Raw genomic sequence first — 54,862 nt, forward strand, 5'->3', positions numbered from 1 at the left:
CCCCCATCCTCCTTCAGCCCCCCGGCTAACCTTGCGCCGCCCCCTGTTCACTGTACTTAGGATATTAGTATATCAATCTGCGCGCAACCCTGAAAGTTCAAAGCGGCAACAACCGTTCGGACTTTATCGCGATCAGGATTGCGGGGAGAGGGACAAAGTGACTGGCGGCGCGGGTTTCAGCCAGACCACGGATCGCCGCAGGGGGGCGGGTGCGACATTCGGCCCCAGCGTCCGCCGCAGCCAGCCCCCCAGTCACTCGGATGCGGCGGCGGACGCCTTCGGTCCTTTGAAACCGGGCCGGTCAGGCGTGCCCGTTCACGAGAGGCCAAACCTCCAGGGCGCCGCGATAGATCATGTGCAGGGCGACATAGAGGATGATGGCGAGGCCGACATAGGCCAGCCAGCGGTGCTTGTGCAGAATGCGGGCGATGAAGCTGGCGGCAAGGCCCATCAGGGCGATCGACAGGGTCAGGCCGATGACCAGCACCCCCAGATGCTCGCGCGCCGCCCCGGCGACGGCCAGCACATTGTCGAGCGACATCGACACGTCGGCGACGACGATCTGCCAGACCGCCTGACCCAGCGTCTTGCGCGGGCCGGATGCCGCGGCGTCATCGTTCTCCAGCGCCTCGACCGCCTCGTCCTCGTCCTGGGACTGGCGCAGTTCGCGCCACATCTTCCAGCACACCCACAACAGCAGCACGCCGCCGGCCAGAAGCAGCCCGATGATCTGGAGAAGCTGGGTGGTGACGGCGGCGAAGGCGATGCGCAGCACGGTGGCGGCCAGGATGCCGATCAGGATCGCCTTGCCGCGCTGGTCCTTCGGCAGGCCGGCAGCGGCCAGACCGATGACGATGGCGTTGTCGCCGGCCAGCACCAGATCGATCATGATGACCTGGAGCAGCGCGAACAGCGCATCGGTGGTGAAGAGTTCCGTCATTTGGGCACGAGTCCTCGCATCACGATCAGTGTGGGAGGAGAGGCCGCACGGGGTCTTCCGATGACCGGCCGGGCCGCGCCGAAGGCGTCGGACGGGAAGCGCCGGTCAAGGGCAAAAGGCGCGGGCCGCTCCTGATGTTCCCAGTCCGACATCGCAACCGGTGAAGGTTGCCAGAGGGGCCCGGCCTGGTTCTGGCGCTTTACGCCAAAGCTGTGGATTGCGCAAGGCCGCGCTTGCGGCCGGTGGAGTTCCGGTAGGCCTGCCGATCAGGGCGTGCCGACCTCCACGGTTTCGCCGCTCCCCGATGCCTCCAGCATGGCCTCGATCAGCCGGTGGACCTTCAGCGCCTCGCGCCCGTCCACCCGCGGCCGGCGTCCTTCGTCCAGCGCGTCGAGGAAGTCGGACAGCACCGCGCGGTGATGCTGGTGGGAGAAGGCCATCGGGTCGGCGCCGCCGCCCAGCGTGGCGCCGTCCGCCCCGGCGGTTATGCGCTCGCCAGTGACCAGCTGCACCTCCAGCCGGTCGCCGGCCAGGACGGCGGAGCCCTCGGTTCCGGCGATCTCGATCCGCTCCGGATATCCCGGATAGACGGCAGTGGTGGCGTTCACGGTCGCCAGCATGCCGTTGCCGTAGCGCAGGGCCGTGGCGACCACATCCTCCGTGTCCATGCCCACGGCCGGGTCCGATCTGCGCAGGAGGCTGGTGGCGGCGAATCCGACGACCCGGTCCGGCAGGCCGACGAGGCCGACGAAGGCGTCCAGCGTGTGGATTGCCTGGGTCAGCAGCACGCCGCCGCCGTCGCGCGCCTTCATGCCGCGGCCGGGCTGGGCGTAATAGGCATTGTCGCGCCACCAGCGCACCGACACCGCCGCGGTCAGCGGCCGGCCCAGCGCGCCGTCGCGCATCAGCGCCGCCAGCCGCTCGACCGAGGCGCGGAAGCGGTGCTGCAACACCACGCCCAGCGTCAATCCGGCCCTCTCCATCGCGGAGACCACCGCCCGCGCGCCCTCCGGCGTCGCGTCCAGCGGCTTTTCCAGCAGCACATGCTTGCCGGCAGCGGCACAGCGCGCCACCAGTGCGGCATGGCTGTCGGGCGGGGTCAGCAGCAGGATTGCCGACAGCGCCGGGTCCTCCAGCAGGGTTTCCAGCCGGTCGACCACCGGCAGGCCGTGGCGGGCGGCGAAGGCGGCGCGGCGGTCGGTCGACGGGCTGAAGCAGCCCGCCACCTCCACCCGGTCGGCCAGATCGATCAGGCTCTGCGCGTGCGGCGCCGACGCCATGCCGAGGCCGACGACACCGATGCGGCGACGGGAACCGGTCATCGAAGCGCTCCGTCCAAAGCGGTCAACTCCTCAGTCAGGCTGCCGGAGAAATAGAGCGGAGCGGCGTTGCGCACATCGTCCACCGTGATCTGCAGATTGTCCAGATGGCGCACCAGGCTCTGCTCGGCCCGGTCGGGGTCGTGGCCGGCGATGGCCTCGACGATGGCCTCATGCTCGGCGATGACCGTGCGCATGCGGCCGGGGACCGGCAGGGTCAGGCGGCGGCAGCGGTCGAGCTGGACCTTGGCCTGCTGGATGATGCCCCAGAAGCCGGGATATCCCGCCATCTCGGTGATCTGGGCGTGGAAAGCCTCGTCGGCCTGATGGAATCCGTCGGCGTCGCCCACCGCATCGACCTCGCGCTGGTGCTCCAGGCAGGCGCGCAAGGCGGCGATCTGGCTGCGGCTGGCGCGTTCGGCGGCGAAGCGCACGGTCGCCCGCTCCAGCACCTTGCGGATCACGCCGGCTTCCGGCAGGGCGCCCAGCGGGATGCGGGCGACGAAGGTGCCGGATTGCGGGAAGATCTCGATCAGCCCCTCGTCGGCCAGCCGCAGCACCGCTTCGCGCACCGGCGTGCGGCTGACGCCGTAGGCCTCGGCGATCTGCTTTTCGGCGATGGGCTCGCCCGGCTTGCGTTTCAGCGACACGATCTCCGCCCGCAGGTCGCGGTGGATGGCATCGGCGGCGGTCGGACCGCGCCGCATGTCCCGGCGCGCCGGCGGGCGGACCAGCAGCGGGGCGGCCTTGGCCGGCATGACCGGCGTTGTCGATGGCATGGTCGATGGCGGTGTCGCCGCGATGGAACCGGTTTTGGCCGGCGGGTTGCCCGATGGCATGGCGTCCAGCCTCCTCAGAAGCACATGCCCCAGAATACTAATATATCAGCTAGCGCGGCAAGCAATTTCGCTCATCCCCCGTTCGGATCCGGGTGTGACAAAGGCGCCCCCATTCCCGTCATGGCTGTGGGGTGGGGAACGGAGCATGAGCGCCGGAAGGAACGTCCCGGCCGTCATCGCCGCGAAGACGGGAGATGACGGCCGGGAAGGGATGGGCTGGCTTCGACAGCAATCGAACCCGTCGGTCAGGCGCCGAAGCCGCCGTCGATGGTCTGGAACGAGCCGGTGATCATCCCGGCATGCGGGCCGGCGACATAGGCGGTCAGTTCGGCGACCTCGTCGGCGTCGATGTGGCGCTTGATCGCCATGAAGCTGTGCATGGCGGGCGCCATCGGACCGTCGGCCGGGTTCATGTCGCTGTGGGTCGGACCCGGCTGGATGGCGTTCACGGTGATGCCGCGGTCGCCGAAATCGCGGGCGAGGCCGCGCACCATGCCCTGGACCGCCGATTTGGTCAGGGCGTAGGCAGCCCCGCCGGCAAACGGCATGCGGTCGCCGTTGACCGAGCCGATGACGATGATGCGGCCGCCGTCGTTCATGCGCCGGGCCGCTTCGACCGCCGCGTGGTAGGGCGCCCTGACGTTGATGTCGATCATCCGGTCGACGGCATCGGGATCGAAGGTCAGCGGATCGCCGAGGATCGCCGTGCCGGCATTGACCACCAGCACGTCCAGTGCGCCGCGGCCGGCGACCGTCGCGATCAGGGCGTCGCGGTCGGCGCTGTCGGTGCGGATGGCTTCCGCGCCGGTTTCGGCGGCAAGCGCCTCGGCGGCGTCCTTCGACCCGGCATAGGTGAAGGCGACCGTGCCGCCGGCCTTGGCGAAGCGGCGGACGATGGCCTTGCCGATGCCGCGGCTGCCGCCGAGGACCAGGATCTTGCGGCCGGTGAACTCACCCATGATGTGCTCCTTGATAAAATGTAGTGATCGCTATATAAATCCAGGCGAGGGATTTGCGCAAGGAGAAAATATAGTGGTCGCTACAGAAACGTCCGGGGTCCGTGGGCGGCGGCGGTCCTTCGATGTGGACGAGGCGGTCGAGACCGCGATGAGGCTGTTCCATGCGCGCGGCTACGACGCCGTGGGCGTCGCCGAGCTGGGAACCGAACTGGGGATCAAGCCGCCGAGCTTCTATGCCGCCTTCGGCAGCAAGGCCGGACTGTTCGAGCGGGCGCTTCGGCGCTATGCGGCGGGGGAGGCCAACATCTTCGCCCGCGCGCAGGCGGAGGGCGGCAGCATGGCCGAGGTGATCGAGCGCACGCTGCTGCTGGCGGCGCGGCTCTATCCGGAGCGCGATGGAGTGGCGGGCTGTCTGGTGCTCGACGGGGCGCGCAACAGCGCCGACCCGGTGGCGTGCGCACTGGCCGAGACGATGAGGAAGGCCGGCGTGGCGGCGATTCGCGACTTCATCGCCACGGAGCAGCCGGAACGGGCTGACGCGCTGGCGGACTTCATCGCAATCACGATGAAGGGAATGTCGGCGGCGGCGCGCGACGGCATGGGTGAGGACGCGCTTACCGTCGTCGCCCGGATGGCGGGCCGCGCCTTCCGCCGCGAACTGGCGGCGGAAGGGTGATGTCAGGCGCTCGAACCGAAGGAAAGGCTTCGTTCAGGCCGGCATGGCGTCGCGCGGGATGATGGCGCCGCGGTGCTGGATAACGGCGGCGGCCAGTTTGTGGGCGGCACGGGCGGAGTCGGCCGGACCCTCGCCGCGCAGGCGGGCAGCGAGATAACCGGCGCTGAAGCTGTCGCCGGCCGCCGTGGTGTCGACCACCGTGGTGACCTTCTGCGCCGGCACCTCGACCGCCTCGCCGTTTTCGATCACCACGCAGCCGGGCTGTTCCAGCTTCAGGACGATCTCGGTGACCCCGGCCTTGCGGACGCGGGCCAGAACGGCGTCGGCATCGGCGTCGCCATAGAGGTCGCGCAGGTCGGTGACGCCGGGCAGTGCGATGTCGGTCAGCGCGAGCATGCGGTCGAAGGCGGCCCGCGCGGTGTCGAGGTCCGGCCACAGGCGCGGACGCCAGTTGGTGTCGAAGGCGACCTTGCCGCCCTGCGCCCGCACCCGCTCCAGCACCTCGAACAGCCGCCCGCGGCCCTCTTCGCCCAGGATGGCGATGCTGATGCCGGACAGATAGACGATGCCGTAGCCCTCCAGCGCCCTGGACAGCTCCGCCGTCTGGGGAAGGGCGAACAGCTCGCGCGCCGGCGCCCGGTCGCGCCAGTAGAGGAAGCGGCGCTCGCCGCTCGCATCGGTTTCGATCAGGTAGAGGCCGGGCAGGCGGTTCGGCACGCGCAGGACATGGCCGGTGCCGACGCCCTCGGCCGCCCAGGCCGCCACCATGTCGTCGCTGATGCTGTCGTCGCCGAGCGCGGTGACATAGTCGACCGGCGTGCCCAGACGCGCCAGATAGACCGCGGTGTTCAGCGTGTCGCCGCCGAACCCCATGGTCAGCGACCCGTCCGGACGCCGGAACATCTCGATCATGCATTCGCCGAGGGCGGCGACGCGGTTGGGCGTGTCGGTCATGCTTCCTCTCCACAAGCCGGGGAGCGCCCCGGCAAATCCCATTTCAGGCAATAGAACGGCGTTCCCGCGCCCGCATCCGCTCGCGGTGCGCGGTGTAGAGTCCGCTGGCGATGATCACGCCGGTGCCGACGAAGGTCCAATGGTCGGGCACCGCGCCGAAGACGACGAACCCCAGCGCCGTGGACCAGATCAGCTGGACGTAGGTGAAGGGCGCCAGCACCGAGGCCTCGCCCTGGCGGTAGGCCAGGATCAGCAGCCATTGCGCTGCCGTGTAGACCAGCCCGATGAAGGCCCCCAGCAGCATCTCCCACGGGGTCGGCCACGCCGCATGCAGCGGCAGCAGCGCCGTCAGGGCGATCAGGCCGGTGAGCGCGCTCCACACCATGGTGGTCAGCGGGTTCTCATGCACCGTCATCTTGCGCGTCGCCACCAGACCGAGCGCCCAGCTGAAGGCGGTCAGGATCGGCAGCAGCGAAGCCGGTTGGAACCCCTCCGCCCCCGGCCGGATGACGATGATGACGCCGGCCAGCCCGACCAGCAGCGCCGCCCAGCGGCGGACGCCGACCTTCTCGGCCAGCAGCAGGATCGACAGCACGGTGACGAAGACGGGAGAGACGAAGCTGATCGCCGCGGCCTCGGCCAGCGGCAGATGCTGCATCGCCATGATGAAGAACAGCGCCGAGCCCAGCATGCCCAGCCCGCGCACCACCTGAAGCCCCGGCCGCGTCGTCTTCAGCACGCTCAGTCTGTCTTTATGACGGGGCGAGCCGCCGCGCAGGGCCAGCGGCATCACCAATGCTGTGAAGACGACATAGCGCATCCAGGCGATCTCGGCCGGCGGCAGGGTCCGGCCGAGATATTTCGCCGTGGCGTCGGAGCAGGACAGGCAGGCCACCCCCAGCACCACCAGCAGGATCGCCCGCATCGGATCCGTGCCCTTGGCCCCGGATGCAGCCCTCGGATTTACGGCCGGCTGGATCGGGGTCTGCGGCGCGTTCACCGGCGAGGGGCCGGAGTCAACACTGGTGGGCGGGGTGGAACTGTCGGGCATGGCGCCGGCTCGTCATCGGTCATGGTTAAGGGGGCGGACCCCTTACATAACCGCTCCCATCTGCCAAGGAGCAAATTCATCGGCGCCGACGCCGAGTTCCTCGCTCTTGGTCTTGCGGCCCGACGCGGTGTCGAGCACCAGCTGGAAGATGGCGCGGCCGATTTCCTCGATCGAGGCGTCGCCGGTGGCGATGGCGCCGCAATCGATGTCCATGTCGTCCGGCATCCGGCGGAACAGCGTGCTGTTGGTCGCCAGCTTCAGGCTGGGCGTCGGCTTGCAGCCGAACACCGAGCCGCGGCCGGTGGTGAAGCACAGCACGTTGGCGCCGCCCGCCACCTGTCCGGTCGCCGACACCGGATCGTAGCCGGGCGTGTCCATGAAGACGAAGCCCTTGTCGGTGATCGGCTCGGCATAGCGGTAGACGGCGGTCATCGGGGTGGTGCCGCCCTTGGCGACCGCGCCCAGCGACTTCTCCAGGATGGTGGTCAGGCCGCCCTTCTTGTTGCCGGGCGACGGGTTGTTGTTCATCTCGCCGCCGGTGCGGCTGGTGTACTCCTCCCACCAGCCGATACGCTCGACCAGCGCCTCGCCCACCTCGCGGCGGACGGCACGGCGGGTCAGCAGATGCTCGGCGCCATAGACCTCCGGCGTCTCGCTCAGCACGGCGGTGCCGCCGTTGCGGACCAGCAGGTCGACGGCATAGCCCAGCGCCGGGTTGGCGGTGATGCCCGAATAGCCGTCGGAGCCGCCGCATTGCAGCGCCAGCGTCAGGTGGCTGGCCGGCAGGGTCTGGCGGGTGACGTCGTTGATCTCCGGCAGCAGCGCCTCGATCCGGCGGATGCCCTCGCGGGCCGCCGCGGCGGTGCCGCCCATGTCCTGTATGCCGATGGGGATGACGCGGGCGCCCTCCTCGAGGCCGGTGGCCTCCATCAGCTTGTCGATCTGGTTCACCTCACAGCCGAGACCCAGCAGGATCACCGCGGCGAAGTTCGGGTGGCGGGCGTAGCCGGCGATGGTCCGGCGCAGCGTGTCCATCACCTCGCCGCTGCCGGCCATGCCGCAGCCGTAGCCGTGGGTCAGGGCGACGACGCCGTCGATGTTGGGATAGGCGGCCAGGGCGGGGCCGCGGAAATGGTCGGCGATCATCCGCGCCGCGGTGGCGGAGCAGTTCACCGAGGTCAACACGCCGATGTAGTTGCGGGTGGCGACGCGGCCATCCGGGCGAACGATGCCCTGGAAGGTGGCGCGCTCGGCCTCCGGGATCGGCTCGACCGGGTGGACGTCGGCGCCGAAGGCGTAATCGCGCTCGAAATCGCTGCCCATGCCCATGTTGTGGACGTGGACATGATCGCCCGGCTGGATCGCCGCGGTGGCGAAGCCGATGACCTGATTGTACTTGCGCACCGGTTCGCCCAGTGCGATGGCGCGCACCGCGACCTTGTGCCCGGCCGGCACCGGCCCGGTGGTCGCGACTTCCGTGCCGGGCAGGGCGGTGCCGGGCTCCAGGTCGGCGCCGGCGACGACGACGTTGTCGGCGGGGTGCAGGCGGATGGTCAGCGATGCCATGGGAAGATGTCCTTGAAGAGTAAGCTGGGCCGCGCCGGAACGGGTTCCGGCGCGGCCGGGCAATCACAGCTTGTAGGCGTTCTTGGCGAGGCGGTAGGCGAGGTCGACGGCCAGTTCCGCGGCCTCGTCCTCTTCCATCCGGTGCTCGGCGACCAGACGGGCGAGGAAGCTGCAATCGACGCGGCGCGACACGTCGTGGCGGGCCGGGATCGAGCAGAAGGCGCGGGTGTCGTCGTTGAAGCCGACCGTGTTGTAGAAGCCGGCAGTCTCGGTGATCATCTCGCGGTAGCGGCGCATGCCCTCGGGGCTGTCGTGGAACCACCAGGCCGGGCCGACGCGCAGAGCCGGGTAATGGCCGGCCAGCGGCGCCAGCTCGCGGGAATAGCTGTCCTCATCCAGGGTGAACAGGATGATGGTCAGGTCGCGCTCGTTGCCGAAGCGGTCGAGCAGCGGCTTCAGCGCCCGCACATACTCGGTGCCGCTCGGGATGTCGGCGCCCTTGTCGCGGCCGAAGCGCTGGAACACCACGTCGTTGTGGTTCCGGAAGGAGCCGGGGTGGATCTGCATGACCAGACCGTCCTCCAGGCTCATCCGCGCCATTTCGGTCAGCATCTGGGCGCGGAACAGCTCGGCTTCCTCGGCCGTCGCTCCGCCGCGGCGGACGATGTCGAAAAGCTTCTCCGCTTCCGCAGGAGCCAGATCGGCGGTCGCCGCCGTCGGGTGGCCGTGGTCGGTCGAGGTGGCGCCATAGCTCTTGAAATACTGGCGACGGTCGGCCAGCGCGGCGAGGTACCCGTCCCAGGTCGCGGTGTCCTTGCCGGTGATGCGGGCCAGCTCGGCGAGGTTGTCGCAGAAGCCTTCGAACTCCGGATCGACGACCGGATCCGGACGGAAGGCGGTGATGACCCGGCCCTTCCAGCCGCTCTCGCGGATCGCCTTATGGTGCACCAGCGGGTCGAGCGGCGATTCGGTGGTCGCCAGCACTTCGAGGTTGAAGCGCTCGAACAGGGCGCGCGGGCGGTATTCCGGCTTGCGCAGGCACTCTTCGATCTGGTCGTAGATGCGGTCGGCGCTGGCAGCGCTCAGGCGCTCGGTGACGCCGAACACCGTCTCGAAGGCATGGGTCAGCCACATCGAGGTCGGGGTGCCGCGGAACAGGTGCCAGTTGCTGGCCAGCAGGCGCCAGATGGCGCGCGAATCGGACGAGGTCTCCCCACCGTCCTTGCGCGGAACGCCCAGCTGCTCCAGCGGAATTCCCTGGCTGTAGAGCATGCGGAATGCATAATGGTCGGGCTTGACGAACAGGCTCGCCGGATCGGGGAACGCCTCATTCTGCGCGAACCAGGACGGATCGGTGTGGCCGTGCGGGCTGACGATCGGCAGGGCGGCGACTTCGCCGTACAGGCGGCGCGCGATGGCACGTTGCGTCGGGTCGCTCGGGAAAAGACGGTCGGGGTGAAGCATCGGAAGCCTCTACGCTGCAAAAAGGGGTAAAGCAGGGTGGGGAAAGGCGGGGTCCGTGCGGGGGACCGTCCCTACCGGCTGGCCGTATAATATTAATATATCAGATCTGATTGCAAGCCCAATCGTTCCGCCGATGGGGCTTCGGGGCCGGTGAAGGCTGCGCCCAGTCGCCGCACCCGGCCCATAAGGAAAACCGGCGATGGGTTTGACGTTGACGAAGGGGGGCAGGTAGATTGCTGGGGATGAGGAACATCTCGCGGGTGGCCGACCGCCGCCCCACGACATCTGTATGTTTGCCGCAAGGGAGCCATCGGTGAAGAAGGTCGCGACGACAGAGGATGAAGGCGGCCTGACCTCCGCAGCCGTGCGCCGCCCCGCGGCTCCGGCCCCGGCGGTGCGCCCGCCGCGCCGCGCCGCCACCGTCGCGTCGCGCATCTACCGCGACCTGCGCGGCGAGATCGTCTCGCTGAAGCGCAAGCCCGGCGACGCCATCGCCGAGAAGCAGATCGCCGAGACCTATGGCGTCAGCCGCACGCCGGTGCGCGAGGCGGTGCTGAAGCTGGCCGACGAGGGGCTGATCGAGATTTTCCCGCAGTCCGGCACCTTCGTGTCGCGCATCCCGCTGGACGCCCTGCCGGAAGCCTTCGCCATCCGCAAGGCGCTGGAGGAGGCGACGGTGCGCTATGCGGCGGCACGCGCCAGCCGCAGCCAGATCGCGGCATTGCGCGCCAATCTGGAATTGCAGCGCGAGATGCAGGAAACCGCCAATTACGAGGGTTTCCATCAGGCCGACGAGGCCTTCCACGCGCTGATTGCGGAGATCGCCGGCTATCCCGGCTTCTGGACGCTGATCCAGCAGACCAAGGTGCAGATCGACCGCTACCGCCTGCTGACCCTGCCGGTGCGCGGCCGCATCGCCGAGGTGATCGCCGAGCACACGGCCATCCTCGACGCGATGGCGGCGAACGACCCCGCCGCCGCCATCAAGGCGCTGGACGACCATCTGGACGATTTGCAGATCTCGGTCGCCGACATCCGCCGCGACTACCCGCGCTATTTCACGGCGCCGGGTGATCCGATCTAAAGGCCGATCTGAAAAGGCCGGAGCACCGGGCCGGTCCGAAAACCGGCCTGCGCCGTGGCCAGGGCGTTTGACCGGGGAGTTATTTCGCGTCGGCTTCGGCGGCGTAGGCCACCGGCTCGCCCAGGAAATCCTCGCGGATCGGCGTGAAGATGTCGAGCAGGATGCCCGGCTCCAGCGCCACCACGCCATGCAGGACGTTGGACGGCACCATATAGCCGTCGCCGGTGTTCAGCCGCTTGGTGCGGCCGTCGATGGTGACGTCGAAGGACCCCTTCTCCACCACGGCGCACTGGACATGGGGATGGCGATGCTGCGCACCGATGGCGCCGGCCTCGAACTCCACCCGCACCATCATCATCGTGTCGTTGTAGCCGAGGATCTTGCGGCGCACGCCGTCGCCCAGATCCTGCCACGGGATGTCGTCCGCGGTCAGGAACACATCGGTCGCCGTTGCGGTGGTCATCGTCCGGTTTCCTCCCCCGAAGAGAAAGCCCTCCTCCGCCCGTGATGGGCGGGGAGGGCTGCTTTGTCTCAGCGCGCCAGCCAGCCGCCGTCGACCGGCAGGATGGTGCCGTGGATGTAGTCGGCGGCATCCGACGCCAGAAACACCGCCGGGCCGCCGATGTCGGACGGTACGCTCCAGCGGCCGGCCGGGATGCGGCCGAGGATCTCGGCGCTGCGGTTCTCGTCGGCGCGCAGAGCCGCGGTGTTGTTGGTGGCGACATAGCCCGGCGCGATGGCATTCACGTTGATGCCCTTGCCGGCCCACTCGCAGGCCAGAAGCTTGGTGATGCCGGCGACGCCGCTCTTGGAGGCGGTGTAGGACGGTACGCGGATGCCGCCCTGGAAGGACAGCATGGACGCGATGTTGATGATCTTGCCCTTGCGGCCCGCGCCGATGGCGTAGCGGCCGAACGCTTGGCAGAGGAAGAACACCGTCTTGATGTTGAGGTTCATCACGGCGTCCCAGTCGGCCTCGCTGAAGTCGACTGCATCGGCCCGGCGGATCATGCCGGCGTTGTTGACCAGGATGTCCAGCCCGCCGAGCTTGGCGACCGTCTCCTCCACCAGCCCCTGGACCGGAGCGATGGAGGTCAGGTCGGCGTGGATGCCGAGGAACTTGCGGCCGGTCGCCTCGACCAGACCCTTGGTCTCGTCCAGCGACACGACGTCGACGGCGGCGATGTCGGCGCCGGCCTCGGCCATCGCCACGGCGATGCCCTGGCCGATGCCGGTGTTGGCGCCGGTGACCAGCGCCACCTTGCCGGTCAGGTCGAACGAAATGCTCATGGTCGGTTCCCGTTCTTATCGTTTGGTTTCAAATCGGGGGGCGCGTCAGCGCAGGCGGTCCATGGCGACGAAGTCCATGTCCGTGAAGTCCTGGTTGTCGCCGCCCATCGCCCAGATGAAGGTGTAGTTGCGGGTGCCGACGCCGGAATGGATCGACCAGGGCGGCGAGATCACCGCCTGCTCGTTGGCGACCACGATGTGGCGGGTCTGCTCCGGCTCGCCCATCAGGTGGACGACGCGCGCCTCTTCCGGCAGGTCGAAGTAGAAATAGACCTCGCAGCGCCGGTCATGGGTGTGGCACGGCATCGTGTTCCACATGTTGTTCGGCTTCAGCACCGTCATGCCCAGAACCAGCTGCGCGGTGCGGACCACGTCCGGGTGGATCATCTGGTAGATGGTGCGCTCGTTCGACTGGGCCGGGTCGCCGAGATGCACGGCCTTGGCCTGGCCGATCGAGATCTTCATCGTCTCGAACCGGGCATGGGCGGGCGTGCTGTTCAGGTAGAACTTGGCCGGCTCGCGGCGGTCCAGGCTTTCGAAGACGACGTCCTTGCTGCCCATCGCGACATAGAGCGCGTCGCGCGGCGCCAGCTCATAGACGGCACCGTCGACGGTGACGCGGCCGGCGCCGCCGACATTGACGACACCCAGCTCGCGCCGGTCGAGAAAGTTGGGCGAGCCGATCTCCTTGGAGGACTCCAGCTTCACCGGGCCGGCGACCGGCATGGCGCCGCCGACGACGAAACGGTCGATGTGGCTGTAGGTGAAGACGGTCTCGTCAGCCTCGAACAGGGTCGGGACCAGGAAATGGTCGCGCAGCGTCTCGGTGTCGAAACCACGGACCGCGTCGGGATGGGAAGCGTGCCGGACGGAGATTTTCATGGGAGAGGTCCTTTTAAAATCTGTGCAGCCGGCGTCCCGGCGGGTCTGGCGCCATCATACTAATATACTAGTAAGCCGGGCAAGCTCTAATGATGGAGTGCCGGACATTTCAGGCGGCGGAGGGTGCGACAAAGTCGCTGGTCCGAGCGGGCTCCGGAGGCAGCGCCGGGAGGGCGCGTTGCACCGGCTTCAAAGGTAATATATTAGTGATCGGTCTTCGTCAGGAGTGTCCAGCCATGACCGCCCACCAGCCCGCCCAGCAGCCCGTCCCGCCGCGCAAGCGCATCGCCCTTGTCGCCCACGACGCCCGCAAGGCGGACCTCATCGCCTGGATCGGCGCCAACATCGCAGCACTGGACGGCCATGCCTTCTGGGCGACCGGCACCACCGGGCAGAAGGTGCGCGCCGCCCATCCCGGCCTGGACATCACCCCGCTGAAAAGCGGCCCGCTGGGCGGCGACCAGCAGATCGGCGCGATGATCGCGGAGGGGCGGATCGACCTGCTGGTCTTCTTCGTCGATCCGATGACCGCCCAGCCGCACGATGTCGACGTGAAGGCGCTGACCCGGCTGGCGACGCTCTACAACATCCCGATGGCCTGCAACGAGGCGACGGCCGACATGATCGTCTCCTCCGCCCATTTCGCCAGCGGCTACGCCCCGCGCGCCGCCAGCTTCACCGATTACGAAACGCGCAAGCTGTGAGCGCGTCCCGCCCGCTCATTCCGTGAAATATTGCGGATAGCTCCGCCGGACCTCGGCGATGCCCAGCTGCAGGTCGGTCAAATGGTGGCGCAGCTCGCCCACCGCGCGGTCGGGGTCGCGGGCGGCAACGGCCTCGACGATGGCGCCATGTTCGGCCAGCGCCTTGTCCATCCGGCCGGCCGCCGGCAGGGTCAGGTGGCGGTAGCGGTCGACCTGCCGCTTCACCTGCTGGGTCACCGCCCAGAAGCCGGGATAGCCGGAGATCTCCGCCAGCAGGGCGTGGAACGCCTCGTCGGCCTCGTGGAAGCCGTCGAAATTGCCGGACTCCTTCATCTCGCGCTGGAGTTCCAGGTTGGCGCGCAGCCGTGCCACCTGGCTGCCGCTCGCCAGTTCGGCGGCGTAGCGCACGGTGGCCTCCTCCAGCGCGCGGCGGATGGCGATGGCCTCCGGCAGGCCGCTGATCGGGATGCGGGCGACGAAGGTTCCAGATTGCGGGAACACCTCCACCAGACCTTCGTCGGCGAGTTTCAGCATCGCCTCGCGCACGGGAGTGCGGCTGACGCCATAGGTTTCCGCCACCTCCTTCTCGATCACCGGGTCGCCCGGCTTGCGCCGCAGGGAGACGATGTCGTCGCGCAGGTCGCGGTAGATGGTGCCCGAGACCGTGGCACCGCGGTGGGCGGGCCTTGCGGTGGCGCTGGCGGGCCGGCGGCGGCGGCGCCGCACCGGTGCGGCCACGGCCACCATGTTCGTATCGCCCGCGTTGGAGTCCATAATCGTCCCATTCAATTCATCGGCGGTCGATACCAAAAGGCCGCGCTTACTAATATATCGCTGCGCGTCCGCAGGCGGAAAGTCTTTTGCCGCATGAAATTCGTGGGTGGGGGAGCGGGCACGGCGAAGCGCCCACCCCCCGAAACCGGACCCTTTACAGCTTCGCCGCCGCGTCGAACACCGCGTGGCTGTAGGCGCCTTCCGGCTTCTTGGAGATCACCGGGGCCGACGCGCCCGACATCAGGATGCCGACGGTGCGGTCGAAATCGGCCGGGTCGAGATAGCCGGTGCCCTTGGCGCCGCCCTCGATCAGCTTGGCGACCTCCTGCATCATGGTGGTCTGGTGTTCCTCGGTCTGGGCGCCGGTGGTGTCGTTCTCCAGCACGATCTTCACCGCCTCGACCTGGTTCTTGGCGGCGTATTCCCAGCCCTTGGCCGAGGCCTTGACGAACTTCGCCAGCTTCTCGACGATCTTGGGATCGGACAGCGACTTCTCGGTGGCGTAGAGGCCGTCCTCCAGGGTGGCGACGCCCTGGTCCTGATACTTGAAGATCGTCAGTTCGTCGGCCTTCATGCCGGCTTCGATCAACTGCCAATATTCGTTGTAGGTCATGGTGGAGATGCAGGCCGCCTGCTTCTGCAGCAGCGGATCGACGTTGAAGCCCTGCTTCAGAACCTTCACGTCCGGGCTGGAGCCGGAGGTGGAGTAGCCCAGCTTGCTCATCCAGGCCAGGAACGGATATTCGTTGCCGGAGAACCAGACGCCCAGCGTGTTGCCCTTGAAGTCCTTGGGATCCTTGATGTTGGCGTCCTTGCGGCAGGTCAGCATCATGCCCGACTTCTGGAACATCTGGGCGATGTTGACCAGCGGCACGCCCTTTTCGCGGCTGGCGAGCGCCGACGGCATCCAGTCGACGATCACGTCGGCGCCGCCGGCGGCGATGACCTGGGTCGGGTTGATGTCCGGGCCGCCGGCCTTGATGGTGACGTCCAGCCCGGCGTCCTTGTAGAAGCCCTTGGCCGCGGCGACGTAATAGCCGGCGAACTGGGCCTGGGTGACCCATTTCAGCTGGAGCGTCAGCGCATCGGCGGCGGCGGCCGGCGCCCCCCAGCCGGCGAGGCCGGTGAGCGCGGTGGCGGCGAGCAGGACGGCGGAGGCAAGGGTCTTCATCGCGTTCGATCCTCTTCTGGCTGGGTTTTGTTTTGTGGCTGCGAAAGGATGGCAAAAGGACGGATGTCAGCGTTTGCGGAAAGACGGGTGCCAGGCGGTGACATGCCGCTCCGCCAGTGCCAGCGCACCGTAGAGCAGCGATCCGGTCAGGGCGGCGACGGCGATCGTTGCCCAGACCACGTCCAAATTCATCCGGGCGACCTGGGTGGAGATGCGGAAGCCCATCCCCACCACCGGCGTGCCGAAGAACTCGGCGACGATGGCCCCGATCAAAGCCAGGGTTGAGTTGATCTTCAGTCCATTGAACAAAAAGGGCAAGGCGCAGGGAAGCCGCAGCATCGCCAGCGTGCGCCAATAGCCCGCACCGTAGGAGCGCATCAGGTCGAGCTGGATGCGCTCCGCACTCTGCAACCCCGCCAAGGTGTTGATCAGCATGGGGAAGACGGTCATCACCACGATGACGGCGGCCTTGGACTGCCAGTCGAAGCCGAACCACATCACCATGATCGGTGCGATGCCCACCACCGGCACGGCGCTGGCGAGGTTGCCGAGCGGCAGCAGCCCGCGCGCCAGGAAAGGCACCCGGTCGGCCAGGATCGCCACGAGGAACCCGGCGCCGCAGCCGATCAGATAGCCGCGCAGGACGGAGATCAGCACCGTCTGGCGGAAATCGTCCCACAAATCGGCGGCGTTGGCGGCGAAGGCGGTCAGCACGAGGCTCGGCGGCGGCAGCAGGATGGTCGGCACCTGGAAACCGCGGGTCAGGATCTCCCACAGCATGACCAGCGCCAGCCCGAACAAAGCGGGGCCGGCCAGCCGCACCGGACCGCTCACCCCCGCCAGCAGGGCCAGAACCCGCCACAGCAGCAGCGTGGCGCCGGCGAGGTAGAGCCAGAGCCCGCCGGCCTGGGCGAGGGCGTGGCCCTGGCGCAGCAGGACCAGCGGGGCGGCATAGGCGGCGGCGACTCCGGCCAGCAGGAGCAGGGCCTCGCCCAGCGCGGAGCCGGGCAGGCGGCGGGAGAGGATCGTCACGACGGTCAGGGCGAAGAGGGCGAGGGCAGCGGGTATCTGTGGCAGATACAGGTCGGTGCCGCCGGACGTGGCGAAGGGCAGCAGCGGGGCGGCCAGCATCACCAGCGGCCACGGTGCCATGATGGGGCGGGCCATAGTGGGGCGCGCCATGGTGGAGCGGCTCATCGCGCACCTCCCCGGCCGCCCGGCACCAGCGCCCGTTCGGCGAGGCCGACGACGGCGACCAGCGTGACGCTCAGCAATGCCGCCATCACCAGGGCACTCCAGATCTGCACGGTCTGGCCGTAATAGGAGCCGGACAGCAGCCGGGCGCCCAGTCCCGCCTGCCCGCCGGTCGGCAGCTCGGCGACGATGGCGCCGACGACGCTGGCGGCGACCGCGATCTTGAGGCTGGTGAACAAATAGGGCAGCGAGGCCGGCAGGCGCAGCAGGCGGAAGGTCTGGGCGGTGCCGGCGCTGTAGGTCCGCATCAGGTCCAGCGTCAGCGGATCGGCGGAGCGCAGCCCCTTGACCATGCCGATGGTGATCGGGAAGAAGCACAGATACATGGCGATGATCGCCTTGGGCAGCAGGCCGGTGAAGCCCAGATTGCCGAGGATCACCACGATCATCGGCGCAATCGCCAGGATCGGCACGGTCTGCGAGGCGATGACCCAGGGCAGCAGGCTCGATTCCAGCGTGCGCGCCTGGACGATCCCCGCCGCCAGCGCCACCCCCAGCGCCACCCCCATGCCGAAGCCGGCCAGCGCCGCCCCGGCGGTGACGCCGGTGTGGTAGAGCAGGTTGCGGATGCTGGTCACCGGATAGCCGGTCAGGGAATTGTAGAGGTCGAGCGCCACCTGATCCGGCGTCGGCAGGATCGGGCGCTTCATCGCCAGGGTGGCGCGGATCAGGTCGGCGGTGGTCCAGCCGTGGCCGGCGCGGTTCAGCGCGTCGGTCGCCGTCGGCGCGTTCAGCCAGACCGCGCCCAAGTACCACAGCACCAGCACCGCCAGCGCCATGACGACCACCGGCAGCGTCTTCCTAGTCGTCATAGCTGTGGCCCTCCATCAGCCCTTCGCGGACGCGGTGGGCGATGCGCTGGAACTCCGGGCTTTCGCGGATGTCGAGCGTGCGCTCGCGCGGCAGGTCGCGGTCGCAGTCGATGACGTCGAGGATGCGGCCGGGGCGCGGGCTCATCACCACGATGCGGGTGGACAGGAACACCGCCTCGGCGATGGAGTGGGTGACGAAGATGCAGGTCTTGCGGGTGCCGAGCCACAGGCGGGTGAGCTGCAAATTCAGATGGTCGCGGGTGATCTCGTCGAGCGCGCCGAACGGCTCGTCCATCAGAAGCAGGTCGGGGTTGAAGGCCAGCGCGCGGGCGATGGACACCCGCTGCTGCATGCCGCCCGACAGCTGCCAGGGGAACTTGCGCTCGAAGCCGGACAGCCCGACGAGGTCGAGCTGCTCGCGGGCGCGCTGCTGACGTTCGGCCCTGGGCAGCCCCATGATCTCCAGCGGCAGCATGACGTTGCGTTCCACCGTCCGCCACGGGTAGAGCGCCGGGGCCTGGAAGACGTAACCGTAGGCGCGCTTCAGCCGTGCCTGTTCCGGCGTCATGCCGTTGACCGTCACCTCGCCGGAGGTCGGCTGTTCGAGGTCGGCGACGACGCGCATCAGGGTGGTCTTGCCGCAGCCGCTGGGGCCGATCAGCGAGATGAAGTCGCCCTTGGATATCGACAGGCTGACGTCGCTCAGCGCGTAGACCGGCTGGTCGGTCGTCTGATAGGTCAAGGTCAGGTTGCGGACATCGACGATGGTGCGCGGTGCCGCGTCTGCGGCCGGCGGAACCAGAGTGAGCGGTGCGGGCTGGGCGGCTGGCACGGCGTTCGTCCCTTCGCGTTGTCGTCTCTCGGCGGCGGACGGGAGCAAGAAGCGAGCCAGACGGGGATGATGATGAGTATTCAGCAGGTAGTGCTTTGTTTTTACGAAGAGAAAACTTGTCTATCAAGACAGGAACTGACGGTCTGGACAGTGTCCGGGCAGGTGTGATTTCGCAAGGCGCCCAATTTTCGGGCTGAGAGTCTTTCGCTGGTGAATTTTCGGGCAGTGGAGAAATGCCCTCTCCCGCCCCGGGAGAGGGAGGGACCCGCCGAAGGCGGGAGGGTGAGGGGCAATCCGGACATGGATTTCTGACTTTTGGGTCACCCCTCACCCTTCCCAAGCTTCGCTTGGGCCCCTTCCCTCTCCCGGGGCGGGAGAGGGTATGCACGCCACCCTTGCCAGTCCTGCCCCGTCGCCGCTAACTGTTCAAACGGCCGACAAACCCGCGGATCCCATGCTCGACAGTTTCCTGCTCGCCTTCACCGCCCTGTTTTCCATCGTCAATCCGCTGGCGATGGCGCTGATTTTCAGTCAGGTGACCGCGGACAGCAGTCCGCGCGACCGGGCGCGGCTGGCCGGGCTGGTCAGCCTCTATTCGGCCATCGTCATGCTGACCGCGCTGTGGGCGGGTGCCTATGTGCTGAACTTCTTCGGCGTGTCGATGGCGGCGCTGCGGATCGCCGGCGGCTTCGTGGTGGCCGAACGGGCCTGGGCGCTGCTGACGGCACCCGAACGGCACGAGGCGCGCAAGCAGGAACAGGCAGCACCCACCGGCGACAACGACAGGCTGGCGGAATCGGCCTTCTTCCCGATGACGATCCCCTTCACCACCGGGCCGGGCACCATCTCGGTCGCCATCGCGCTGGGCTCCACCCGCCCGACGCGCGGGGCCGGCGGTCTGATGGAGTTCTTCCTGGGCATGTCGGGGGCGGCGCTGGCGATCGCAGCGCTGATCTGGCTGTCCTACCGCTCCGCCGACCGCATCGTCGCCTTCCTGGGTCCGACGCGGGTGCGGGTGCTGACGCGGCTGTTCGCCTTCCTGCTGTTCTGCGTCGGCGTCCAGATCCTGCTGACCGGTGTCCTGGACGCCTTCCCGCTGCTGTCGCAGAAGGGCTGAGCCTCAGCTTTTGGGCCGCAGGTCCTGCACGCGCTTGGCCTTGCCGATGGAGCGCGCGATGCCGCCGGGCTCAACCACCTCGACGCGGGTGCTGATGCCGATCAGCGACTTGATCGAGTGCTGGAGATGCTTGGCGTGGCCGTCCCATTCCGACGGATGGACGCCGTCATGCATCTCCACCCGGACGGCGAGGTTGTCCATATGCCCGTCGCGGCTCACCACCAGTTCGTAGTGGGGGGCCAGCGCCGGGATCTTGCAGATCAGCTCCTCGACCTGGGTCGGGAAGACGTTCACGCCGCGGATGATGAGCATGTCGTCGGAGCGGCCGGTGATCTTGTCCATCCGCCGCATGCCGCGCGCGGTCGGCGGCAGCAGCCGGGTCAGGTCGCGGGTGCGGTAGCGGATGACCGGCATGCCTTGCTTGGTCAGGGTGGTGAAGACCAGCTCGCCGTAGGAGCCGTCGGGCAGCACCTCGCCTGAGTCGGGATCGATGATCTCGGGATAGAAATGGTCCTCCCAGATCACCGGGCCGTCCTTGGTCTCGACGCATTCGGACGCGACGCCCGGACCCATCACCTCCGACAGGCCGTAGATGTCCACCGCGTGGATGTTGAAGGTGCGCTCAATCTCCTCGCGCAGCGCACCGGTCCAGGGCTCGGCGCCGAAGATGCCGACGCGCAGGCTGGTGCTGCGCGGGTCGATGCCCTGGCGGCGCATCTCGTCGGCGATGTTCAGCATGTAGGACGGCGTGACCATGATGATCGTCGGCTTGAAGTCCTGGATCAGCTGGACCTGCTTCTCGGTCTGGCCGCCCGACATCGGCACCACGGCGCAGCCCAGCCGCTCCGCCCCGTAATGGGCGCCGAGCCCGCCGGTGAACAGGCCGTAGCCGTAGGCGATGTGCACGATGTCGCTGCGCGTGCCGCCCGCCGCCCGGATGGAGCGGGCGACGACCTCCGACCACACGTCGATGTCGCCCTTGGTGTAGCCGACCACCGTCGGCCGCCCAGTGGTGCCGCTGGAGGCATGGACGCGGACGATGTCCTCCATCGGCACGGCGAACATGCCGTAGGGGTAGGCGCGGCGCAGATCGTCCTTCACGGTGAAGGGAAACAGCGCCAGATCCTTCAATTCCTTGAAGTCGTCGGGATGGACGCCCTTCGCCTCGCACTTGGCGCGGAAGGATGCGACGTTGGCGTATGAATGGCGGAGCGACCATGCCAGCCGCTCCGTCTGCATCGCGACGATCTCGTCGCGGCTGGCGAACTCGTAGCGGTCCATGCCGGCCTTGCTCTGGTTCGCGCCGGTATCGGTCATGATGGACATGGTGCGCTTCTCCCCTCCGTTCTGGTTCCCGGCGCTTGGCGGCCGGTGATGCCAAATTCCGTTCAGACCCGTTCCACCATTATGGCGATGCCCTGGCCGACGCCGATGCACATGGTGCAAAGCGCGCGGGTCGCCTTGCGGTCCTCCAGCTCCATCACCGCGCTGGCGACCAGACGGGTGCCGCTGGCGCCCAGCGGATGGCCGAGCGCGATGGCGCCGCCGTTGGGGTTCACATGCTCGGCATCGTCGGGCAGGCCCAGCAGGCGCAGCACGGCAAGGCCCTGCGCTGCGAAGGCCTCGTTCAGTTCGATCACATCGACGTCGCCGATGGAGAGGCCGAGGCGGGCCAGCAGCTTCTGCGTCGCCGGGGCCGGGCCGATGCCCATCACACGTGGCGCCACGCCGGCCACCGCGGTGCCGACGACACGGGCGCGCGGGGTCAGGCCGTAGCGCTTCACGGCTTCGGCCGAGGCGACGATCACCGCGGCCGCGCCGTCATTGACGCCCGAGGCGTTGCCGGCGGTGACGCTGCCGCCCTCCTTGCGGAAGGGGGTGGAGAGCTTGGCCAGCGCCTCCAACGTGGTGTCGGGGCGCAGATGCTCGTCGGCGGAGATTATCGTCGGCTCGCCCTTGCGGCGCGGGATGGCGACCGGGACGATCTCGCGGGCCAGACGCCCGGACTCCTGGGCGCGGCCGGCGCGCTGCTGGCTGCGGACGGCGAAGGCGTCCTGGTCGGCGCGCGAAATGCCGTAGTCGGCGGCGACGTTTTCCGCCGTCTCCGGCATGCTGTCGATGCCGAACCTTGCCTTCATCAGCGGATTGACGAAGCGCCAGCCGATGGTGGTGTCGAAGATCTCGGCCTGACGGGAGAAGGCGCTGTCGGACTTGCCCATGACGAAGGGGGCGCGGGTCATGCTCTCGACGCCGCCGGCGACGATCAGCTCGGCCTCGCCCGCCTTGATGGCGCGGGCAGCCATGCCGATGCTGTCCATGCCGGAGCCGCAGAGGCGGTTGACCGTGGTGCCGGGCACCGTTTCGGGCAATCCTGCCAGCAGCGCCGCCATGCGGGCGACGTTGCGGTTGTCCTCGCCGGCCTGGTTGGCGCAGCCGAGGATCACGTCGTCAACCGCGGACCATTCGACGCCGGGGTTGCGCTCCATCAGCGCCTTCAGCGGCACCGCGGCGAGGTCGTCCGGGCGCACCGGGGCCAGCCCGCCGCCGTAGCGGCCGAAGGGGGTGCGGACGGCGTCGCAGATGTAGGCTTCACGCATGGGAGGCTCCGGGAACGGGGATCACGCTGCCGGCGAGACGCGCCGACTGGCCGCGGAACAGGCCGACGACGGTGCCGTCCTGATTGGTGACGGTGACGTCGTAGACGCCGGAACGGCCGCGCTTGTGCACTTCGCGGCATTCGGCGGTCAGCAGGTCGCCCAGCCTGGCCGGGGCCGGAAAGGTGATGGAGCAGCCCGCCGCCACCGTCACCTCGTTCGCCGCGTTGCAGGCATAGGCGAAGGCGGTGTCGGCCAGCGTGAAGGTCATGCCGCCATGGCCGATGTCGTGGCCGTTCACCATGTCCTTGCGCACGGTCATGCTCATACGGGAATAGCCGGGGGCGATCTCCAGCAGTTCGATGCCATGGGCCTGGGCGCAATGGTCGCGCTCGTACATGCCGCGTCCGACCGCTTCGGCGAGGGACTGGGGATCGGTGTGGGGCTCAGCCATGGAAGCGGTTTCCTCCGGAAATCTTTCGGCGCAGCAGAGCCGACGCGCGGTAGCGGTCCTCGCCGTAGGTGCGGGCCAGCGCGTCGAGCACGGCCAGCACATGGGGCAGGCCGATGCGGTCGGCCCAGGCCAGCGGACCCAGCGGGTAGTTCACGCCCTTGGTCATCGCGATGTCGATGTCGGCGGCGCTGGCGACCCCCTGCATCGCCGCGTCGGCCGCCTCGCTGGCGAGCATGGCGACGGTGCGCATCACCACCAGACCGGGGGCGTCGTCGATCACCGACACCGCCTTGCCCAGTGCCTGGAACAGCCCGGCGGCAACGGCGAGCGCCTCGGCCGGCGTGCCGTCGGCAGGGGCCAGCGCCACGCGGGAAGCCTTGGCGTAGTCCAACGCCAGATCGAACAGCACCAGCGGAGCGATGCGGTCCTCGACGGCGCGGGCAGTGGCGGTGCGGCCGTCGGTGAGCGCCAGCGTGACGCCATCGACCACCAGCAAACCGGGGCCGGCCGTTTCCTCCACCGCGATGCCGGCCTCGCGCAGCAGCCCGACCAGCGATGCGGCGGGGCCGAGGTCACCCTGCACCAGCAGGCGGTCGGGTTTCGCGGCCAGCTCGGCGGTGTGCGGCGCCGGCTTGGCGGCGCCGGGGCCGTGGTCGTAGAAGCCATGGCCGGACTTGCGGCCGAGACGACCTGCCTCGACCAGCTCCTGCTGGATCAGCGAGGGCTGGAAGCGCGGGTCGCCGAAATAGGCGGCGTGGACCGAGCGGGTGACGGCGAAGTTCACGTCATGGCCGATCAGGTCCATCAGCTCGAACGGCCCCATGCGGAAGCCGCCGGCCTCGCGGGCGATGGCGTCGATGGTGGCGGGATCGGCAGCCTGCTCCTGCACCAGCCGCAGCCCTTCGGCGTAGAAGGGGCGGGCGACCCGGTTGACGATGAAGCCGGGGGTGGAGCGGCAGCGCACCGGGCTCTTGCCCCAGCCCTTGGCCGTGTCGAACAGCGTGTCGAGCACCGCCGCATCGGTGGCGAGGCCGCTGACGATCTCCACCAGCGCCATCAAGGGGGCGGGGTTGAAGAAATGCAGTCCGGCCAGCCGTTCCGGCCGCCGCACCCCGGCGCCGATTGCGGTGACCGACAGCGACGAGGTGTTGGTGGCGAGGATGGCGTCCTCGCCGACGATGCCCTCAAGCTCCGCGAACAGGCGGCGTTTGACGTCGAGATCCTCGACGATGGCCTCCACCACCAGACCGGCGGGGGCGAGGTCGGACAGGCCGTCCACGGCACGGAGGCGACCCACCGTGGCGTCGCGCTCCGCCGCCGTGCGCTTGCCCTTCTCGACCAGCGCGGTCAGGGCCTTGGCGATGGACCCGACGGCGGCCTGGGCGGCACCGGGGCGGGTGTCGACCAGCAGAACCGGGTGGCCGGCCTGGGCCGCGACCTGGGCGATGCCCTGGCCCATGGCGCCGGCCCCGACCACCGCGACGGTGACGGAGGGAGTGAGCGCCGCCATCACCGCCCCTCGAACTTCGGCGCGCGCTTGCCCACGAAGGCGGCGACGCCCTCGCGATAGTCCTGGGTGCGTCCAGCCTCGCGCTGGAGGTCGCGCTCCAGGTCGAGCTGGCTGTCCAGGTCGTTGTCCAGCGAGACGTTCAGCGCCCGCTTGATCAGCGCAAGGCCATGCGTCGGCTGGGTGGCGAGCTGGCGGGCCAGCGCCCCGGCCTCCTCCGCCAGCTTGTCGTCATCGACCGCCTTCCAGATCATGCCCCAGGCTTCCGCCTGCTCGGCCGGAACCTTGTCACCCAGCATGGCAAGGCCCATGGCGCGGGCGTGGCCGACCAGACGCGGCAGGGTCCAGGTGCCGCCGCTGTCGGGGATCAGCCCGATCTTGCAGAAGGCCTGGATGAAGCTGGCCGACCGCGCCGCCAGCACGATGTCGCAGGCGAGCGCGATGTTGGCGCCCGCCCCGGCGGCGACGCCGTTGACCGCGCAGATCACCGGCATCGGCAACTCGCGTAGCGTGCGGACCAGCGGATTGTAGTTGGTCTCGATGGAAGCACCGAGGTCCGGCGCCTCCTGCCCCGGTGCCACCGCGCGGTCGGACAGATCCTGCCCGGCGCAGAAGCCGCGGCCGGCGCCGGTCAGCAGCAGGCAGCGGACGGAGGTGTCCTCGCGCACGGCGGCCAGCGCCCCGCGCAGCTCTTCATGCATCGCCGCGGTGAAGCTGTTCAGCCGGTCGGGCCGGTTCAGCGTGACGGTGGCGACGCCGTCGGCGATGTCGAGGAGGATGGTCTTGTCATTGCTCATTGCACGGCCTCCAGAACCGGGACGCGGCTCTGCACCACGCGGAAGCGGTTGGCGACGAAGGCAAGGTCGCACAGCGCCGCGTTGGCCGCCGGGTTGGCGCCGGTGCCGTGGAAGTCGCTGAAGGCCGCCGACTGGTTGACGAAGACGCCGCCGGTGAGGTTGACCGACAGGGCGACGCCGGCCTCGACGAACAGGTCGGTCGCCTGCTCGATCAGCTGCGGGTCGGTGCTGTAGAGGCCGGTGGTCAGTGCCCCCTTGGTCCGGGTCAGGCGGGCGGCGCGCTCCAGGCTGTCGGCGGTGCCGTCGGTCTTCACGATGATGGAGATCGGACCGAACAGCTCATGGCCGTACTTGTCCTCGTCGGCCGCATCCATGGTCAGGATCAGCGGCGTGCGGATGCGGGCGTCGGGGAATTTCGGATGGGCGATGGCGCGCGACGGCAGCACGACGGTGCCGAGCTTGGCGGCCTCGTCGATGCGGGCCAGCGTCGCGTCGGACTGGATGGCGCCCAGCACCTCGACCGCGCGTTCCGGGTCGGACAGGAACTTGTCGACCCCGCCGGCCAACGCAGAAACCACCTGATCGAAGCTCATGCGCTCAGCGCCGGCCTGGATGCCGTCCTTGGGCACGAAGATGACCTGGGTCGTCGTGCACATCTGGCCGGAATAGAGGCTGAGCGTGAAGGCGAGGTTGCGCACCATGCCCTTGGGGTCGTCGGTGCCGTCGATGACCACCGTGTTGACGCCGGCCTTCTCGGTGTAGACCTGGGCCTGACGGGCGTTCTGCTCCAGCCAGTCGCCGAAGCCGGTGGAGCCGGTGTAGTCGATCACCGCCACTTCCGGCCGCAGCGCCAGATCCCTGGCGACGGTGTCGCCGATGGCCAGCGTGACGAGGTTGGGGTCGAGCCCGCACTCCGCCAGCACCTCGCGGGCGATCTTCACGGTGATGGCGAGTGGCAGGATGGCGGTCGGGCCGGGCTTCACGATCACCGCATTGCCGGTGACAAGGCTGGCGAACAGGCCGGGATAGCCGTTCCAGGTCGGGAAGGTGGCGCAGCCGATGACCAGCCCGACGCCGCGGCCGACCACCTCGAAGCGCTTCTCCATCACCAGCGGCGGGTTCTTGCCCTGCGGCTTCTCCCAGCGCGCCGCCGGGGCCTGGTCGGTCATCGCCTTCCAGCCATAGGCGACGGCCTCCAGCCCGCGGTCCTGGGCGTGCGGGGCGCCGGCCTGGAAGGCCATCATGAAGGCCTGCCCGGTGGTGTGCATCACCGCGTTGGCGATCTCGAAGCTGCGCGCGTTCAGCCTTTTCAGGATTTCCAGACAGACGCCGGCCCGGCCGTTCGGACCCGCCTTGCGCCAGCCCGGCATCGCCGCCTTGGCCGCAGTCACCAGCGCCTCGACGTCCGACACCGGATAGGCGATGCCGAGGTCGAAGCCGAAGGGCGAGTGCTCGCCCCCCACCGTTCCGGTCACGCCCGGCTGGTCCAGTTCGAAGGGTTTGTCGCGGTAGGCCGCGAAGGCCGCCTCGCCATCGGCCGCCGCCGTCTCGCCATAGGCGCGCGGGCTCGGCATTTCGGGGAAGGCCGACCAGTAGGCGCGGCTGCGGCAGGCCTCGACGGCCTTCTGCAGCGTCGCCTCGTGCGTCTCGAACAGGGCTTGCGGGGTGGTGGTCATGGCGGGGCGTTTCCTTTTTCTCGTTGATTTGGCGGCGTCGGATCAGGCTGCGTCGAAGTCGATGACGACCCGCTCGGTCAGCGGGCGCGACTGGCAGGTCAGGACATAGCCGGCCTCGATCTCCCACGGTTCCAGCGAGTAGTTCTCGGCCATCTCGACCTTGCCTTCGCGGACCTTGGCCCGGCAGGTGCAGCAGACGCCGGACTTGCAGGAATAGGGCAGGTCGGCGCCATGCCGGTGGGCGGCCTCGAGGATGCTTTCGCCGTCATAGGGCAGCGTGAATTCCTTGCGCTTGCCGTCCTGAAGAACAGCGATGGTGGCGGCATCGGTGGGGCTGTCGGTTGGTGCCTTCCTCACGGCGGGCCGCGCGGCGGTCGTGGTGCCGAACAGTTCGACATGGATGTTGGCAGCCGGCGTGCCGCAGTCGGCCAGCGCGTCGCGCACCTCCTCCACCATCGGCTGGGGGCCGCAGAGGAAGGCAGCGTCGATGTCTTCCGCCTTCAGCGGGCCGGCGCAGAGTTCGCGCACCAGAGCGGCGCCGATGCGCCCGCCCAGCAACCCGGCCTCTTCCGGCTCTCGGCTCAGCACATGGTGGATGACCAACCGGCCGATATAGCGGTTCTTCAGGTCTTCCAGTTCCTCCCGGAAGATGATGGAGGAGACGGTGCGGTTGCCGTAGACCAGCACGAAACGGCTCTTCGGCTCCTGCGCCAGCACGGTCTTCAGGATCGACATCACCGGGGTGATGCCGCTGCCGGCGGCGAAGGCGACATAGGTGCGGGCGGCGTTGGGATCGATGGGCGTATGGAAGCGCCCCATCGGCGTCATCACCTCCAGCACGGCGCCCGGCGCCAGCGACTGGTTGGCATGGGTGGAGAACAGACCGCCGTCCACCTTCTTCACCGCCACCCGCAACTCGCCGTCGCCTGCGCCGGAGCAGATGGAGTAGGAGCGCCGCACCTCCTCGTCGCCGATGCGGGTCTTGAGGGTGAGGTACTGGCCCTGGACGAAACGGAAGCGGTCGGCGAGATCGGCCGGCACGTCGAAGGCGATCGACACGGTGTCCGCGGTCTCCCGGCGGCACTCGCGGATGGTCAGCGGGTGGAAGCTGGGGCTGGTCATGGGGTCCGTCCTTGCGGCGCGGAGGGGTCCTCCGCCGAAGCCGCTCAATGGCATTTGAACACGTCGAACGGTTCGAGGCAGGCGTTGCAGGCGTGCAGCGCCTTGCAGGCGGTGGAGCCGAAGCGGCTGATCTGGCGGGTGTCCGTAGAGCCGCAGCGCGGGCAGGCGATCACCTCGTCCGGAGCGGTCAGGGCGCGCTTGCCGGACTGCGGCGGCGGGACGATGCCGACCTCGGCCAGCTTTTCCCGGCCGGCGTCGCTGATCCAGTCGGTCGTCCAGGGCGGGGCGATCACCACCGAGACGCGGGCGTCGAGGCGCGCGCGGGCCAGCGCGGTTTCCGCCTCCAGCACGATGACGTTGGTGGCGGGGCAGCCGGAATATGTGGGGGTCAGGGCCACCGACAGACGGCCGTCCGCATCGGCCGAGACGGCGCGGACGATGCCGAGATCGACGATGCTCAGCACCGGAATCTCCGGATCCATCACCCCGGCCAGAGCATCCCAGGCGGCCTTCACGACCGCATCGGCGCCCGGTTCCGGTCCCCAGCAGCCTGCTGCATCCGGCATCTCGCCCTCACCAGTTCGCGTCGGGATAGGCGCGCGGCAGGAACTGCATCTCGGCCAGCAGATAGCCCAGATGCTCGCTGTGCTCGCCGCGGCGGCCGCCCTTCTGCATCCAGCCGTCGGCCGGGCGGTCGAGCGTGGCGTCATTCAGCACCGCCTCGACGCGGGCGGTCCAGGCGGCCTTCAGCTCGGCCGGGTCGGGGACGATGCCGGCGGCGACCAGCGCCTGTTCGGACTCGTCGCGCTCGACCATTTCGCCGGTGTAGGGCCAGAGCCGGCCCAGCGCGTCGGCGACCTTGGCATGGCTGATTTCGGTGCCGTCGCCCAGCCGCACCAGCCAGTCGCCGCTGTGGCGGACATGGTAGCGCACCTCCTTCACCGCCTTGGCGGCGATGCCGGCCAGCGTCTCGTCCGTCGAGGCGCAGAGCCGCCCGTACAGCTCCACCGCCCAGGCGTCGTGCAGGAACTGGCGGACGATGGTGTGGCCGAAGTCCCGGTTGGGCTGCTCGACCAGCAGGTGGTTGCGGTAGTCGAAGACGTCGCGGCGGTAGGCGAGGCGGTCCTCGTCGCGGCCCTTGCCTTCCAGCTCGCCGGCATAGGTCAGCAGCATGCGGGCATGGCCGACGAGGTCGAGCGCGACGTTGGTCAGCGCGATGTCCTCTTCCAGCTCCGGTGCATGGCCGCACCATTCCGACAGACGGTGCCCGAGCACCAGCGAGGTGTCGCCCAGCCGCAGCGTGTAGCCGAACAGGGCCTCCTTGAGATCCGTGCTCATCAGATGGTCTTCCGGCTAGATGTTCTTCACGTCGGCGGGGATGTCGTAGAAGGTCGGGTGGCGGTAGACCTTGTCGTCGGCCGGGTCGAACAGGCTGGCCTTGTCCGTCGGGTCCGACGCCGCGATGCTGGCGGCCGGGACCGCCCAGATGCTGACGCCCTCGCCGCGGCGGGTGTAGACATCGCGGGCGTTGTCCAGCGCCATGCGGGCGTCGGCGGCGTGCAGGCTGCCGACATGCTTGTGCGACAACCCGTTCTTCGGCCGGATGAAGATCTCGAACAGCGGCCAGTCTTTACGATCCATCATTGTCTCTTCCCTCGGATTTCTTGGCTCAGCCGGCCTTCTTCAGGGCGCGCTGCCGGCGTTTGGCGGCATGGGCGACGGCCGCCTCGCGGACCCAGGCGCCATCGTCCCACGCCTTGCGGCGGGCCTCGATGCGCTCGCGGTTGCAGGGGCCGTTGCCCTTCAGGATCTCGTTGAACTCGGTCCAGTCGATGGCGCCGAATTCGTAATGGCCGGTCTCGGCGTTGAGGCGCAGCTCCGGGTCCGGGATGGTCAGGCCGAGGAACTCCGCCTGCGGCACCGTGGCGTCGACGAAGCGCTGGCGCAGCTCGTCGTTGGAGAAGCGCTTGATCTTCCAGGCCATGTTCTGCGACGAGTGGGCCGACTGCTCGTCGGACGGGCCGAACATCATCAGCGACGGCCACCACCAGCGGTTCAGCGCATCCTGCGCCATCCGCTTCTGCTCAGCCGTGCCCTGGGCCAGCGCCAGCATCAGCTCGTAGCCCTGGCGCTGGTGGAAGCTCTCCTCGCGGCAGATGCGGACCATGGCGCGGGCATAGGGACCGTAGGAGCAGCGGCAGAGCGGCACCTGGTTCATGATCGCCGCGCCGTCGACCAGCCAGCCGATGGCGCCGATGTCGGCCCAGGTCGGGGTCGGGTAATTGAAGATGCTGGAATATTTGGCCTTGCCCGACAGCAGCTGGCCGATCAGCTCGTCGCGCGACACGCCCAGCGTCTCGGCGGCGCTGTAGAGGTAGAGGCCGTGCCCGCCCTCGTCCTGCACCTTGGCCAGCAGGGCCACCTTGCGGCGCAGCGTCGGCGCGCGGGTGATCCAGTTCCCTTCCGGCAGCATGCCGACGATTTCCGAATGGGCGTGCTGCGAGATCTGGCGGACCAGCGTGCGGCGGTAGCCGTCGGGCATCCAGTCGCGCGGCTCGATCTTCTCCTCGGCATCGACGCGCTCCTGGAAGCGGCCCTGGAGAGCGGCCTCCTGCTCCGTCACCAGCCGGGGAGACGGTTGAGCGCCCTGCTCGGTCTTGGCATCCAAACCCTGCGTGTACATCGGCATCCCCGAGATGGATTGCGCGTCCAGCGAACAATTTCTGAAGGAAAAATATGATACAGATCAACGAGTGTAAAGGGGAATTGTGTGTCGCTTTAGGGGCGGGGCGTTGGGATCGCAGAAAAGCGTTTTATAACAAGGAATTGATTTGAAAATCCCGAGCGCATGCCGGGGTGGTCCGCATGACGGATGGACGCATGAATCCCGCCACCGATACACCGGAGCTGCGGTTTTGCAGATTTTGTGCGGCGCAGAAAAGGCTGGTCGGGCAGGGAGGACGGCTGTCGGGCCAATAACCGACCCTGGCGATGCGGAATGGGCGCGGCGGCACGCATCGGTCGGGCGCAGGCGTCCCGCCAGGAGCCGCTCCGCCGGGTGGGGGAGGGCTCTGCTGACGGGGAACTGCAACGCTAGCGGATCGGGGGACGAAGCCGCGGCTTCGGGTGGATTTGAACGGCCGAAGCCAGCGCCTTACGCGCCGGCGCCGGAAAAGGTGCGCTCCAGGCGGCGGGGGGCGCGGATCAAATGAAGGTACAGCTCGTCGAACTGCCCGACGGAGGCAAGCTGGCGCACGTCGTTGACGGTGATGCGCTGGCCGTTCACTTCGATCAGGCCGCTGTCACGCAGCCGGCGCAGGGTCCGGTTGATGTGGACGATGCTCAGACCCAGCGCGTCGGCCAGGATCTCCTGCGTCACCGGCAGGACGAAATGGCCGTCGGTCACCATGTTGACGATGCTGAGGCGGCGCAGAAGCTCGACCAGCAGGTGGGCGGTGCGTTCCAGCGCCGTCCGCCGGCCCAGGCTGAGCAGCCGTTCGGCCAGGATCGCCTCCTCCCGTGCGCCGGACCAGGCGAGCGCCGCGGCGAGGCGCGGGAAGGAGCGGAACATCTCGCCGATCCGCTCCGGCGGAAAGCTCGCCACCTCGACCTGGGTCAGGGTGGTGACGCTGTGGTCGGCGGATTCGAACAGCGTGCAATACATGCCGATGATGTCGCCCGGCAGGACGAAGTTTACGACCTGACGCCGGCCGTCGGGCAAGGCCTTGTGGCGGATTGCCCAGCCATCCCGCATGATCCGCACGTCCCGATATCTTTCACCCTGTTGGAGTAGATCGGTTCGCGGTGACACTCGAGCAATTGTCCTTTCCAAATCGGTAAGGTACAACTTCTCCTCATCCGACAGGATGAGGTAGCTGCTCAATTTAAGCCACAATGGAGTGGGCTCTAGGGCGCGGCTCGCCGGTGCGCGAGTCATGGTCGTCTTTGCCTTCTTTGTCCTAATATTGGCGCTTTGATAAACGGACGCGCAGTTGACCCGGTTCCGCGTGAGCTCGAACGTTTAGGGTTTTCGGCAAAGGTGGCCACAACATAGGTTAATCAGCCAAATATTTTTCTCGAACGGTCTGTGACGCGCGGCCGACCATGGTGTTGTTCCATATGCAATTGGACGTACCGGCAGCATGGCTGGACGGTAAGCATCATCCAATCACACGGGGGGCATGATGACGGCGGAGGATGGAGCGGCGGGGATGGCCGCTCTCTCGATTTGTGAATCGTTGGTGATCGCCATGGTCGAAAAGGGCCTCCTGACGGTGGAGGAGGCCCGGGGCGTGCTTGAGGATGCGGCGGCGGCTCATCTGCGGCAGGAGACTGCCGGATTGGCGGACGGGTATCAGCAAAGTGCCGTGCGGGCGATAGAACGGCTGGTTCTGCAGGTGGACGCGGCGGGGCAATCCGGCCGAAGATGACATGAAGCGGCGCGTCGGCCCACTCGAACCGGCTCAATCGGTCAACCGGCCCAATCGGTCAACCGGTTCGAGTGGGCCGGTTCGAGTGGCCCGGCGCGATCAGCCTGGCAGGATGACCGGATTGCGCCGGCTGCCGGTCTTCCGCCCATCCTCGGTTCCGGTCCGCTCCAGAACAGCGTCGCTCAGCAGTTGCGCGACTTCCTTGGCGGCGATGGGCTTGTGCAGGATGCGGTAGCCGCTGGCTTCCGCGTCGGCGATGCGCTGCGGTGCGGTGTCGCCGGTCAGAACCACACTGGTCGGAACCGCGAAGCCCCGGCCGCGCAGGGCGACCTCCACAGCCTGGATGGCCTGCAGGCCGGTGGCCCCTGCCTCCAGCCGGTAATCGGCGATCACCAGATCGGGCGGGCGGTCCTGGCCGCTCAGCAGGCGCAGCGCATGGCCGGCGCTGTCGGCCGCGGTCACCCCCCAGCCGAAATCCTCGATCAGCATGGTCAAGCCTTCGCGGACCAGCGGGTCGTCGTCGATGACCAGGGCGGTGCCGCGTCCCGGTTCCGGCGCCTGTTCGGCCAATGCGGGGGCGGACGGCGCCTCGATGGCCGCCAGAACGGGGGCGGGGATCTCCAGCGTGAAGCAGGACCCCTTGTTCGGCCGGGAGGTGACATGCACGCGGTATCCCAGCAGCCGCGCCAGCCGGTCGACGATGGCCAGCCCCAGCCCCAGCCCCTTGCCGCGGTCGCGGGTGGGGTTGGAGACCTGATAGAACTCGTGGAAGATCCGCTCCAGATGTTCGGGCGGGATGCCGATGCCGGTGTCGTAGACCTGGATGCGCAGAACCCCGCGGGCATGGCGGCAGCCCAGCAGGATGCGGCCATGGTCGGTGTAGCGCAGCGCGTTCTCCACCAGATTGCGGATGATCCGCTCCAGCAGTGCGGCGTCGGCGTTCAGCGTCACGCCGGTGGGAACGCTGCGGAAGGCGACCCCCTTCTCAGCGGCGCGCAGGCGGTACTCATCCTCCAGCCGCGCGAAGATGGTGCCGAGCGACACCGCCTGCACATTGGGGGACACCGTGCCGGCATCCAGCTTGGAGATGTCGAGGATGGCGTCGAGCAGGCGGCACAGCGCGTCCATCGACGCCTCGATGCTGCCGACCAGGGATGCGGCGGGATGGTCGCCCAGCCGGATCGCCAGGGCCGAGGTCAGCAGGACCAGCGACTGCACCGGCTGGCGCAGGTCGTGGCTGGCGGCGGCCAGGAAATGCGTCTTGGCGGCGTTGGCGCGCTCCGCCACCATCAGCGCCATCACCGCTTCCTGGCGCGAGCGTTCCGTCTCGTTGCGGGCGCTTTCCGCCTCGGCGCGGGCCTGCTCGGCGCGCTCGGCCAGCGTGCGCTGGATGGTGATCTCCTCCGCCGCGCGCATCTCGCGGTCGCGCTGGATGCCGGCGATGTGGTCCAGCATGGCGTTGAAGCCGCGCGCCAGGGCGGACACCTCGTCGTTGCCGCGGACTTCGGCGCGCTGGCCGGTGAAGCCGTCGGTGGCGATGGCCCCGGCCAGCCGCTCCAAGTCGCGCAGGGAGCGGGTCATGTGGTTGCCGACGGCGCGGCTGCCGACATAGATCGCCAGCAGCGCGGCCAGCCCCACCATCCCATAGGCGGGCAGCATCCAGGACAGCAGCGCCGATGTCGGCGTTTCCGGCGCCTCCAGCCGCAGGGTCAGCCCCAGCGAGGCCAGCCGTTCCGGCACGGTCAGCGGCACCGTCACCGCCATCATGTCGGGCGGTGGCGGCTTCGGTGCATCGCCGGCGTAGAGAAGTTCCGCCTCCGGGTGCAGCACCAGGAAGTCGAGCGGCACCTTGTAGAGCAGCGCCCCTTCCGGAGACATGGTGCGTGAATAGATCAGCATCTCCGCCGCCAGCAGGAACTGCGTGTCGCCCTGCTGGACCACCCGGGCGGCCGGCTTGCCGGCGGCGATGGCGGCGCGCAGCCAGGCCATGTCGGCCGGCGCAATCGCCAGCGGGTCGGCATGGCGGCCGTTGTCGGCGATCGGATCCCCTTCGAAGTCGGTGAAGACCAGGGCGACCGGAACGCTGGCGATGTGGTTGAAACTGCCCAGGAAGGGGATCAGGTAGTTTTCCTTGCCGGCGGAATCGACCAGCGCGGTGGCGAGCATGCTGTTGTCCGCCAACTCGCGCACCGTGGTCACCAGCGTGTTCAGCAGTCCTTCGGTCTGGCGGGCGGCGAGGCTGGCGTTGGCCTCCACATTGGCATGGTGCTGGCGGGCCAGATGGCGGCTGGACACCACATACAGGCTGGCGCCGATCAGGATGGCGATCAGCACGCCCAGCATCAGCGACACCAGCGCGAAGCGGCGCGCCAGACGGCCGGAGGTCAGCATCCGTTGCGCGGTGCGCGGGACGGTGCCGTAGGCTGGCGGATCGAGGGGGGTGGGATCGGTCATCCGTGTCCTCAATCCACCGGGACCAGCACGCCGTCGGTGCGGAACCGTGCCATCAGCAGGTCGTCGGACCCAAGCGCCTCGTGCCGGCCGGGGGCGAAGGGGCGGTCGAAGTCGCGGATCACGCCGCGATAGGGGCCGACCTGCTCCAGCGCGTCGCGCACCGCGGTGCGGTCGGTGGTGCCGGCACGGTCGATGGCCAGCGCCAGGATGCGGGTCAGATCATAGGCATGCAGGAAGCCCACCGGCGACACGATGTCCTCCGGCCGGCGGATGCCGAACAGCCGCCCGGCGGTCTCCAGCACCGGGGCCAGCCGGTCCGGCGGGATGCGGAGGGGGCTGACCGTCTGGATCACGGTGAAATCGACCTCGCTGAGCGCCGGTCCGGCCTGTCCGACGAAGTCGCCGCCGGTGACGCCCCAATGGCTGAGGATCGGCAGCCGCTGCTGCGCCGGCAGGGCGGCCACCTCTCGCACCAGCACGGCGGCCTCGTCGTCGTTGGCGACCAGCAGGATCGCCTGGGCGCCGGCCTCGGCCAGCGCCTGATACTTGTCGAGCAGCGAGCGGTCGCGCCAGTTGTACCAAGCGGTGCCGGCCAGATCCGGGACCTTGTGGCTGGCGAGATGGCGGTTGGCGGCCTCCAGGTTGGAGCGGCCCCAGGCGGTGTTGGTCAGCAGCAACCCGACACGGGTCAGGCCGCGGTCGGCGGCGCGCTTCAGCAGGAAGGGCATCGCCAGGCTGTCGCGCAGCGACAGGCGGAAGATGTAGTTGGGCTCCATGCCGTTGTCGACGATGGCGTCGGCCGACGACCAGGGCGCCAGGAACAGGGTGCGGGTCTGTTCCAGGACCGGCAGCTCCTCGATCACCACCGGGCTGAACCGGCCGCCGAACACGGCGATCAGATCGGGAATGGTGGCCAGTTCCCGGATGTTCTTGATGCCGCGGGCGGAGATCGACCGGTGTTCGCGCGTGATCAGCTCCAGCGGCCGGCCGCCCAGCACGCCGCCCTGTCGGTTGATGTCGTCGATGGCAGTCAGGATGCCGCGTTCGATGGCCTCGGCCGAGGTGCTGTTGGCCAGCCCGAATTCACCGTCCAGCGCCAGGATCACCGGCTCGCGGCCCAACTCTCCCGCCGTCTGGGCGGCCGCAGCCGTCGCCAGCGCCGCGAGCGGCAGCGCGAACAGAAGAAACATCGGCCGGCAAAGGCGAAGGACTGCGATGAACATTGACCGTCGTTCGATGGGATCGGCGGACGGAAGATGGGCTCCCGCACACGCAAGGCCGCACTATGGGTGGGCGGAAGCGGCGGGGTCAATCTGCCCTTCGGCAGAGCGGAAGGTTTGGAAGACATGAGGCACCGCGGCAGCTTTGCCGCCGGTGGCTCGCTGCATTATCTGCACCGGTACGCTTGCCGCCGCGGGACGCTTCCGGGGAAAGGCGCCGCCCGGCATTGGGCTGCGCCTTTCCTGCGGGACGGGTCAGAGAAGCCTGGCGGTCAGGCTGATCTGGGTGCCGGCCAACGCCTTCGACACCGGACAGTTTGCCTTGGCGCCGTTCGCCTGTTCCTGGAAGGTGGCCTCGTCGATGCCGGGGATTTCCGCCTCGCACTCCAGCTCGATCCGGCTGATGGCGAAGCCGGCGCCGGCCTTCTCAAGATGCACCTTGGCGGTGGTGTGGACACGGGTCGGCGTGTGGCCGGCCTGGGAGAGCCCGGCCGACAGCGCCATGGAGAAGCAGCCGGCATGCGCCGCCGCGATCAGCTCCTCCGGATTGGTGCCCTGGCCGTTCTCGAAGCGCGATGGGAAGGAGTAGCTGCCTTCGAAGGCGCCGCTGCCCAGCCGCATCTTGCCGCTGCCCGATTTGAGGTCGCCACGCCATTCGGCGTCCGATTGCCGCATCGCCATGCTGGTGTCTCCCTTTGAAGATCGTGGTTGGTCCGGCCGGCGGTGATCGGGGGGACCGCCATTGCGCGACCGGTCGGGCCTGACCTAGGGCAGGGGAGCGCCAGGGCCAGCCATATACCACCTCCGCGCCGCCCGCCGCCTGCCTGCCCTCATGCCGGGCATCAGGTGTCAGGCCTCCTGGACGGTCTCGATCTCCGACAGGTCCGACAGGCGGCGGGCCAGACGTTCGGTGCAGCGCACCTCCAGAATGCCGAAGCCGGCGTTGGGGGCGATGGCGTGGAGGTCGCCGGCCATGCCGTTCTCGCTGGCCAGCCGCCGCACCCGTTCCACCATCGCGTCGCGTTCCGGCCGCCCCGGACGCAGGCCCGGCAGCGGGCGGGTGAAGTGCAGCTTGTATCGCTTGAAGATCGAGGGGGCCATTCTTGTCACGGAAGCCGGGTCATGGGTGCGAAGTGGGGGCGGCCCCCCGGCATGAAGCCTGCGGATGCCGTCCCCCGGATCTCGCACAGGCCGGCGGTGCGATGCCAGCCTGAAAAGGCCGTATTCCGGCAGGCTACTTCTTCGGCTCGACATTCTCGGCGCCGGCGCGGGTGCCGCCGAAGCGGTCGGCGCCCTTGGCGTCGGGGGCGTCCGGCTTCTTGTGGTTGCCGGTGTTCTGCTCGCCTTCGGTATGGCGGACGGTCTCTTCGGTGTGGGGCTGCTTGTTCTGCTGGCCGGTCATCGGCGACGCTCCTTCTATATATAAGGTGTCTTCCGTTAACCGGATCGGGCCGCTTTGGTTTCAGGCGGCCTCACCGTTGCTGTGCGATCTGCTGGGCGATGGCTTGGGCCACGGCGATCCAGCGCTCCTCCTCGTCCGCTCCCTCCCCCTCGTCGCGCAACACGCGCAGGGGCGGCCAGACGCCGAGCCGGCTGGAGCGGCGCAGCGCGAAGAACCGGTCGAGTTCCTCGTCGGTCGGCAGGCGGTCGTTCTTGCGCTGGTTGCAGCGGCGGTGCGCCAGCACGACGTTGGTCGGATCGTCGATCCCGCCATAGGCCTGGGGGATCAGATGATCGAAGGTGGACTTCGCCCCCACCGGCCCGTCGCAGAAGAAGCAGCGCCCGCCCTGCTGGACATCCATCAGTCTGGCATCGTCCGGCGTGACGGGCATGGCGCTCTCCAGTCGGTCGACAAGCAGGGGTCAGAGGTCGCGCTCGACGCTGCCCCACAGGTCGTACTCGTCGGCATGCTCGATGGTGACGTCGACCATGTCGCCCGGCTTCAGGCCGGTCTCGCCGTTCAGGAAGACATTGCCGTCGATCTCCGGCGCGTCGGCATAGGAGCGGCCGATGGCGCCGTCCTCGTCGACTTCGTCGATCAGGACGCCCAGCGTATAGCCGACCTTCTGCTGGAGCCGCTCGGCGCTGATCGCCTTCTGCGTCTCCATGAAGCGCTCCCAGCGCTCCTGCTTGACCTCTTCCGGGACGGCGCCGGGCAGGTCGTTGGCGGTCGCACCCTCCACCGGCTCGTACTTGAAGCAGCCGACGCGGTCGAGCTGGGCCTCCTTCAGCCAGTCCAGCATGAACTGGAAGTCCTCCTCCGTCTCGCCGGGGAAGCCGGTGATGAAGGTGGAGCGCAGCACCAGATGCGGGCACTCGTCGCGCCACTTGCGGATGCGGTCCAGCTGCTTTTCCTGGGCGGCCGGGCGGCGCATCGCCTTCAGGACGGTGGGCGAGGCATGCTGGAACGGGATGTCGAGATAGGGGAGGATCTTACCCTCCGCCATCAGCGGGATGACCTCGTCCACATGCGGATAGGGGTAGACGTAATGCAGGCGGACCCACAGGTCGAAGTTCGCCAGCTCGTTGCACAGGTCGAAGAAGCGGGTGCGGACCTCGCGGTCGTACCATTTCTCCGTCTTGTACTTCACGTCGACGCCGTAGGCGCTGGTGTCCTGCGAGATGACCAGCAGTTCCTTGACGCCGGCGACCGCCAGCTTCTCCGCCTCGCGCAGGACCGAATGGATCGGCCGGCTGACCAGATCGCCGCGCAGGCTGGGGATGATGCAGAAGCTGCAGCGGTTGTTGCAGCCTTCGGAAATCTTCAGATAGGCATAGTGGCGCGGGGTCAGCCGCAGCCCTTCCGGCGGCACCAGATCGGTGAAGGGATTGTGCGTCGGCGGCACCGCCTCGTGCACGGCGCTGACCACCTGCTCGTACTGGTGCGGACCGGTGACGGCCAGCACGTCGGGGTGGATTTGCCGGATCATGTCCGATTCCACGCCCATGCAGCCGGTGACGATGACCCGCCCGTTTTCCTTGATCGCCTCGCCGATGGCGTCCAGCGACTCCTTCTTGGCGCTGTCGAGGAAGCCGCAGGTGTTGACCAGCACGACGTCCGCGCCGTCGTAGCTGGGGGAGATCTCGTACCCCTCCGCGCGCAGGCGGGTGAGGATACGCTCTGAATCGACGAGCGCCTTCGGGCAGCCGAGGCTGACGATGCCGACCTTCGGGGCGCCCATGGTCTGAGCGGCGGCCGGCGATGCGGACTTCGGAACGGGGGATGTGGTCATCGCGCGCGTATACCGCCGAATCGAAGATTACGCCAGTGAAACATGGCGACAAAGCCTGCAGGCATGGCCGCCATGCCCGTTTTGCCTGGAACTGCCGGGCCTTCGAGGTCTTTCGGCGCCTTGTCCATCCCTTCGTTCCTCCTTCGCTGGGCCCAAACCAATGCGACAATTTGCAACAAAAGGATGAAGTGTTCGATGTTCCGTTTTGTGTTCAACCACGCTAGTATGTATGACGATCTTATGATCGATGTGGCTGCCGCCTTGCAGCGATAGCCGCCAACCTTGTGATGCGCCAATCGTATAGCCACTAAACTTTATAGAGTGGAAAAAATGGACTTCGCAAAAGTGCGCGGTGTTGCTGCGGGCCGGATGTCGGTTCGGAGCAACGGGACGCTGGATCGGACGCCGATCGGAGCCGGAGCCATCGGAGCCACCATGGACTTCGCCGAACCGGATCGTGCGGGGGCCGCCTCGCCGCAGGCCATCGCCGACGTGATGCTGCAGATCTCCCACATTGCCGACAGCCTTGGCTATACCCATGGCCTGAAGCCGTCGCAATGGACGGCGCTCCGCTATTTCGCCGGGGCCAACAACAGCCAGCGCACGGTATCGGCGTTCGCCGATTTCCACGCCACGACCCGCGGGGCCGCCTCGCAGATGGTCGAGGTGCTGGTGGGCAAGGAACTGCTGGTCCGCGTGCCGGTTCCGGAGGACCGCCGCGTCACCCAGCTGCATCCCACGCCGAAGGCGCTGGAGCTGCTGCGTCACGATCCGCTGAACGACTTCGCGGGCATCATCGCCGCGCTGCCGGGCGAAGACCAGTACAAGCTGGCCGAAACGCTGACTAGCCTGCTGCGCGGCCTGCTGGAAAAGCGCCAGTCCGTCTGACTGCCGGCGTCTTTTAAGCGTTTGAGGCCGGCCGCCGTCAGGGCTTGCTGCAGGCCGCGACCGCCGCCTGCAATCCGCGCTGGTCGCGCTCGCTGAGGCGATTGGCGACGAAAGCCTCCCATAGTCCGTTTCGCGCCAGTTCGGATTGCACGCAGCCGCAGTTGGCAGTGCAGGTGGCCCTTGCCACACCGGCGCGCTCGCAGCTCGCCACGCAGGACGCCTGGAAACTGCGTATGGCGAGCGTTTCCGCCGGCATCAGCTGCGCCGCGGCCCAGGCGATCCCGAACAGCAGCGGCTGGTGCAGTAGATAGACGGCAAGGCTGTGCCGCCCGCCGAAGGCGAGCAGCCGCCCGGCGCGGCCGGTGACCCTTACCCCCTCACCCAGTCCAGGCCACAGCCGGCCAAGCCCGATCCCGGCCAGCACGCCGCCGATCCAGGGCAGAAGCGGCACGTAATCGTTGGAGTCTGGAGCCACGCTGGTCAGCCCGATCCAGCGCAGCCAGGGGCTGTCGAACAGCGGGAAGCCCTGGGTCGTCCCGACCAGCACCGCCGCTGCCGCCACCGCCAGCGTCACAACGGCAGGCAGGCGGACGAAGGCGAGACCGATGACGCTTGCCACCGCGATGTGGTGCAGCACGCCGAAGAAGATCGGGCTGTCGGGGAAGAGGGCATAGGACGCCGCCGACACCGCCGCGGCCCCGGCCGCCACCCGCCCCAGCCGGCGCAGAAAGCGTCCGGAATCGATCCCGTCGCGGCTCGCCAGCACCAGACCGATGCCGGCCAGCAGCAGGAAGCTCGACAGGATCACAGTGCGGGCGGCCAGCCACAGCGGATCGCCCAGCAAATCGAAGCCGGCAAGGCCGAAATAGGTGACGTCCCAACTGCCGTGATAGGCCGCCATCGCCACCAGCGCCAGCCCGCGCGCCACGTCGATTGCCGGGCGGCGCGAGGGCCGTTTTGCGAGGCTCTGCGCCGGTGTGACGCCGATTGCGCTCATGATCCGGCCATCCCCACCCCGAAAATCCAGCCTTCCTGCCGCCTTGCGGTGTCGTCCAATCCCGGCGGCGCCCAAGCGCGCGGGGCGTCGGCGAGCCAGCGCAAGCCGGCGGCCGACACCAGCGCATCGCTGTCATGGTCGCTGACCGTCCCGGTCCGCTCCAGCGGATGCGAGCCCAGCTGGCGTAACGCCTCGTCCATTTCTGCACCGTCGCGGATCTTGCGCTGGCCGAAGCCGGTCTGCTTCAGGAAAAGGCGCGGGTAGATCTCCACCATCACACTGGCGCCCGGTGCCGGGTCATCGAAGGGCCAGACCGCCAGCTGGCCGGGCAGGGCGTTGCGCAGGGCGCGCAGCACCCGCATGCCGGCCAGCGCGCCCTTGCCAACCTGACGCGAGCCGATCAGCTTGTAGGGGCTCTGCGGGTGGCCCAGCCCATCGGCTCGGCAGGCCCATTCGGTGGCGCGGTGCGGGTCCTCGTACCAGTCCGGCTGCGGCCCGCCATGCCAGAAGCCGACCCCGTGCAGCGGATGGCTGGCGAAGGGGCCGCCGCCGAAGTCGGGCTCCGCCGCGCAGATCTCCTCCACCGCGTCCCACAGGTCGAAGACGGTGGCCTCGCGTCCCGGAAAGCCGCGTGCCGCCACCGCGAAGGGCAGGGAGAAGGCGCAGTCGATTCCGACCAGCGCCGGTTCCTTCGGCAGTTCCGCACGCAGCCAGTCGAACACCGCCGTCCGCGACCACCAGCCGCCGGGGCCCTCTACCAGCCGGGGGGCGGCGTCGCCTGCGGCACAGTCCGCCACCGCGATGCCGGCGTAGCGCTTGGCCAGCGCGCCGGACCAGTCGATGGCGATGAAGCGCCCGAAGGCGGGCGCCGCCGTCCCGGTCACGATCCGGTCCCGATCAAAGCTCCGCCACCTCCACCACGCCCGGCACCGCCTTCAGGGCCGAGCGGCTCTGCGCGGTGATGGTGTAGCTGCCGGGCAGCTCGATCTCGATCTCCTTCAGCGGGTCGACCTCCACCAGCACATTGATGCGGCTCTTGCCGCGCGACAGCCGGTCCAGCGTGGCGCGCAGATGCTCGATCGGGCCGGGGTCGCGCAGGACGACGCGCAAGCCGGCGCTGACCGAGGCGACGGCCTCCTCCAGCGGCTTGATCTCCTGGCAGGTCAGGCGGATCTCTTCTCCGTTCAACTGGACGTCGACGGTCAGCAGAACCGCGTTGCCCGGCTCCAGCAGGGCGCGGTTGACCGCCAGGATTTCCGAGAACAGGGTGACCTCGTAGCCGCCGGCGGCGTCCGACAGCTCGACGAAAGCGAAGCGGTTGCCGGACTTTGAGGTCTTCTCCTTCTTCGACACGATGATGCCGGCCATCGCCCGGCGGGTCATGCCGCCGGCCTTGGCGACGTTCGCCAGATCGGCCGAGCGCACCACCTTCATGCGGCCGAGCGGGCCGGAATAGGCGTCGAGCGGGTGGGCCGACAGGTAGAAGCCGATGGCGCCGAACTCGTGCTTCAGCTTCTCCAGCGGCTCCCAGTCCTTGACCTTGGGCAGCTCCGGTTCGGGCAGGCCGCCGCCCCCGCCGCCAAACAGGTTGCCGATGCCGCTGTCGCGCTCCGCCGCTTCGGCCTGGGCGTAGCGGATGATGGTCTCGAGCGCGGCGTGGACCTGGGCGCGGTTGGGGTTCAGCCCGTCGAAGGCGCCGGCGCAGGCGAGATTCTCGAGCTGGCGCTTGTTGATGGTCTTCAGATCCAGCCGGCGGGCGAAGTCGAACAGGCTCTTGAAGGGGCCGTTCTTCCGCCGCTCCTCCACCACCGCGCGCATGGCGGGCTGGCCGACGCCCTTGACGGCGGCCAGCGCATAGCGTACCGCCTTGGTCCCGTCGGCCAGCTGCTCCACCCCGAAGATCGAATCGGATTTGTTGATGTCCGGGGTCAGCAGCCTGACGCGCAGCCGCGCCAACTCCTGGCGGAAGACGTTCAGCTTGTCGGTGTTGCCGAGGTCGAGCGTCATCGACGCCGCCATGAACTCCACCGGGTGGTTCGCCTTGAGATAGGCGGTGTGGTAGGCGACGAGCGCGTAGGCGGCGGCGTGGGACTTGTTGAAGCCGTAGCCGGCGAACTTCATGACCTGATCGAAGATCATGCTGGCCAGATCGGCCTTGACGCCGCGGGCCTCCGCCCCGTCGCAGAAGATCTTGCGCTGGTTGTCCATCTCCTCCTTGATCTTCTTGCCCATGGCGCGGCGCAGAAGATCGGCGCCGCCCAGCGAATAGCCGGACAGCACCTGGGCGATCTGCATGACCTGTTCCTGGTAGATCATGATCCCGAAGGTCTCCTTCAGGATGCCTTCCAGGCTGTCATGCATGTAGTCGGCTTTTTCCTCGCCGTTTTTCACCCGGATGTATTTCGGGATGTTGTCCATCGGGCCGGGACGGTAGAGCGACACCAGCGCGATGATGTCCTCCAGCCGGTTCGGCTTCAGCCGGCGCAGAACGTCGCGCATGCCCGAGCTTTCCAGCTGGAACACGCCGGTCGCCTCGGCGCGGCTGAGCAGCTGGTAGCTCTTCTCGTCGTCCAGCGGGACGGTGGTCAGGTCCGGCTTCTCGGGGATCAGGTCGACCGCGGTCTTCAGCACGGTCAGCGTCTTGAGGCCGAGGAAGTCGAACTTCACCAGGCCGGCCTGTTCGACATATTTCATGTTGAACTGGGTGACCGGCATGTCGGAGCGCGGGTCGCGGTAGAGCGGCACCAGCTCCTGCAAGGGCCGGTCGGCGATCACCACGCCGGCGGCGTGGGTTGAGGCGTGACGGTAGAGACCTTCCAGCTTCAGCGCGATGTCGATCAGGTGACGCACGGTGTCGTCGCCGTCGCGCGCCTGCCGCAGCATCTCCTCGCTGTCGAGCGCCTGTTGCAGCGTCACCGGGTTGGCCGGGTTGTTCGGCACCATCTTGCAGATCTTGTCGACCTGACCGTAGGGCATCTGCAGGACGCGGCCGACGTCGCGCAGCACGGCGCGCGCCTGGAGCTTACCGAAGGTGATGATCTGGGCGACGCGGTCGTAGCCATACTTGTTCTGGACGTAGCGGATGACCTCTTCGCGGCGGTCCTGGCAGAAGTCGATGTCGAAGTCGGGCATCGACACGCGTTCCGGGTTCAGGAAGCGTTCGAACAGCAGGCCGAAGCGCAGCGGGTCGAGGTCGGTGATGGTCAGCGCCCAGGCGACGACGGATCCGGCGCCCGACCCGCGGCCCGGCCCGACGGGAATGTCGTGGGTCTTCGCCCATTTGATGAAGTCCGACACGATCAGGAAATAGCCGGGGAATTTCATCTTGACGATGACGTCCAGCTCGAACTCCAGCCGCTCGAAATAGGTCCTGCGGGTCTCCTCCCGCTGCTCCGGCGTCATGTCGGGGGTGTAGACGACCTTCTCCAGCCGCTCTTCCAGGCCGGCGCGCGACTGGGCGCGCAACTCGTCGTCCTCGGTCCGGCCGCCTTCGCAGGCAAAGGGCGGCAGGATCGGCTTGATCGGCTTCAGCAGGAAGGAGCAGCGCCGGGCGATGGCGACGGTGTTGTCCACCGCCTCCGGCAGGTCGGCGAACAGCAGCCGCATCTCCTCCGCCGACTTGAAACGGTGGTCGGGGGTGAGGCGGCGGCGGTCCTCCTGGCTGAGATAGGCGCCCTCGGCGATGCACATCAGCGCATCGTGCGCCTCGTACATGTCGGCGGTGGCGAAATAGCAGTCGTTGGTGGCGACCAGCGGCAAGTCGTGGGCATAGGCGAGGTCGATCAGCGCCGGTTCGATGGCGTTCTCCGCCGCGGCGAAATGGCCGCGCCCGCCCTCGTGCCGCTGCAACTCGACATAGAGGCGGCCGGGGAACAGCCGCTTCAGCCGCTCCAGAACGTCGAGCGCCAGATCCTTCTGCCCCTCGTGAAGAAGCCGGCCGACCGAACCGCCGGGGCCGCCGGTCAGCGCTATCAGCCCGGCCGAATGGCCTTCCAGCGCGTCCAGCGTCACCTGCGGGCCGGCCAGCGGGTCCGACTCGAGGAAGGCCCTGGATACCAGCGCCGCGAGGTTGCGGTAGCCCTCCTCGTTCTGGCAGAGCAGGACGAGCTGGTCGGGGGTGGCCGCCGCCTTGCCGGGCAGGCCCGGTTTGGTCTGGGCCGGGCCGACGCGGGTGATGCCCAGCACGGTGCCGATGATCGGCTGCAAGCCGGCATCGGAGGCGGCCAGCGCGAATTCCAGGGCGCCGAACAGGTTGCCGGTGTCGGTGACCGCGACGGCCGGCATCTGCTGTTTCAGGCAGAGCTTGACCAGCTCCTTCACCTTGATCGCACCTTCCGACAGCGAATAGGCGGAATGGACGCGCAGGTGGACGAAGTCGGCGTGGGGCATGGCAACCGGGGGCTTGCTTGCTACAGGGCTCCTGGTTCTAGCACAGCCCGGACGGTTCCCGCGACGGTCGCGCGGGGGCATGCGAACGTGGTATGGAAGTGGCCGCAACACGTTCAGGGATGGGGAGGACGCCGCGATGGATCGGCAGCAACCTGCACCCGTCGTCCGACTGCGGCCGGCCCTGCGGGACCGCCGTGCCGTCCGGGCGGCGACGCCTTCGGCCCTGCTGACCGGGGCGCTGCTGACCGGGTTGGCGCTGGCACTGTCCGCCTGCGAGACCGTGCCGCCGCCGCCTACAGCGGCCCCACCCGCGGCCGGGCTGCCGGACGGGCCGTCCAAACCCTTCAGCTCCGGCAAGGGCTGGACCGTCACCATCCACACGCCCCCCGGCGGCAAGCCCTTCTGCGTTGCGGAGCGCGGCATCCCGGTCGGCCAGAACGCCGCCCCGCGCCTGAGCTTCCGCACCGCCGCCGCCGAATCGGGCTTCATCCTGTCGGGCTTCACCCCGTCCGACAGCGGGGCGACGGTGAAGCCCGGCGAGCGCTACGATCTGGCGGTGATGTCCGACCTGGGGCCGCGCCTGTCCTTGAGCGCCCGCGGCCTTCCCAACGGCAGCCTCTATGTCGCCGTGCCGACCAAGGGGTTCCTGGAGGAGATGGAGCCGCTCGCCCGTTCCCACCGCGTCAGCTTCCGCAGCAGCGGTCTGGGGGATATCGGCACGATGCTGCTGTCGGGATCGTCCTGGGCGATCAACGCATCGGACGAATGCCGGATCCTGCATGCGGAGTCGTGAGACCGGTTCCACTCGTGAGGCTGACGCGCAGGTCAGCCACGCAGGCCGCGTGCTCTGCCGCCGATTGACCGGTCCGGCGGGGCCCGTTTAGCCTTCGCGACCATGCGCGCTTCTCACATCCTGCTCGCCGTGGCGGTCGCCGCCGTCTGGGGCCTGAACTTCGTCGCGATCAAGGTCGGATTGCGCGATTTCCCACCGCTGCTGTTCTCCTGCCTGCGCTTCGCGCTGGCGGCGCTGCCGGTGGTGGTGCTGGGCTGGGGCAAGGGGCCGCCGGTGCCCTGGCGCTATGTCATCGGCATCGGCGTGATGCTGGGCGTGGTCAAGTTCCCGCTGCTGTTCCTGGGCATCGACGTCGGCATGCCGGCGGGGCTGGCCTCGCTGGTGTTGCAGGCGCAGGCCTTCTTCACCGCCATCTTCGCCGCCTTCGCGCTCGGCGACCGGCCGGGGCCGCGTCAGGTCGGCGGCATGGCCGTCGCCTTCGGCGGCGTCGGGCTGATCGCGCTGGAGATGCCGGCTGGCGACTCGCTGCTCGGCCTTGGGCTGACGCTGGCGGCGGCGGCGGCCTGGGGGGTGTCGAACATCGTGATGAAGCAGGCCAAGGCCCCCGACCTGTTCAGCCTGATGGTCTGGGTCAGCCTGATTCCGCCGCTGCCGCTGCTGGCGATGTCGCTGGCGCTGGAAGGGCCGGACCGCATCGTCCATGCCATCACCTCCCTGACACTGGTCGGAGTCGGCTCGCTGATCTACATCGCGGCAGGTGCGACCTTGTTCGGTTTCGCCGCCTGGGGCTTCCTGATGCGGCATTATCCGGCGAGCCTCGTCGCGCCCTTCTCGCTGCTCGTCCCTATTTTCGGCATGAGTTCCAGTGCCCTGCTGCTGGGCGAGACCTTCACCACGGCGAAGCTGGCCGGCGGGTTTCTGGTGTTCGCCGGGCTGGCGCTGTCTGTGCTGAGACTGCCGGCGCGGGTGCGGGCGCGGGCCTGAGCATAGGTCGTATGGGGCGGGATAAGGGCGGATCGGGAGCCGGCTGGAGGAACTAGCCGGGTCAAAGTCCTATTAAACTCGATGAGCTTGACGCGGCGCTATGGCGTCCGGATCATTCCGGTCGATAGTTGTGTCCCTAAACCATAGGCAAGCCTTGATCTCTTCCGATAGGACCGCGCAACCGAATGGGGGGATGCCGATTCCGCCGATCAGGCACTGGCAGGCTCATCTGCGCGCCAGCCGGCCCCTGCGCGTCCTGCTGCTGATCGGCGGGCTGTCGGTCGCCGTGCTGCTGGCGGCGACGGTCCAGTACATCGACAGCATGCGCGACCGCGAGATGGAAGGGGCGGAGCGCGAGCTGTCCACCCTGAACCTGTCGCTGGCGGAGCAGACGGCCAGCGCGACGCAGAGCGTCGATCTGGTGCTGACCACCATCATCGAGCAGCTGAAGTCGGACGGGATCGACACGCCGGAGGAGTATGCCCGCCGGATGGGCGGGCGCGACACCTACCAGATGCTGCGGGCGCGCATCACCGGCCTGCCGCAGCTGGATGCGGTGACGATGATCGCGGCAGACGGGCACCTGATCAACTTCTCGCGCTATTACCCGATCCCGCCGGTCAACGTGTCCGACCGGGATTACTTCGCCTATTTGCGCGACCATGACACCACTGCCCCCTTCATCAGCGAGCCGGTGCAGAACCGCGGCAACGGCAGCTGGACGGTCTATCTGGCCCGCCGCATCAGCGGCCGGGACGGCAGCTTCGTAGGGCTGGTGCTGGGCGCCATCGAACTGAGCTATTTCCAGAGGATCTACAAGGCGTTGCAGCCCGATGGCGACGGCAGCATCAGCCTGTGGCGCCGTGACGGTATCCTGCTGGCCCGCCATCCGGTGCTGCCGGACATCGGCCGGCCGCTGGGCCAGCGCCACTTCCTGAAGGTGTTGGAGCGCGCCAAGTCCGGCGTCTATTTCTCCTCCGGCGGGCTGAACGACGGCGCCCGTCTGGTGGCGACGCGGGCGCTGGCGGACTATCCGCTGGTGGTCAACGTGACGCGCAGGCTGGACGCCGTGCTGGACAAATGGCGGATCCAGGCCTGGACCATCGGCGCGGCAAGCGCCGTCGGCATCGCCGCGCTGCTGCTGTCGCTGTGGGCGCTGGCCCGCCAGTTCAGCGCGTACGAGGCGGCGACGCGGGCGACGGACGCCGCCCGCCGCGCCGTGGAGGGACGGGAACAGGCCGAACAGGCGCTGCGCCAGAGCCAGAAGATGGAGGCCATCGGCCAGCTGACCGGCGGCGTCGCCCATGATTTCAACAACCTGCTCCAGGCCATCGGCATCAACCTGCATGTCATCGACAGCCGCACCGACGACGAGCGCATCGCCGGCCCGGCCCGGCTGGCCTTGCAGGCGGTCGAGCGGGGCGCCACCCTGACCCAGCATCTGCTGGCCTTCTCGCGCCGGCAGCAGCTTCGCCCGGTCCCGGTCGATGTCGCGACGCTGGTGGAGCGCACCAGCCGCCTGCTCGGCCGCACGCTGGGCCAGTCGGTGCGGATCGAGACGGAGGTGGCGCCCGGCCTGTGGCCGGCGATGATCGACCCGACCCAGCTGGAAATGGCGGTGCTGAATCTGGCGCTGAACGCCCGCGACGCCATGCCCGGCGGCGGCACGCTGTGGATCCTGGCCGGCAACCGGACGGTGGCCGGCCCGGCGGCCGGTGAGCAGGCGATTGGCAGCCGGTTGCCGGGGGCCGGTCCGCTGCCGGTGCAGGTGGAGGGGCTGGCAGCCGGCGATTATGTGGTTCTGCGGGTGCGCGACACCGGCACCGGCATGGCCGCCGAGGTCGCCGCCCGCGCCTTCGAGCCCTTCTTCACCACCAAGGAGGTCGGGCGCGGCACCGGGCTCGGCCTCAGCATGGTGCATGGGCTGGCGACCCAGTCCGGCGGCGGGGTGGAACTGGACAGCCGGCCGGGGCTGGGCACCACGGTGACGCTCTATCTGCCGCGCGCCGAGGAGCAGCCGGCGGACGTGCCCACAGCGCCTCCGCCGCCGCCGGCCAAGGCGAGGGTGGCGGAAACGGTGCCGGTGGGCGTCGGCTGCGCCATCCTGCTGGTGGACGACGAAGAGCTGGTGCGCTCCGCCACCGCCAGCTATCTGGCCCAGGCCGGATTTGCGGTGCGCGAGGCGGCCGATGCGGCGGCGGCGCTCTCCCTGCTCGACCATGGGTTCCGGCCCGACGTGATCGTCACCGACCACATGATGCCGGGGATGACCGGGCTGGAGATGGCCCGCACCCTGCGTGCGCGCCAGGACGAGACGCCGATCCTGATGGTCACCGGCTATGCCGAGGATCTGACCTCCACCGCCGCGGCGCGCGAAGTGTCGCTGACCGTGCTGTCCAAACCGATAGAACCGTCGCGGCTGGTCCGCTCCATCCGCGACATGGCGTCGGTCGAGGGGTGACGGCAAGGCGACGCTTCCAGGATCCTTCCCAGGGAACCCGGGTGGGCATCGCGGCGTTGGAAGGGCGATCCCACTCCATTCCAGCCCCCGGAGAAGCCATGAACGCCCAATCCACGATCCGCAACGCCTATGACAGCGTCTTCGAAGGCAACACCAACCTCGGCATGGGCGAGCGCATCGTCTCGACCGGCCTCGGCCTTGCCGTCGCGGCGGGCGGCCTGCGCAAGGGCGCCAGCATTCCCGGCGCCATCATGGGACTGGTCGGCGCCGCGCTGGTCGCCCGCGGCATGAGCGGCCATTGCCCGCTCAAGGAGCGCCTGTCCGGCGACCACCAGGGCCGGCTGGGCCATGGCGGCTCCTATGGCGAGTCGCAGGCCGTCGACCATTCGCGCATGGCGGAAACTTACTGATCCGCAGCGCGACGGGTCCATCCGTTCACCGGATGTCGCATTCCATTCACGGGATTGCGCGACGCCATTAACCCTGATGGTGAATTGTTGGGCAGGCCAGCGACGGGGTGAAGACCGGGGACCGCGGGTGTGACATCCTGCGGGGCCCGGGCAGCAGCCCCCGACCTGACGTCCCGTTCAGGAGTTTCACCGCATGTGGTTCCCTGCTTTCCGATCCCGGTCCAGCATTGCGGCGGTGGCGGCGCTCTGCGTCGGCTCCGCCCTGGTGCTGCCGGTGCCGGCGCCCGCCCAGACCGTTTCGGCCCCGGCATCGGCTTCGGTCCGCTACGACCTCGGCTACAACATCTTCTATCCCGTCCGCAGCCAGAACGGGATGGTTGCCTCCGAGCACCGGCTGGCGACCGAGATCGGCGTCGACATCCTCAAGCGCGGCGGCAACGCGGTCGATGCGGCGGTGGCCGTCGGCTTCGCCCTGGCGGTGGTGCTGCCCAATGCCGGCAACATCGGCGGCGGCGGCTTCATGGTCGTGCATGACGCCAAGAGCGGCAAGGACGTCGCCATCGACTTCCGCGAGATGGCGCCGGCCAAAGCCTTCCGCGACATGTATCTCGACCAGCAGGGCAAGGTGGTCCCCGACCGGTCGCTCTATACCCATCTGGCGGTCGGCATCCCCGGCACCGTCGCCGGGCTGGCCCATGCGCTGGAAAAATACGGCACGATGACGCTGGCCGACGTGCTGGCCCCGGCGATCAAGCTGGCGCGCGAGGGGCATACCGTCACCCCGCAGCTCGCCGGTCTGCTGGAGGTCGAGCGCGACCATCTGGCCGCCTGGGACGCCACCCGCGCCATCTTCTTCAAGGACAACCGCCCGCTGACCGCCGGCGAGACGCTGGCCAACACCGATCTCGCCAACTCGCTGGAGATGATCGCGCAGCAGGGGCCGAAGGCCTTCTACGAGGGCGCCATCGCCGACAGGATCGCGGCCGAGATGTCTCACCACGGCGGCTATATCACCAAGGACGACCTGAAGGCCTACAAGGTGGTGGAGCGCGAGCCGGTCAGCGGCAGCTATCGCGGCTATACCGTCAAGTCGATGCCGCCGCCCAGCTCCGGCGGGACGCACATCATCCAGATGCTGAACATCCTGGAGCGCTGGCCGCTGAAGGAGTACGGCCCCGACAGCGCCCGGTCGATCCACCTGATGGCGGAGGCGATGAAGCTGGCCTATGCCGACCGCTCCGAATATCTGGGCGATCCCGACTTCACCAAGGTGCCGGTGAAGGGCCTGACCTCGCGCAAATACGCCGACGAGCTGGCGGCGAAGATCGATCCCGAGAAGGCGACCCCGGCCGGCAGCATCAAGCCCGGCAAGCCGGCGCCCTACGAGAGCGACCAGACCACCCATTTCTCGGTGGCGGACAACCAGGGCAACGTCGTCAGCACCACCTACACGCTGAACCTCAATTTCGGCAGCGGCATCGTCGCCGAAGGCACCGGCATCCTGTTGAACAACGAGATGGACGACTTCTCGGCGAAGCCGGGCGTGCCCAACGCCTTCGGTCTGGTCGGCGGCGACGCCAACGCCGTCCAGCCCTACAAGCGGCCGCTCAGCTCGATGTCGCCGACCATCGTGCTGAAGGATGGCAAGCCCTGGCTGGTCACCGGCAGCCCCGGCGGCAGCCGCATCATCACCACCACCATGGAGACGGTGATCGACCACATCGATTTCGGCATGAACCCGGCCGAGGCCGCCGCCCTGCCGCGCGTCCATCACCAGTGGACCCCCGACGAGCTGCGGGTGGAGAAGGGCCTCAGCCCCGACACCGTCCGCCTGCTGGAGCAGATGGGCCACAAGGTGGCGGTGAAGCCGACGATGGGCCGCACCCAGACCATCCAGCTGCGCGAGGACGGTCTGTACGGCTTTTCCGACCCGCGCAATCCCGACGGCATGACGCTGGGATATTGAGCGGAGCAACCTGGGAGGGGATTGGCCGGAGGGCAGTGAGCGGAAGGGAAGAAGGGCGCTCGGCGCCGGCCGGGCGTCACAATTCCCGTGTACAAAGAAAAAGCGGCGTGCTTTGGTAACCTTTGATCCGCCATGACCGGCGGCGCAGGGGCCAAAGGCTCGTGCCCGTTCGGGAAAGGCAACGGAACAGTTGGATTAAGGCGGGCCTGTCGGTTAGCCTTTGCAGGAGTGAACCGGAGCATTTGCCGTGGATAAGGCCTTGGTCGAAAAGAACCGCGAGTGGACCTATCAGCGTGAAGGAAAGCAGCCCGTCACCATCCGGGTCGCCGATTTCGAGCGCGAGGGGAAGCGCATCGTCGCCTTCCTGGAACAGACCGACATCGCCAAAGCGGCCGGGTCGCCCCAGCCGGCCGTGAACGATTGGCCCCGCATCGCCGAGGCCTATGCGAAGGAACAGGGTGTCGGCCTCAACGACATTTATTGGTACGAGCTGCATCCGCGCCGCTTCGCCAATGGCCGCCCCAACGTGTCGGAATACCGTCCCGGCATGGCCGAATGGCGGTTCGAGACCAGCATTCCGCTCGCCCGCGCCATCGTGGAGCAGCTGGGCTTCGACCCGGACAATCTGCCGCTCGACATCTGACAGTCCTGCATACGGCCCCCCGCGCGCAGCCCCTGTGATGCGCCGCGGGACGGGTGTATGATGGCGCCATATCTCAGGCGGCCGGCGGGACGGTTTCCGCGGACCGCTGCCGGGAGATAGAGGCCGGGAGACAGAAGATGAAGACGGTGCGGAGGGCGGTCGCCCTGGGTGCGGCGATGCTGGCGGTTGCGGCCGCAGCTGCCGTGGTGTCCGTTCCGGGTGCGGCACAGGCGCGCACGTCGGTATCGGTCGGCATCGGCGTCGGACCGATTTTCCCGGCCTACGGCTATTACCATCCGTACCGCTACTACGCGCCGCCCCCGCCGGTGGTGCAGTATTACGCGCCGCCGCCGGTCGTCTACGCGCCTCCGCCGGTGCAATATTATGCACCGCCGCCGGGCACCATCGGCGCCGATCCGGCCGGGCCGGTCTATTATTCGCGAAGCGGCCAGCAATGCCGCGAATACCAGAGCAGCGCCATGGTCGGCGGCCGACCGCAGCCGGTCTACGGCACCGCCTGCCTCCAGTCCGACGGGACCTGGAGGATCGTGAACTAGGGGCCGATCGTTGAATTGATGGGCGTATCGTGAAACGAGGGCCTCAGCGGCCCTCGTGCCTTTCAGGCATGCCCTTTCAGCCGCGCCTTTTCAGTGATGAACCACATCGGGAACGAGTTCGGGCAGCTCGTCGGCGTTCTCGTGGTGGATCCTGCACACCTCCTCCCAGCGCGAGAGGAAGGCGTCCAGCAGCGCCGGGTCGAAATGGCCGCCGCGGTTCTCGACCATGTAGGTGCGCGCCTCCTCCAGCTTCCAGGACCGCTTGTAGGGGCGGGTGGAGGTCAGGGCGTCGAACACGTCGGCGATGGCGACGATGCGGCCGGACAGCGGGATGTCCGGCCCGGCCAGACCGTTGGGATAGCCGCTGCCGTCGAACTTCTCGTGATGGCTGAGCGCGATCTCCGCCGCCAGCCGCAGCAGCGGGATGGGGCTGTCCGCCAGGATGCGGTGGCCGATGGCGGCGTGCTGCCGCATCACCGTCATCTCTTCCGGCGACAGGCGTCCCGGCTTCAGCAGGATCATGTCCGGGATGGCGATCTTGCCGATGTCGTGCATCGGCGCCGCCTTCATCAACTCCTGGGCGAAGGCGCCGCCGCAGCCGGCCGCTTCGGCGACCAGTTGCGAATAGAGCGCCATCCGCTCGATGTGGGCGCCGGTCTCCGGATCGCGGTATTCGGCGGCGCGCGACAGGCGGTTGACCAGCTCCTCCCCCTGACGCTGGAGGGCGGCGGTTACCCGCTCGACCTCGGCAGCCAGCAGTGCGGCGCGGTCGCGCAGCAGGGCGCGGCTGTGGCGCAGGGCCAGCAGGTTGCGCAGGCGCGCCTGCACCTCCGGCACGACCACCGGCTTGGTCAGGAAATCGCTGCAGCCCTCGTCGAGCGCCCGCACGCGGATGTCGACCGCCGTGTTGGCGGTGATCATCACCACCGGCACGGTGTCCAGCCGCGCATCGTCGCGGATGTGGCGCAGCAGCTCGATACCGTCCATCTCCGGCATCATCTGGTCGAGAAGGATCAGGTCCGGCTCGTTCCCGCGCAGCCATTCGGCGGCGTCCAGCGGGCTTTCCATGGTCACCGGCTCCGCATCGTCCAGGCGGCGGACGATGGCGGCCATGATGAACAGATTGGTGCGGTCGTCGTCGACGATGAGGATGTTCATCTTGCGGCGTCGCCTTCCCGGCCGCCGTCCTTGCGGGCGGCGAGCAGGCGGCCGACCTCGGCCAGCAGGGCCTTCAGGTCGACCGGCTTTTCGAAGGCCGCCTCGGCCCCCAGCAGGCGGGCCATCCCCGGCAGCTCCATCCGCAGGCGCACGCTGCCGCCGGTCACCGCGATCAGGGGCGGTCGCGACTGTTGTGCCTTCAGCCGCAGGATGATCTCGTACCCGTCGGCCTCCGGCATGATGATGTCCGTCACCACCAGATCCACCGCATGCCGTTCCATGACGGCCAGTGCCGCGTTTCCGTTCTCGGCCTCGTGTACGGTGTAGCCGGCCCGCTGGAAGGCGATGCGCACCATTCCGCGAAAGTCGGGGTCGTCGTCGACCAGCAGGATGGACGCGGCGGATTCGGTGGTGGGAGAGGGGGTGGGCAGGCCCCGCAGC

53 protein-coding genes (1 of these 53 cut by a window edge) are annotated in these 54,862 nt (G+C 68.4%); 13 read left to right on the plus strand and 40 right to left on the minus strand.

The window, feature by feature from the left end:
- Nucleotides 1-301: 301 nt before the first annotated feature.
- The 4 genes from GBZ48_RS24440 to bdcA form a co-directional block, all read right to left on the minus strand.
- Complete coding sequence (locus GBZ48_RS24440) at nt 302-940, minus strand: TerC family protein (protein WP_109048574.1); 639 nt, start codon at nt 938-940, stop codon at nt 302-304.
- A 266-nt stretch (nt 941-1,206) separates the two neighbouring features.
- The gene (locus GBZ48_RS24445) at nt 1,207-2,262 is read right to left on the minus strand and encodes a Gfo/Idh/MocA family protein (protein ID WP_174473396.1); all 1,056 of its coding nucleotides are present in this window, start codon (nt 2,260-2,262) and stop codon (nt 1,207-1,209) included.
- Nucleotides 2,259-3,098, minus strand: a complete 840-nt coding sequence (locus GBZ48_RS24450) for a GntR family transcriptional regulator (protein WP_174473397.1) — start codon at nt 3,096-3,098, stop codon at nt 2,259-2,261. Before GBZ48_RS24450 ends, GBZ48_RS24445 begins: the two co-directional genes overlap by 4 nt.
- 245 nt (nt 3,099-3,343) lie before the next feature.
- Nucleotides 3,344-4,057 carry an SDR family oxidoreductase gene (gene bdcA, locus GBZ48_RS24455; protein ID WP_174473398.1) on the minus strand — a complete coding sequence of 238 codons (714 nt, stop codon included), beginning with the start codon at nt 4,055-4,057 and terminating at the stop codon, nt 3,344-3,346.
- Between the two features lie 73 nt (nt 4,058-4,130).
- On the opposite strand from bdcA, the gene GBZ48_RS24460 reads away from it, so the two are divergent.
- On the plus strand, nt 4,131-4,733 hold the full coding sequence (locus GBZ48_RS24460; protein ID WP_174473399.1) for a TetR family transcriptional regulator: 603 nt from the start codon (nt 4,131-4,133) through the stop codon (nt 4,731-4,733).
- A gap of 33 nt (nt 4,734-4,766) precedes the next feature.
- Here the strand turns inward: GBZ48_RS24460 and GBZ48_RS24465 are convergent, their stop codons facing one another.
- The 4 genes from GBZ48_RS24465 to uxaC form a co-directional block, all read right to left on the minus strand.
- The gene (locus tag GBZ48_RS24465; protein WP_174473400.1) at nt 4,767-5,687 is read right to left on the minus strand and encodes a sugar kinase; all 921 of its coding nucleotides are present in this window, start codon (nt 5,685-5,687) and stop codon (nt 4,767-4,769) included.
- 43 nt (nt 5,688-5,730) lie between these two features.
- A complete protein-coding gene (locus GBZ48_RS24470) occupies nt 5,731-6,738 on the minus strand; it encodes a DMT family transporter (protein ID WP_174473401.1) in 1,008 nt (335 codons plus the stop codon).
- 42 nt (nt 6,739-6,780) lie between these two features.
- Nucleotides 6,781-8,304 carry a UxaA family hydrolase gene (locus GBZ48_RS24475; RefSeq protein ID WP_174473402.1) on the minus strand — a complete coding sequence of 508 codons (1,524 nt, stop codon included), beginning with the start codon at nt 8,302-8,304 and terminating at the stop codon, nt 6,781-6,783.
- A 63-nt stretch (nt 8,305-8,367) separates the two neighbouring features.
- Nucleotides 8,368-9,768 carry a glucuronate isomerase gene (uxaC, locus tag GBZ48_RS24480; RefSeq protein ID WP_174473403.1) on the minus strand — a complete coding sequence of 467 codons (1,401 nt, stop codon included), beginning with the start codon at nt 9,766-9,768 and terminating at the stop codon, nt 8,368-8,370.
- Nucleotides 9,769-10,057: 289 nt separating this feature from the next.
- On the opposite strand from uxaC, the gene GBZ48_RS24485 reads away from it, so the two are divergent.
- Entirely contained in the window at nt 10,058-10,852 is a 795-nt protein-coding gene (locus GBZ48_RS24485) for a GntR family transcriptional regulator (protein ID WP_174473404.1), read from the plus strand.
- A 79-nt stretch (nt 10,853-10,931) separates the two neighbouring features.
- Here GBZ48_RS24485 and GBZ48_RS24490 read toward each other — a convergent pair whose 3' ends face one another.
- From GBZ48_RS24490 to kduI, 3 genes are all read right to left on the minus strand, one after another.
- Nucleotides 10,932-11,315, minus strand: a complete 384-nt coding sequence (locus GBZ48_RS24490; protein WP_174473405.1) for a cupin domain-containing protein — start codon at nt 11,313-11,315, stop codon at nt 10,932-10,934.
- Nucleotides 11,316-11,383: 68 nt separating this feature from the next.
- Nucleotides 11,384-12,142 (minus strand): 2-dehydro-3-deoxy-D-gluconate 5-dehydrogenase KduD, encoded by a 759-nt coding sequence (kduD, locus tag GBZ48_RS24495; RefSeq protein WP_174473406.1) that lies wholly within the window; start codon nt 12,140-12,142, stop codon nt 11,384-11,386.
- A 45-nt stretch (nt 12,143-12,187) separates the two neighbouring features.
- Nucleotides 12,188-13,024: a 5-dehydro-4-deoxy-D-glucuronate isomerase gene (gene kduI, locus GBZ48_RS24500; RefSeq protein ID WP_174473407.1), complete on the minus strand. Its 837-nt coding sequence runs from the start codon at nt 13,022-13,024 to the stop codon at nt 12,188-12,190.
- 236 nt (nt 13,025-13,260) lie between these two features.
- Between kduI and GBZ48_RS24505 the strand changes: the two genes are divergently transcribed.
- Nucleotides 13,261-13,728 carry a methylglyoxal synthase gene (locus GBZ48_RS24505; protein ID WP_174473408.1) on the plus strand — a complete coding sequence of 156 codons (468 nt, stop codon included), beginning with the start codon at nt 13,261-13,263 and terminating at the stop codon, nt 13,726-13,728.
- Nucleotides 13,729-13,743: 15 nt separating this feature from the next.
- On the opposite strand, the gene GBZ48_RS24510 is transcribed toward GBZ48_RS24505, so the two are convergent.
- From GBZ48_RS24510 to GBZ48_RS24530, 5 genes are all read right to left on the minus strand, one after another.
- Nucleotides 13,744-14,502 (minus strand): GntR family transcriptional regulator, encoded by a 759-nt coding sequence (locus GBZ48_RS24510; RefSeq protein ID WP_174473409.1) that lies wholly within the window; start codon nt 14,500-14,502, stop codon nt 13,744-13,746.
- 154 nt (nt 14,503-14,656) lie between these two features.
- Nucleotides 14,657-15,673, minus strand: coding sequence for an ABC transporter substrate-binding protein (locus GBZ48_RS24515; RefSeq protein WP_174473410.1), 1,017 nt, complete (start codon nt 15,671-15,673; stop codon nt 14,657-14,659).
- Nucleotides 15,674-15,739: 66 nt separating this feature from the next.
- On the minus strand, nt 15,740-16,870 hold the full coding sequence (locus GBZ48_RS24520; RefSeq protein WP_246307432.1) for an ABC transporter permease: 1,131 nt from the start codon (nt 16,868-16,870) through the stop codon (nt 15,740-15,742).
- Nucleotides 16,867-17,739: an ABC transporter permease gene (locus GBZ48_RS24525; protein ID WP_174473411.1), complete on the minus strand. Its 873-nt coding sequence runs from the start codon at nt 17,737-17,739 to the stop codon at nt 16,867-16,869. Before GBZ48_RS24525 ends, GBZ48_RS24520 begins: the two co-directional genes overlap by 4 nt.
- The gene (locus GBZ48_RS24530) at nt 17,729-18,541 is read right to left on the minus strand and encodes an ABC transporter ATP-binding protein (RefSeq protein WP_209798220.1); all 813 of its coding nucleotides are present in this window, start codon (nt 18,539-18,541) and stop codon (nt 17,729-17,731) included. Before GBZ48_RS24530 ends, GBZ48_RS24525 begins: the two co-directional genes overlap by 11 nt.
- Before the next feature lie 484 nt (nt 18,542-19,025).
- Between GBZ48_RS24530 and GBZ48_RS24535 the strand changes: the two genes are divergently transcribed.
- Entirely contained in the window at nt 19,026-19,688 is a 663-nt protein-coding gene (locus GBZ48_RS24535; protein ID WP_109051587.1) for a MarC family protein, read from the plus strand.
- A gap of 3 nt (nt 19,689-19,691) precedes the next feature.
- On the opposite strand, the gene paaK is transcribed toward GBZ48_RS24535, so the two are convergent.
- From paaK to GBZ48_RS24595, 12 genes are all read right to left on the minus strand, one after another.
- Nucleotides 19,692-21,014: a phenylacetate--CoA ligase PaaK gene (paaK, locus tag GBZ48_RS24540; protein ID WP_174473413.1), complete on the minus strand. Its 1,323-nt coding sequence runs from the start codon at nt 21,012-21,014 to the stop codon at nt 19,692-19,694.
- 62 nt (nt 21,015-21,076) lie between these two features.
- Nucleotides 21,077-22,285 (minus strand): 3-oxoadipyl-CoA thiolase, encoded by a 1,209-nt coding sequence (gene pcaF / locus GBZ48_RS24545; protein WP_174473414.1) that lies wholly within the window; start codon nt 22,283-22,285, stop codon nt 21,077-21,079.
- Nucleotides 22,278-22,736: a hydroxyphenylacetyl-CoA thioesterase PaaI gene (paaI, locus tag GBZ48_RS24550; RefSeq protein ID WP_174473415.1), complete on the minus strand. Its 459-nt coding sequence runs from the start codon at nt 22,734-22,736 to the stop codon at nt 22,278-22,280. Before paaI ends, pcaF begins: the two co-directional genes overlap by 8 nt.
- Nucleotides 22,729-24,246 (minus strand): 3-hydroxyacyl-CoA dehydrogenase PaaH, encoded by a 1,518-nt coding sequence (paaH, locus tag GBZ48_RS24555; protein ID WP_174473416.1) that lies wholly within the window; start codon nt 24,244-24,246, stop codon nt 22,729-22,731. Before paaH ends, paaI begins: the two co-directional genes overlap by 8 nt.
- A complete protein-coding gene (gene paaG, locus GBZ48_RS24560) occupies nt 24,246-25,040 on the minus strand; it encodes a 2-(1,2-epoxy-1,2-dihydrophenyl)acetyl-CoA isomerase PaaG (protein ID WP_174473417.1) in 795 nt (264 codons plus the stop codon). The genes paaH and paaG overlap by 1 nt, the downstream gene beginning before the upstream one ends.
- Nucleotides 25,037-26,716, minus strand: a complete 1,680-nt coding sequence (paaN, locus tag GBZ48_RS24565; RefSeq protein ID WP_174473418.1) for a phenylacetic acid degradation protein PaaN — start codon at nt 26,714-26,716, stop codon at nt 25,037-25,039. Before paaN ends, paaG begins: the two co-directional genes overlap by 4 nt.
- 42 nt (nt 26,717-26,758) lie before the next feature.
- The gene (paaE, locus tag GBZ48_RS24570; RefSeq protein WP_174473419.1) at nt 26,759-27,838 is read right to left on the minus strand and encodes a 1,2-phenylacetyl-CoA epoxidase subunit PaaE; all 1,080 of its coding nucleotides are present in this window, start codon (nt 27,836-27,838) and stop codon (nt 26,759-26,761) included.
- A gap of 44 nt (nt 27,839-27,882) precedes the next feature.
- Nucleotides 27,883-28,404 carry a 1,2-phenylacetyl-CoA epoxidase subunit PaaD gene (gene paaD, locus GBZ48_RS24575; protein ID WP_174473420.1) on the minus strand — a complete coding sequence of 174 codons (522 nt, stop codon included), beginning with the start codon at nt 28,402-28,404 and terminating at the stop codon, nt 27,883-27,885.
- Nucleotides 28,405-28,411: 7 nt separating this feature from the next.
- Complete coding sequence (paaC, locus tag GBZ48_RS24580; RefSeq protein ID WP_174473421.1) at nt 28,412-29,176, minus strand: 1,2-phenylacetyl-CoA epoxidase subunit PaaC; 765 nt, start codon at nt 29,174-29,176, stop codon at nt 28,412-28,414.
- A 15-nt stretch (nt 29,177-29,191) separates the two neighbouring features.
- Nucleotides 29,192-29,482 (minus strand): 1,2-phenylacetyl-CoA epoxidase subunit PaaB, encoded by a 291-nt coding sequence (gene paaB, locus GBZ48_RS24585; protein WP_425486012.1) that lies wholly within the window; start codon nt 29,480-29,482, stop codon nt 29,192-29,194.
- A 25-nt stretch (nt 29,483-29,507) separates the two neighbouring features.
- Nucleotides 29,508-30,521 (minus strand): 1,2-phenylacetyl-CoA epoxidase subunit PaaA, encoded by a 1,014-nt coding sequence (paaA, locus tag GBZ48_RS24590; RefSeq protein ID WP_174473422.1) that lies wholly within the window; start codon nt 30,519-30,521, stop codon nt 29,508-29,510.
- Between the two features lie 471 nt (nt 30,522-30,992).
- Nucleotides 30,993-31,592 carry a Crp/Fnr family transcriptional regulator gene (locus tag GBZ48_RS24595; protein ID WP_161957998.1) on the minus strand — a complete coding sequence of 200 codons (600 nt, stop codon included), beginning with the start codon at nt 31,590-31,592 and terminating at the stop codon, nt 30,993-30,995.
- 457 nt (nt 31,593-32,049) lie between these two features.
- On the opposite strand from GBZ48_RS24595, the gene GBZ48_RS24600 reads away from it, so the two are divergent.
- Nucleotides 32,050-32,268 carry a hypothetical protein gene (locus GBZ48_RS24600; RefSeq protein ID WP_146208013.1) on the plus strand — a complete coding sequence of 73 codons (219 nt, stop codon included), beginning with the start codon at nt 32,050-32,052 and terminating at the stop codon, nt 32,266-32,268.
- Between the two features lie 99 nt (nt 32,269-32,367).
- Here GBZ48_RS24600 and GBZ48_RS36790 read toward each other — a convergent pair whose 3' ends face one another.
- The 7 genes from GBZ48_RS36790 to rimO form a co-directional block, all read right to left on the minus strand.
- A complete protein-coding gene (locus GBZ48_RS36790; RefSeq protein ID WP_174473424.1) occupies nt 32,368-34,722 on the minus strand; it encodes an ATP-binding protein in 2,355 nt (784 codons plus the stop codon).
- Between the two features lie 8 nt (nt 34,723-34,730).
- Complete coding sequence (locus tag GBZ48_RS24610; protein ID WP_211105882.1) at nt 34,731-35,912, minus strand: ABC transporter substrate-binding protein; 1,182 nt, start codon at nt 35,910-35,912, stop codon at nt 34,731-34,733.
- A gap of 285 nt (nt 35,913-36,197) precedes the next feature.
- Nucleotides 36,198-36,623, minus strand: a complete 426-nt coding sequence (locus GBZ48_RS24615) for an OsmC family protein (protein ID WP_174473425.1) — start codon at nt 36,621-36,623, stop codon at nt 36,198-36,200.
- Between the two features lie 168 nt (nt 36,624-36,791).
- Entirely contained in the window at nt 36,792-37,043 is a 252-nt protein-coding gene (locus GBZ48_RS24620) for a hypothetical protein (RefSeq protein ID WP_014189516.1), read from the minus strand.
- Nucleotides 37,044-37,176: 133 nt separating this feature from the next.
- A complete protein-coding gene (locus GBZ48_RS24625; RefSeq protein WP_174473426.1) occupies nt 37,177-37,344 on the minus strand; it encodes a hypothetical protein in 168 nt (55 codons plus the stop codon).
- A gap of 70 nt (nt 37,345-37,414) precedes the next feature.
- Nucleotides 37,415-37,774 carry an HNH endonuclease gene (locus tag GBZ48_RS24630; protein WP_174473427.1) on the minus strand — a complete coding sequence of 120 codons (360 nt, stop codon included), beginning with the start codon at nt 37,772-37,774 and terminating at the stop codon, nt 37,415-37,417.
- A gap of 30 nt (nt 37,775-37,804) precedes the next feature.
- The gene (gene rimO / locus GBZ48_RS24635) at nt 37,805-39,124 is read right to left on the minus strand and encodes a 30S ribosomal protein S12 methylthiotransferase RimO (protein WP_174473444.1); all 1,320 of its coding nucleotides are present in this window, start codon (nt 39,122-39,124) and stop codon (nt 37,805-37,807) included.
- A 486-nt stretch (nt 39,125-39,610) separates the two neighbouring features.
- On the opposite strand from rimO, the gene GBZ48_RS24640 reads away from it, so the two are divergent.
- Entirely contained in the window at nt 39,611-40,063 is a 453-nt protein-coding gene (locus GBZ48_RS24640) for a MarR family winged helix-turn-helix transcriptional regulator (RefSeq protein ID WP_174473428.1), read from the plus strand.
- A 37-nt stretch (nt 40,064-40,100) separates the two neighbouring features.
- On the opposite strand, the gene GBZ48_RS24645 is transcribed toward GBZ48_RS24640, so the two are convergent.
- From GBZ48_RS24645 to dnaE, 3 genes are read right to left on the minus strand one after another with little or no spacing between them, the layout of a single operon-like run.
- Nucleotides 40,101-41,060, minus strand: coding sequence for an acetyltransferase domain-containing protein (locus GBZ48_RS24645; protein ID WP_174473429.1), 960 nt, complete (start codon nt 41,058-41,060; stop codon nt 40,101-40,103).
- The gene (locus tag GBZ48_RS24650) at nt 41,057-41,944 is read right to left on the minus strand and encodes a hypothetical protein (RefSeq protein ID WP_174473430.1); all 888 of its coding nucleotides are present in this window, start codon (nt 41,942-41,944) and stop codon (nt 41,057-41,059) included. Before GBZ48_RS24650 ends, GBZ48_RS24645 begins: the two co-directional genes overlap by 4 nt.
- A 13-nt stretch (nt 41,945-41,957) precedes the next feature.
- A complete protein-coding gene (gene dnaE / locus GBZ48_RS24655; protein ID WP_174473431.1) occupies nt 41,958-45,449 on the minus strand; it encodes a DNA polymerase III subunit alpha in 3,492 nt (1,163 codons plus the stop codon).
- Between the two features lie 136 nt (nt 45,450-45,585).
- Here dnaE and GBZ48_RS24660 point away from each other — a divergent pair, with 136 nt between their 5' ends.
- The 7 genes from GBZ48_RS24660 to GBZ48_RS24690 all read left to right on the plus strand — a co-directional run bounded on the left by GBZ48_RS24660 (nt 45,586) and on the right by GBZ48_RS24690 (nt 53,263).
- Entirely contained in the window at nt 45,586-46,242 is a 657-nt protein-coding gene (locus GBZ48_RS24660) for a hypothetical protein (RefSeq protein ID WP_174473432.1), read from the plus strand.
- A gap of 102 nt (nt 46,243-46,344) precedes the next feature.
- Nucleotides 46,345-47,226 (plus strand): EamA family transporter, encoded by an 882-nt coding sequence (locus GBZ48_RS24665; RefSeq protein WP_174473433.1) that lies wholly within the window; start codon nt 46,345-46,347, stop codon nt 47,224-47,226.
- A 193-nt stretch (nt 47,227-47,419) separates the two neighbouring features.
- Nucleotides 47,420-49,687, plus strand: coding sequence for a hybrid sensor histidine kinase/response regulator (locus tag GBZ48_RS24670; protein ID WP_174473434.1), 2,268 nt, complete (start codon nt 47,420-47,422; stop codon nt 49,685-49,687).
- Nucleotides 49,688-49,785: 98 nt separating this feature from the next.
- Nucleotides 49,786-50,097: a YgaP family membrane protein gene (locus GBZ48_RS24675; protein ID WP_174473435.1), complete on the plus strand. Its 312-nt coding sequence runs from the start codon at nt 49,786-49,788 to the stop codon at nt 50,095-50,097.
- A 193-nt stretch (nt 50,098-50,290) separates the two neighbouring features.
- Entirely contained in the window at nt 50,291-52,063 is a 1,773-nt protein-coding gene (gene ggt, locus GBZ48_RS24680) for a gamma-glutamyltransferase (RefSeq protein WP_174473436.1), read from the plus strand.
- Between the two features lie 247 nt (nt 52,064-52,310).
- On the plus strand, nt 52,311-52,706 hold the full coding sequence (locus GBZ48_RS24685; protein ID WP_174473437.1) for a hypothetical protein: 396 nt from the start codon (nt 52,311-52,313) through the stop codon (nt 52,704-52,706).
- Between the two features lie 137 nt (nt 52,707-52,843).
- Nucleotides 52,844-53,263: a hypothetical protein gene (locus GBZ48_RS24690; RefSeq protein WP_174473438.1), complete on the plus strand. Its 420-nt coding sequence runs from the start codon at nt 52,844-52,846 to the stop codon at nt 53,261-53,263.
- A 90-nt stretch (nt 53,264-53,353) separates the two neighbouring features.
- Here the strand turns inward: GBZ48_RS24690 and GBZ48_RS24695 are convergent, their stop codons facing one another.
- A complete protein-coding gene (locus GBZ48_RS24695) occupies nt 53,354-54,421 on the minus strand; it encodes an HD domain-containing phosphohydrolase (protein ID WP_174473439.1) in 1,068 nt (355 codons plus the stop codon).
- Nucleotides 54,418-54,862, minus strand: partial view of a response regulator gene (locus tag GBZ48_RS24700; RefSeq protein WP_174473440.1) — the 3' portion only. 20 nt of this gene lie beyond the right edge of the window; 445 of the gene's 465 nt are visible here — the last part of the coding sequence; the start codon falls outside the window, past its right edge; the stop codon is at nt 54,418-54,420. Before GBZ48_RS24700 ends, GBZ48_RS24695 begins: the two co-directional genes overlap by 4 nt.

The organism is Azospirillum melinis (assembly GCF_013340935.1).
GTDB classification, from domain to species: domain Bacteria; phylum Pseudomonadota; class Alphaproteobacteria; order Azospirillales; family Azospirillaceae; genus Azospirillum; species Azospirillum melinis.

What these genes read in the sequence shown, in the direction of transcription:
- paaG (WP_174473417.1), bottom strand. Translation starts at nt 25,040, where the DNA reads ATGAGCAATGACAAGACCATCCTCCTCGACATCGCCGACGGCGTCGCC.
- paaD (WP_174473420.1), bottom strand. Translation starts at nt 28,404, where the DNA reads ATGCCGGATGCAGCAGGCTGCTGGGGACCGGAACCGGGCGCCGATGCG.
- GBZ48_RS24535 (WP_109051587.1), top strand. Translation starts at nt 19,026, where the DNA reads ATGCTCGACAGTTTCCTGCTCGCCTTCACCGCCCTGTTTTCCATCGTC.
- uxaC (WP_174473403.1), bottom strand. Translation starts at nt 9,768, where the DNA reads ATGCTTCACCCCGACCGTCTTTTCCCGAGCGACCCGACGCAACGTGCC.
- GBZ48_RS24620 (WP_014189516.1), bottom strand. Translation starts at nt 37,043, where the DNA reads ATGGCCCCCTCGATCTTCAAGCGATACAAGCTGCACTTCACCCGCCCG.
- paaB (WP_425486012.1), bottom strand. Translation starts at nt 29,482, where the DNA reads ATGATGGATCGTAAAGACTGGCCGCTGTTCGAGATCTTCATCCGGCCG.
- kduD (WP_174473406.1), bottom strand. Translation starts at nt 12,142, where the DNA reads ATGAGCATTTCGTTCGACCTGACCGGCAAGGTGGCGCTGGTCACCGGC.
- GBZ48_RS24600 (WP_146208013.1), top strand. Translation starts at nt 32,050, where the DNA reads ATGGCCGCTCTCTCGATTTGTGAATCGTTGGTGATCGCCATGGTCGAA.
- GBZ48_RS24465 (WP_174473400.1), bottom strand. Translation starts at nt 5,687, where the DNA reads ATGACCGACACGCCCAACCGCGTCGCCGCCCTCGGCGAATGCATGATC.
- GBZ48_RS24490 (WP_174473405.1), bottom strand. Translation starts at nt 11,315, where the DNA reads ATGACCACCGCAACGGCGACCGATGTGTTCCTGACCGCGGACGACATC.
- GBZ48_RS24505 (WP_174473408.1), top strand. Translation starts at nt 13,261, where the DNA reads ATGACCGCCCACCAGCCCGCCCAGCAGCCCGTCCCGCCGCGCAAGCGC.
- GBZ48_RS24450 (WP_174473397.1), bottom strand. Translation starts at nt 3,098, where the DNA reads ATGCCATCGGGCAACCCGCCGGCCAAAACCGGTTCCATCGCGGCGACA.
- GBZ48_RS24520 (WP_246307432.1), bottom strand. Translation starts at nt 16,870, where the DNA reads ATGAGCCGCTCCACCATGGCGCGCCCCACTATGGCCCGCCCCATCATG.
- paaC (WP_174473421.1), bottom strand. Translation starts at nt 29,176, where the DNA reads ATGAGCACGGATCTCAAGGAGGCCCTGTTCGGCTACACGCTGCGGCTG.
- GBZ48_RS24630 (WP_174473427.1), bottom strand. Translation starts at nt 37,774, where the DNA reads ATGCCCGTCACGCCGGACGATGCCAGACTGATGGATGTCCAGCAGGGC.
- GBZ48_RS36790 (WP_174473424.1), bottom strand. Translation starts at nt 34,722, where the DNA reads ATGACCGATCCCACCCCCCTCGATCCGCCAGCCTACGGCACCGTCCCG.
- GBZ48_RS24510 (WP_174473409.1), bottom strand. Translation starts at nt 14,502, where the DNA reads ATGGACTCCAACGCGGGCGATACGAACATGGTGGCCGTGGCCGCACCG.
- paaI (WP_174473415.1), bottom strand. Translation starts at nt 22,736, where the DNA reads ATGGCTGAGCCCCACACCGATCCCCAGTCCCTCGCCGAAGCGGTCGGA.
- GBZ48_RS24610 (WP_211105882.1), bottom strand. Translation starts at nt 35,912, where the DNA reads ATGTTTCTTCTGTTCGCGCTGCCGCTCGCGGCGCTGGCGACGGCTGCG.
- GBZ48_RS24625 (WP_174473426.1), bottom strand. Translation starts at nt 37,344, where the DNA reads ATGACCGGCCAGCAGAACAAGCAGCCCCACACCGAAGAGACCGTCCGC.
- ggt (WP_174473436.1), top strand. Translation starts at nt 50,291, where the DNA reads ATGTGGTTCCCTGCTTTCCGATCCCGGTCCAGCATTGCGGCGGTGGCG.
- GBZ48_RS24675 (WP_174473435.1), top strand. Translation starts at nt 49,786, where the DNA reads ATGAACGCCCAATCCACGATCCGCAACGCCTATGACAGCGTCTTCGAA.
- GBZ48_RS24525 (WP_174473411.1), bottom strand. Translation starts at nt 17,739, where the DNA reads ATGACGACTAGGAAGACGCTGCCGGTGGTCGTCATGGCGCTGGCGGTG.
- pcaF (WP_174473414.1), bottom strand. Translation starts at nt 22,285, where the DNA reads ATGCGTGAAGCCTACATCTGCGACGCCGTCCGCACCCCCTTCGGCCGC.
- GBZ48_RS24470 (WP_174473401.1), bottom strand. Translation starts at nt 6,738, where the DNA reads ATGCCCGACAGTTCCACCCCGCCCACCAGTGTTGACTCCGGCCCCTCG.
- GBZ48_RS24515 (WP_174473410.1), bottom strand. Translation starts at nt 15,673, where the DNA reads ATGAAGACCCTTGCCTCCGCCGTCCTGCTCGCCGCCACCGCGCTCACC.
- GBZ48_RS24690 (WP_174473438.1), top strand. Translation starts at nt 52,844, where the DNA reads ATGAAGACGGTGCGGAGGGCGGTCGCCCTGGGTGCGGCGATGCTGGCG.
- GBZ48_RS24445 (WP_174473396.1), bottom strand. Translation starts at nt 2,262, where the DNA reads ATGACCGGTTCCCGTCGCCGCATCGGTGTCGTCGGCCTCGGCATGGCG.
- GBZ48_RS24615 (WP_174473425.1), bottom strand. Translation starts at nt 36,623, where the DNA reads ATGGCGATGCGGCAATCGGACGCCGAATGGCGTGGCGACCTCAAATCG.
- GBZ48_RS24475 (WP_174473402.1), bottom strand. Translation starts at nt 8,304, where the DNA reads ATGGCATCGCTGACCATCCGCCTGCACCCCGCCGACAACGTCGTCGTC.
- GBZ48_RS24595 (WP_161957998.1), bottom strand. Translation starts at nt 31,592, where the DNA reads ATGCGGGATGGCTGGGCAATCCGCCACAAGGCCTTGCCCGACGGCCGG.
- rimO (WP_174473444.1), bottom strand. Translation starts at nt 39,124, where the DNA reads ATGGGCGCCCCGAAGGTCGGCATCGTCAGCCTCGGCTGCCCGAAGGCG.
- paaK (WP_174473413.1), bottom strand. Translation starts at nt 21,014, where the DNA reads ATGTCCATCATGACCGATACCGGCGCGAACCAGAGCAAGGCCGGCATG.
- kduI (WP_174473407.1), bottom strand. Translation starts at nt 13,024, where the DNA reads ATGAAAATCTCCGTCCGGCACGCTTCCCATCCCGACGCGGTCCGTGGT.
- GBZ48_RS24485 (WP_174473404.1), top strand. Translation starts at nt 10,058, where the DNA reads ATGTTTGCCGCAAGGGAGCCATCGGTGAAGAAGGTCGCGACGACAGAG.
- GBZ48_RS24645 (WP_174473429.1), bottom strand. Translation starts at nt 41,060, where the DNA reads ATGAGCGCAATCGGCGTCACACCGGCGCAGAGCCTCGCAAAACGGCCC.
- GBZ48_RS24665 (WP_174473433.1), top strand. Translation starts at nt 46,345, where the DNA reads ATGCGCGCTTCTCACATCCTGCTCGCCGTGGCGGTCGCCGCCGTCTGG.
- paaH (WP_174473416.1), bottom strand. Translation starts at nt 24,246, where the DNA reads ATGGCGGCGCTCACTCCCTCCGTCACCGTCGCGGTGGTCGGGGCCGGC.
- paaN (WP_174473418.1), bottom strand. Translation starts at nt 26,716, where the DNA reads ATGACCACCACCCCGCAAGCCCTGTTCGAGACGCACGAGGCGACGCTG.
- GBZ48_RS24440 (WP_109048574.1), bottom strand. Translation starts at nt 940, where the DNA reads ATGACGGAACTCTTCACCACCGATGCGCTGTTCGCGCTGCTCCAGGTC.
- paaA (WP_174473422.1), bottom strand. Translation starts at nt 30,521, where the DNA reads ATGTACACGCAGGGTTTGGATGCCAAGACCGAGCAGGGCGCTCAACCG.
- bdcA (WP_174473398.1), bottom strand. Translation starts at nt 4,057, where the DNA reads ATGGGTGAGTTCACCGGCCGCAAGATCCTGGTCCTCGGCGGCAGCCGC.
- GBZ48_RS24695 (WP_174473439.1), bottom strand. Translation starts at nt 54,421, where the DNA reads ATGAACATCCTCATCGTCGACGACGACCGCACCAATCTGTTCATCATG.
- paaE (WP_174473419.1), bottom strand. Translation starts at nt 27,838, where the DNA reads ATGACCAGCCCCAGCTTCCACCCGCTGACCATCCGCGAGTGCCGCCGG.
- GBZ48_RS24640 (WP_174473428.1), top strand. Translation starts at nt 39,611, where the DNA reads ATGGACTTCGCCGAACCGGATCGTGCGGGGGCCGCCTCGCCGCAGGCC.
- GBZ48_RS24660 (WP_174473432.1), top strand. Translation starts at nt 45,586, where the DNA reads ATGGATCGGCAGCAACCTGCACCCGTCGTCCGACTGCGGCCGGCCCTG.
- GBZ48_RS24670 (WP_174473434.1), top strand. Translation starts at nt 47,420, where the DNA reads ATGCCGATTCCGCCGATCAGGCACTGGCAGGCTCATCTGCGCGCCAGC.
- dnaE (WP_174473431.1), bottom strand. Translation starts at nt 45,449, where the DNA reads ATGCCCCACGCCGACTTCGTCCACCTGCGCGTCCATTCCGCCTATTCG.